This window comes from Pantoea sp. S61, assembly GCF_016625145.1.
Taxonomy (GTDB): domain Bacteria; phylum Pseudomonadota; class Gammaproteobacteria; order Enterobacterales; family Enterobacteriaceae; genus Pantoea; species Pantoea rwandensis_B.
Map to the genome: position 1 here is coordinate 1 of NZ_JACVUO010000008.1, position 57671 is coordinate 57671.

The 57671-nt window shown below is 53.2% G+C and carries 54 protein-coding genes, 2 tRNA genes, 1 other RNA gene and 1 other annotated feature (1 of these 58 running past the window's edge); of the genes, 22 read left to right on the plus strand and 35 right to left on the minus strand.

Annotation, left to right across the window (positions count from 1 at the left end; genetic code table 11):
- Positions 1-54 precede the first annotated feature (54 nt).
- The 4 genes from IAE30_RS15865 to IAE30_RS15880 all read left to right on the plus strand — a co-directional run bounded on the left by IAE30_RS15865 (position 55) and on the right by IAE30_RS15880 (position 2519).
- Positions 55-131 (plus strand) — tRNA-Val (locus IAE30_RS15865).
- A gap of 12 nt (positions 132-143) precedes the next feature.
- Positions 144-220: transfer RNA gene (locus IAE30_RS15870), tRNA-Val, on the plus strand.
- A gap of 344 nt (positions 221-564) precedes the next feature.
- Positions 565-1977: a pyruvate kinase PykF gene (gene pykF / locus IAE30_RS15875; protein ID WP_038647298.1), complete on the plus strand. Its 1413-nt coding sequence runs from the start codon at positions 565-567 to the stop codon at positions 1975-1977.
- A 305-nt stretch (positions 1978-2282) separates the two neighbouring features.
- A complete protein-coding gene (locus IAE30_RS15880; RefSeq protein WP_007374746.1) occupies positions 2283-2519 on the plus strand; it encodes a major outer membrane lipoprotein in 237 nt (78 codons plus the stop codon).
- 65 nt (positions 2520-2584) lie between these two features.
- On the opposite strand, the gene IAE30_RS15885 is transcribed toward IAE30_RS15880, so the two are convergent.
- From IAE30_RS15885 to sufA, 7 genes are all read right to left on the minus strand, one after another.
- The gene (locus IAE30_RS15885) at positions 2585-3622 is read right to left on the minus strand and encodes a L,D-transpeptidase family protein (RefSeq protein ID WP_038647302.1); all 1038 of its coding nucleotides are present in this window, start codon (positions 3620-3622) and stop codon (positions 2585-2587) included.
- 61 nt (positions 3623-3683) lie between these two features.
- Positions 3684-4100, minus strand: coding sequence for a cysteine desulfuration protein SufE (sufE, locus tag IAE30_RS15890; RefSeq protein ID WP_038647304.1), 417 nt, complete (start codon positions 4098-4100; stop codon positions 3684-3686).
- Between the two features lie 20 nt (positions 4101-4120).
- On the minus strand, positions 4121-5344 hold the full coding sequence (sufS, locus tag IAE30_RS15895) for a cysteine desulfurase SufS (protein ID WP_038647306.1): 1224 nt from the start codon (positions 5342-5344) through the stop codon (positions 4121-4123).
- Positions 5341-6618, minus strand: coding sequence for a Fe-S cluster assembly protein SufD (gene sufD / locus IAE30_RS15900; protein ID WP_200680365.1), 1278 nt, complete (start codon positions 6616-6618; stop codon positions 5341-5343). Before sufD ends, sufS begins: the two co-directional genes overlap by 4 nt.
- On the minus strand, positions 6593-7339 hold the full coding sequence (gene sufC / locus IAE30_RS15905; RefSeq protein ID WP_034821684.1) for a Fe-S cluster assembly ATPase SufC: 747 nt from the start codon (positions 7337-7339) through the stop codon (positions 6593-6595). The genes sufD and sufC overlap by 26 nt, the downstream gene beginning before the upstream one ends.
- Before the next feature lie 39 nt (positions 7340-7378).
- A complete protein-coding gene (sufB, locus tag IAE30_RS15910; protein WP_038647310.1) occupies positions 7379-8872 on the minus strand; it encodes a Fe-S cluster assembly protein SufB in 1494 nt (497 codons plus the stop codon).
- A gap of 5 nt (positions 8873-8877) precedes the next feature.
- The gene (gene sufA / locus IAE30_RS15915) at positions 8878-9252 is read right to left on the minus strand and encodes a Fe-S cluster assembly scaffold SufA (protein ID WP_038647312.1); all 375 of its coding nucleotides are present in this window, start codon (positions 9250-9252) and stop codon (positions 8878-8880) included.
- 390 nt (positions 9253-9642) lie between these two features.
- On the opposite strand from sufA, the gene IAE30_RS15920 reads away from it, so the two are divergent.
- A complete protein-coding gene (locus IAE30_RS15920) occupies positions 9643-10047 on the plus strand; it encodes a hypothetical protein (RefSeq protein ID WP_045813973.1) in 405 nt (134 codons plus the stop codon).
- Between the two features lie 30 nt (positions 10048-10077).
- Here the strand turns inward: IAE30_RS15920 and IAE30_RS15925 are convergent, their stop codons facing one another.
- On the minus strand, positions 10078-13131 hold the full coding sequence (locus IAE30_RS15925; RefSeq protein ID WP_200537316.1) for an FAD-binding and (Fe-S)-binding domain-containing protein: 3054 nt from the start codon (positions 13129-13131) through the stop codon (positions 10078-10080).
- Between the two features lie 206 nt (positions 13132-13337).
- On the opposite strand from IAE30_RS15925, the gene ydiK reads away from it, so the two are divergent.
- Both ydiK and rprA read left to right on the plus strand, forming a co-directional pair.
- Entirely contained in the window at positions 13338-14450 is a 1113-nt protein-coding gene (ydiK, locus tag IAE30_RS15930; protein WP_034821692.1) for an AI-2E family transporter YdiK, read from the plus strand.
- Positions 14451-14766: 316 nt separating this feature from the next.
- An RNA gene (gene rprA / locus IAE30_RS15935) (antisense sRNA RprA) lies at positions 14767-14874 on the plus strand.
- 99 nt (positions 14875-14973) lie between these two features.
- Here rprA and ppsA read toward each other — a convergent pair.
- Positions 14974-17361 (minus strand): phosphoenolpyruvate synthase, encoded by a 2388-nt coding sequence (ppsA, locus tag IAE30_RS15940; protein WP_200680367.1) that lies wholly within the window; start codon positions 17359-17361, stop codon positions 14974-14976.
- A gap of 450 nt (positions 17362-17811) precedes the next feature.
- Here ppsA and IAE30_RS15945 point away from each other — a divergent pair, with 450 nt between their 5' ends.
- Positions 17812-18639, plus strand: a complete 828-nt coding sequence (locus IAE30_RS15945; RefSeq protein WP_034821695.1) for a pyruvate, water dikinase regulatory protein — start codon at positions 17812-17814, stop codon at positions 18637-18639.
- A gap of 148 nt (positions 18640-18787) precedes the next feature.
- Positions 18788-19834, plus strand: coding sequence for a 3-deoxy-7-phosphoheptulonate synthase (locus tag IAE30_RS15950; RefSeq protein ID WP_200680369.1), 1047 nt, complete (start codon positions 18788-18790; stop codon positions 19832-19834).
- A gap of 5 nt (positions 19835-19839) precedes the next feature.
- Here the strand turns inward: IAE30_RS15950 and IAE30_RS15955 are convergent, their stop codons facing one another.
- The 16 genes from IAE30_RS15955 to IAE30_RS16030 form a co-directional block, all read right to left on the minus strand.
- Positions 19840-21279 carry a YdiU family protein gene (locus tag IAE30_RS15955; RefSeq protein WP_200680371.1) on the minus strand — a complete coding sequence of 480 codons (1440 nt, stop codon included), beginning with the start codon at positions 21277-21279 and terminating at the stop codon, positions 19840-19842.
- 97 nt (positions 21280-21376) lie between these two features.
- The gene (locus IAE30_RS15960; protein ID WP_038650155.1) at positions 21377-22120 is read right to left on the minus strand and encodes an EAL domain-containing protein; all 744 of its coding nucleotides are present in this window, start codon (positions 22118-22120) and stop codon (positions 21377-21379) included.
- 311 nt (positions 22121-22431) lie between these two features.
- The gene (locus IAE30_RS15965; RefSeq protein ID WP_038647325.1) at positions 22432-22893 is read right to left on the minus strand and encodes an NlpC/P60 family protein; all 462 of its coding nucleotides are present in this window, start codon (positions 22891-22893) and stop codon (positions 22432-22434) included.
- A 68-nt stretch (positions 22894-22961) separates the two neighbouring features.
- Positions 22962-23708: a vitamin B12 ABC transporter ATP-binding protein BtuD gene (gene btuD / locus IAE30_RS15970; protein WP_038647327.1), complete on the minus strand. Its 747-nt coding sequence runs from the start codon at positions 23706-23708 to the stop codon at positions 22962-22964.
- Positions 23709-24254 carry a glutathione peroxidase gene (locus IAE30_RS15975; RefSeq protein WP_038647329.1) on the minus strand — a complete coding sequence of 182 codons (546 nt, stop codon included), beginning with the start codon at positions 24252-24254 and terminating at the stop codon, positions 23709-23711.
- A 39-nt stretch (positions 24255-24293) separates the two neighbouring features.
- Positions 24294-25277, minus strand: a complete 984-nt coding sequence (gene btuC / locus IAE30_RS15980; protein ID WP_038647331.1) for a vitamin B12 ABC transporter permease BtuC — start codon at positions 25275-25277, stop codon at positions 24294-24296.
- Positions 25278-25367: 90 nt separating this feature from the next.
- Positions 25368-25739: a DUF2502 domain-containing protein gene (locus IAE30_RS15985; protein WP_038647333.1), complete on the minus strand. Its 372-nt coding sequence runs from the start codon at positions 25737-25739 to the stop codon at positions 25368-25370.
- A gap of 191 nt (positions 25740-25930) precedes the next feature.
- A complete protein-coding gene (gene ihfA, locus IAE30_RS15990; protein ID WP_007892687.1) occupies positions 25931-26233 on the minus strand; it encodes an integration host factor subunit alpha in 303 nt (100 codons plus the stop codon).
- 4 nt (positions 26234-26237) lie between these two features.
- Positions 26238-28625, minus strand: a complete 2388-nt coding sequence (pheT, locus tag IAE30_RS15995; RefSeq protein WP_200680373.1) for a phenylalanine--tRNA ligase subunit beta — start codon at positions 28623-28625, stop codon at positions 26238-26240.
- 14 nt (positions 28626-28639) lie between these two features.
- Positions 28640-29623 carry a phenylalanine--tRNA ligase subunit alpha gene (gene pheS / locus IAE30_RS16000; RefSeq protein ID WP_038647337.1) on the minus strand — a complete coding sequence of 328 codons (984 nt, stop codon included), beginning with the start codon at positions 29621-29623 and terminating at the stop codon, positions 28640-28642.
- Between the two features lie 71 nt (positions 29624-29694).
- Positions 29695-29820: a sequence feature (Phe leader region), on the minus strand.
- The gene (gene pheM, locus IAE30_RS16005) at positions 29771-29815 is read right to left on the minus strand and encodes a pheST operon leader peptide PheM (RefSeq protein ID WP_121626058.1); all 45 of its coding nucleotides are present in this window, start codon (positions 29813-29815) and stop codon (positions 29771-29773) included. It overlaps the preceding feature by 45 nt.
- A 115-nt stretch (positions 29821-29935) precedes the next feature.
- Positions 29936-30292 (minus strand): 50S ribosomal protein L20, encoded by a 357-nt coding sequence (rplT, locus tag IAE30_RS16010; protein ID WP_007892678.1) that lies wholly within the window; start codon positions 30290-30292, stop codon positions 29936-29938.
- An 82-nt stretch (positions 30293-30374) separates the two neighbouring features.
- Positions 30375-30572, minus strand: coding sequence for a 50S ribosomal protein L35 (gene rpmI / locus IAE30_RS16015; RefSeq protein WP_006118955.1), 198 nt, complete (start codon positions 30570-30572; stop codon positions 30375-30377).
- Positions 30573-30671: 99 nt separating this feature from the next.
- The gene (gene infC / locus IAE30_RS16020) at positions 30672-31223 is read right to left on the minus strand and encodes a translation initiation factor IF-3 (RefSeq protein ID WP_034821726.1); all 552 of its coding nucleotides are present in this window, start codon (positions 31221-31223) and stop codon (positions 30672-30674) included.
- Between the two features lie 4 nt (positions 31224-31227).
- Positions 31228-33156 (minus strand): threonine--tRNA ligase, encoded by a 1929-nt coding sequence (gene thrS, locus IAE30_RS16025; protein WP_038647340.1) that lies wholly within the window; start codon positions 33154-33156, stop codon positions 31228-31230.
- Positions 33157-33400: 244 nt separating this feature from the next.
- Positions 33401-34162: a YdiY family protein gene (locus tag IAE30_RS16030; RefSeq protein ID WP_200680375.1), complete on the minus strand. Its 762-nt coding sequence runs from the start codon at positions 34160-34162 to the stop codon at positions 33401-33403.
- A gap of 328 nt (positions 34163-34490) precedes the next feature.
- Here IAE30_RS16030 and ghoS point away from each other — a divergent pair, with 328 nt between their 5' ends.
- Both ghoS and IAE30_RS16040 read left to right on the plus strand, forming a co-directional pair.
- Positions 34491-34784, plus strand: a complete 294-nt coding sequence (gene ghoS, locus IAE30_RS16035) for a type V toxin-antitoxin system endoribonuclease antitoxin GhoS (RefSeq protein WP_231647374.1) — start codon at positions 34491-34493, stop codon at positions 34782-34784.
- Between the two features lie 89 nt (positions 34785-34873).
- A complete protein-coding gene (locus IAE30_RS16040) occupies positions 34874-35767 on the plus strand; it encodes a fructosamine kinase family protein (protein WP_038647344.1) in 894 nt (297 codons plus the stop codon).
- A 4-nt stretch (positions 35768-35771) separates the two neighbouring features.
- Here IAE30_RS16040 and IAE30_RS16045 read toward each other — a convergent pair whose 3' ends face one another.
- Positions 35772-36308 (minus strand): YniB family protein, encoded by a 537-nt coding sequence (locus IAE30_RS16045; RefSeq protein ID WP_045813963.1) that lies wholly within the window; start codon positions 36306-36308, stop codon positions 35772-35774.
- 143 nt (positions 36309-36451) lie between these two features.
- On the opposite strand from IAE30_RS16045, the gene hxpB reads away from it, so the two are divergent.
- The 6 genes from hxpB to IAE30_RS16075 all read left to right on the plus strand — a co-directional run bounded on the left by hxpB (position 36452) and on the right by IAE30_RS16075 (position 41832).
- Positions 36452-37120 (plus strand): hexitol phosphatase HxpB, encoded by a 669-nt coding sequence (gene hxpB, locus IAE30_RS16050; RefSeq protein WP_045813962.1) that lies wholly within the window; start codon positions 36452-36454, stop codon positions 37118-37120.
- Positions 37121-37354: 234 nt separating this feature from the next.
- The gene (gene kduI / locus IAE30_RS16055; protein WP_045834223.1) at positions 37355-38191 is read left to right on the plus strand and encodes a 5-dehydro-4-deoxy-D-glucuronate isomerase; all 837 of its coding nucleotides are present in this window, start codon (positions 37355-37357) and stop codon (positions 38189-38191) included.
- A 12-nt stretch (positions 38192-38203) separates the two neighbouring features.
- Positions 38204-38965: a 2-dehydro-3-deoxy-D-gluconate 5-dehydrogenase KduD gene (gene kduD, locus IAE30_RS16060; RefSeq protein WP_038647352.1), complete on the plus strand. Its 762-nt coding sequence runs from the start codon at positions 38204-38206 to the stop codon at positions 38963-38965.
- A gap of 134 nt (positions 38966-39099) precedes the next feature.
- Positions 39100-39690 (plus strand): metal-dependent hydrolase, encoded by a 591-nt coding sequence (locus IAE30_RS16065; protein ID WP_038650160.1) that lies wholly within the window; start codon positions 39100-39102, stop codon positions 39688-39690.
- 153 nt (positions 39691-39843) lie between these two features.
- Positions 39844-41232, plus strand: coding sequence for an L-cystine transporter (locus tag IAE30_RS16070; RefSeq protein WP_200680377.1), 1389 nt, complete (start codon positions 39844-39846; stop codon positions 41230-41232).
- A 198-nt stretch (positions 41233-41430) separates the two neighbouring features.
- Positions 41431-41832 (plus strand): DUF6515 family protein, encoded by a 402-nt coding sequence (locus IAE30_RS16075; protein ID WP_038647356.1) that lies wholly within the window; start codon positions 41431-41433, stop codon positions 41830-41832.
- 54 nt (positions 41833-41886) lie between these two features.
- Here IAE30_RS16075 and osmE read toward each other — a convergent pair whose 3' ends face one another.
- Complete coding sequence (osmE, locus tag IAE30_RS16080; RefSeq protein WP_038647358.1) at positions 41887-42222, minus strand: osmotically-inducible lipoprotein OsmE; 336 nt, start codon at positions 42220-42222, stop codon at positions 41887-41889.
- Between the two features lie 191 nt (positions 42223-42413).
- Between osmE and IAE30_RS16085 the strand changes: the two genes are divergently transcribed.
- The 3 genes from IAE30_RS16085 to cho all read left to right on the plus strand — a co-directional run bounded on the left by IAE30_RS16085 (position 42414) and on the right by cho (position 45522).
- A complete protein-coding gene (locus IAE30_RS16085) occupies positions 42414-43604 on the plus strand; it encodes a multidrug effflux MFS transporter (RefSeq protein WP_038647360.1) in 1191 nt (396 codons plus the stop codon).
- Between the two features lie 117 nt (positions 43605-43721).
- Complete coding sequence (nadE, locus tag IAE30_RS16090; RefSeq protein WP_038647362.1) at positions 43722-44549, plus strand: ammonia-dependent NAD(+) synthetase; 828 nt, start codon at positions 43722-43724, stop codon at positions 44547-44549.
- A gap of 112 nt (positions 44550-44661) precedes the next feature.
- Positions 44662-45522 (plus strand): excinuclease Cho, encoded by an 861-nt coding sequence (gene cho, locus IAE30_RS16095; RefSeq protein WP_200537305.1) that lies wholly within the window; start codon positions 44662-44664, stop codon positions 45520-45522.
- 78 nt (positions 45523-45600) lie between these two features.
- On the opposite strand, the gene spy is transcribed toward cho, so the two are convergent.
- The 6 genes from spy to IAE30_RS16125 all read right to left on the minus strand — a co-directional run bounded on the left by spy (position 45601) and on the right by IAE30_RS16125 (position 52457).
- Positions 45601-46098 carry an ATP-independent periplasmic protein-refolding chaperone Spy gene (spy, locus tag IAE30_RS16100; RefSeq protein WP_038647366.1) on the minus strand — a complete coding sequence of 166 codons (498 nt, stop codon included), beginning with the start codon at positions 46096-46098 and terminating at the stop codon, positions 45601-45603.
- Positions 46099-46378: 280 nt separating this feature from the next.
- Positions 46379-47374 carry a succinylglutamate desuccinylase gene (gene astE / locus IAE30_RS16105; RefSeq protein WP_038647368.1) on the minus strand — a complete coding sequence of 332 codons (996 nt, stop codon included), beginning with the start codon at positions 47372-47374 and terminating at the stop codon, positions 46379-46381.
- A 43-nt stretch (positions 47375-47417) separates the two neighbouring features.
- Positions 47418-48746: an N-succinylarginine dihydrolase gene (astB, locus tag IAE30_RS16110; protein WP_200680379.1), complete on the minus strand. Its 1329-nt coding sequence runs from the start codon at positions 48744-48746 to the stop codon at positions 47418-47420.
- A complete protein-coding gene (astD, locus tag IAE30_RS16115; RefSeq protein WP_200680381.1) occupies positions 48746-50212 on the minus strand; it encodes a succinylglutamate-semialdehyde dehydrogenase in 1467 nt (488 codons plus the stop codon). Before astD ends, astB begins: the two co-directional genes overlap by 1 nt.
- A complete protein-coding gene (astA, locus tag IAE30_RS16120; RefSeq protein WP_045834231.1) occupies positions 50209-51240 on the minus strand; it encodes an arginine N-succinyltransferase in 1032 nt (343 codons plus the stop codon). The genes astD and astA overlap by 4 nt, the downstream gene beginning before the upstream one ends.
- Positions 51237-52457, minus strand: coding sequence for an aspartate aminotransferase family protein (locus IAE30_RS16125; RefSeq protein ID WP_200680383.1), 1221 nt, complete (start codon positions 52455-52457; stop codon positions 51237-51239). Before IAE30_RS16125 ends, astA begins: the two co-directional genes overlap by 4 nt.
- Positions 52458-53345: 888 nt before the next feature.
- Here IAE30_RS16125 and IAE30_RS16130 point away from each other — a divergent pair.
- Both IAE30_RS16130 and IAE30_RS16135 read left to right on the plus strand, forming a co-directional pair.
- Positions 53346-54437 carry a porin gene (locus IAE30_RS16130; RefSeq protein WP_038647379.1) on the plus strand — a complete coding sequence of 364 codons (1092 nt, stop codon included), beginning with the start codon at positions 53346-53348 and terminating at the stop codon, positions 54435-54437.
- 157 nt (positions 54438-54594) lie between these two features.
- Positions 54595-55668 carry an alpha/beta fold hydrolase gene (locus IAE30_RS16135; protein ID WP_234472778.1) on the plus strand — a complete coding sequence of 358 codons (1074 nt, stop codon included), beginning with the start codon at positions 54595-54597 and terminating at the stop codon, positions 55666-55668.
- Here IAE30_RS16135 and IAE30_RS16140 read toward each other — a convergent pair.
- Both IAE30_RS16140 and IAE30_RS16145 read right to left on the minus strand, forming a co-directional pair.
- On the minus strand, positions 55601-56620 hold the full coding sequence (locus tag IAE30_RS16140) for an AraC family transcriptional regulator (RefSeq protein WP_038647389.1): 1020 nt from the start codon (positions 56618-56620) through the stop codon (positions 55601-55603). The genes IAE30_RS16135 and IAE30_RS16140 overlap by 68 nt on opposite strands.
- An 84-nt stretch (positions 56621-56704) precedes the next feature.
- Positions 56705-57671: the 3' portion of a YchO/YchP family invasin gene (locus IAE30_RS16145; RefSeq protein ID WP_200680384.1), read on the minus strand. It continues 470 nt past the right edge of the window; the window shows 967 of its 1437 coding nt (coding positions 471-1437); its start codon lies off the right edge, out of view; it ends in the stop codon at positions 56705-56707.

The window sequence follows — 57671 nt, forward strand, 5'->3', positions numbered from 1 at the left end:
ACCACCTTGACATGGTGGGGGTCGATGGTTCGAGTCCATTAGAGCGCACCAAGTGCGTCCGTAGCTCAGTTGGTTAGAGCACCACCTTGACATGGTGGGGGTCGGTGGTTCGAGTCCACTCGGACGCACCAAATTTCTAAAATGCGCTCTTAGCTCAGTTGGTTAGAGCACCACCTTGACATGGTGGGGGTCGATGGTTCGAGTCCATTAGAGCGCACCACTCTTTGTTTTCTCTCTCTTTGCGCAACACCCCTTTCCTTGATCTGTATCGTTTTCTCTCTCAGCTTTTATATTGGTTTTCGCATACTTAGCGTCTATACTATGCCGCGTTGTCCACCTGAAAGGTTTCAGCGCTAACGTGCCTATGCAAACAACTCAAATGATTTGCGCAACACTGCTCTGCCAGTTCCCTCGCGTACTGCGCAACTTCTCTGCACGCTTAGCCTCTGTCACCTATTCTTACTCCTGTACGATCCAAACCAACACCATACACATTTTCACTTCGCTGCCTTGCGCTGCGAATCCCGACCTCTATCATCCATCACAACTTACAGAAAACCTGACATGAAAAAGACCAAGATTGTTTGTACTATCGGTCCGAAAACCGAATCTGAAGAGATGCTGACTCAACTGCTGGAAGCGGGCATGAACGTCATGCGCCTGAACTTCTCTCACGGGGATTATGCCGAACATGGTCAGCGCATCACTAACATGCGTGCCGTCATGGAAAAAACCGGTCGTCAGGCCGCGATTCTGCTGGACACCAAAGGTCCTGAAATTCGTACCATGAAGCTGGAAGGCGGCAACGATGTTGCATTGAAAGCCGGCCAGACTTTCACTTTCACCACCGATCAGTCAGTGATTGGTAACAGCGAACGTGTTGCTGTGACCTATGCAGGCTTCACCGAAGACCTGAAAATCGGCAACACCGTGTTGGTCGATGATGGCCTGATTGGTATGCAGGTGACTGAAGTGACAGAAAACACTGTCGTCTGTCATGTGCTGAACAACGGTGACCTCGGTGAAAACAAAGGCGTTAACCTGCCAGGTGTTTCTATCCAGCTGCCAGCATTGGCTGAAAAAGACAAACGTGACCTGATCTTCGGCTGCGAGCAAGGCGTTGACTTCGTGGCGGCTTCCTTTATCCGCAAACGTTCGGATGTCCTGGAAATTCGCGAGCACCTGAAAGCCCACGGCGGCGAGCATATCCAGATCATCTCTAAAATCGAAAACCAGGAAGGCCTGAACAACTTCGACGAGATTCTGGAAGCCTCTGACGGCATCATGGTTGCACGTGGTGACCTGGGTGTTGAGATCCCGGTTGAAGAAGTGATCTTCGCCCAGAAGATGATGATCAAGAAATGTAATAAAGCACGCAAAGTGGTCATCACCGCGACGCAGATGCTGGATTCTATGATCAAGAACCCACGCCCTACCCGCGCGGAAGCAGGCGACGTGGCGAACGCCATCCTTGATGGTACTGATGCGGTAATGCTGTCGGGTGAAAGTGCTAAGGGTCGTTACCCGCTGGAATCCGTGACTATCATGGCGACCATCTGTGAGCGTACCGACCGCGTAATGAAATCACGCATCGGTGAGCTGCAGGATTCACGCAAAATGCGCATCACTGAAGCGGTTTGTCGCGGTGCAGTGGAAACAGCAGAAAAGCTGGAAGCCCCTGTTATTGTGGTGGCGACCGAAGGCGGTAAGTCTGCCAAAGCGATTCGTAAATACTTCCCGGATGCCACCATTCTGGCGCTGACCACCAATGCGACCACCGCACGTCAGCTGATTCTGAGCAAAGGCGTGGAGACGCGTCTGGTGACTGAAATTGCCTCAACGGATGATTTCTACCGTATTGGCAAGGAAATGGCGCTGGAAAGTGGCTATGCACAGAAAGGCGACGTTGTGGTGATGGTATCAGGTGCGCTGGTTCCAAGTGGCACGACCAACACCGCTTCAGTCCACGTACTCTGATTTTTGCCTGAAGTTTTATTTAAAAGCGCCTTTTAGGGGCGCTTTTTTTATTCTTGCGCTAATACAAAATCCAGATTTTTCCAATCGATAATAACTATTCAATATCCCGCACAATTAAGGTTAGTCCGATTAAATCTCTCTGTTTTAGCTAAATATTTTCATCATCTTCTGCGAAACGCTGCTTCTTTGAGCGAACGATCAAATTTAAGCATGTTCTCATCAAAAATTTATTCTCAACTCAAAAAGCTTTGTGTAATACTTGTAACGCTACATGGAGATTAACTCAATTCTAGAGGGTATTAATAATGAATCGTACTAAACTGGTACTGGGCGCGGTAATTCTGGGTTCAACTCTGCTGGCTGGTTGCTCAAGCAACGCTAAAATCGACCAGCTGTCTTCAGACGTTCAGACTCTGAACGCTAAAGTTGACCAACTGAGCAACGACGTGAACGCAATCCGTTCTGACGTTCAGGCTGCTAAAGATGACGCAGCTCGCGCTAACCAGCGTCTGGACAACCAGGCTCACTCTTACCGTAAGTAAGAGTTCTGGTTTGAAAAATGGTGCCCATGTGGCACCATTTTTTTTGTCCTGATTTTGGTTCTGAATCAGGGTTTCGCGCCGCTCTCACCCATCGCCTGACTGATGGTCGCTTGTCCTGCCCCAGCGCCACTCTGCTGCGTTTGCAGTACATCCGGTAACGCCGTGTCCTGCGTAACGGGTTCGCCGCTGCTCACCAGTACGGGCATCCCTGAACGACGCGCCATCGCCTCTTTGATCAGTGCCGTGTCACTCTTCTGGCTATTGATAAACGCCTTAGATTTTGCGGTCAACGCAATCGGCATCGTTTGCGGATCGTCCTTCTCATTGCGCGACAACGGCTGATGCACCTCTACGTAACGCTTGCCATCCGGTTCCACCGCATACTTGATCGGCTCGTTAACGATCTGCACCCTCGTTCCCTTCGGCACGCTGTTGAACAGCGCTTCGATATCATCCGGACGCAAACGAATACAGCCCGAGCTCACGCGCATCCCAATACCGAAATCGGCGTTGGTGCCGTGGATCAAGTACTGGCCGGTCCCGCGCGCCAGACGCATCGCAAACAGACCCATCGGGTTGTCTGGCCCGGCCGGAACGACACCCGGTAAGGTGATGCCCTCTTTCGCGTAGCGTTTGCGGATATTGACGGTAGGCGTCCAGGTGGGATTGGGGATTTTCTGGCTGATGCTGGTGACCATGCTGGGTGTCGCAGCGCCCAACTGGCCGATTCCGATCGGATACACCACCACGCGATTCTCCCCTTTCGGATAGTAGTAGAGACGCAGCTCCGCAAGGTTGATGACGATGCCTTCACGAGGAGCATCAGGCAGCAGCATTTGTAATGGAACCGTCAGTTGCGTCCCCGCTTTGGGCAGCCAGGGATCGACACCAGGATTGGCCTCCAGCATGCCGAGCATGCCAATCTTATAATGCGCTGCGATGCTCTCTAAGGGCCGTTTGTCGTCAGGGACAGTGGTCAGGGTATTCTCGCCAATTAAACGGCTGTTATCGGCTGGCAGGGGATATTCCGTTGCAAATGCAGGTGCAGAAAGTCCGAAGCAGGACAACAGCAATGCACCGGCTAAACGTAACGCTGGTTTCATGCAATTTTCTCTTTGTCGGATGGAACAGACCCCGGTCATGCCGGGGTCTGGAGAGTGTAACTTAGCTGAGGCTTTGAGCGTTATGACGGATCGCGCGAATCATCGCTTCCAATCCTTGAGAACGTGTAGGAGTGAGGTGTTGAGTCAACTCTAATTCTGCGAACCAATGACCGACATCCAGCGCGAGAATCTCCTGCGCTTGCAAGCCCTGATAGAGGCTAAATACCACCGCAATCAAGCCCTTAACGATGGCGGCATCACTGTCCCCTTCAAAGGCGATGGTGCCATCAGCTTGTGGGGTCATGCGGATCCACACCTGGCTCTGGCAACCGGAAATCACATACTCTGGCTGCTGTAAGCTTTCAGAGGATTCTGGTAATTTCGCACCGAGTTCAATGATGTAGAGATACTTCTCTTCCCAATTAGCGCAACGGTTAAAGTTGCGCACCAGCTTCTCTTTCTCTGGCAAATTCGCCATGGATAACTCCTGAAATCTGCTCAACCGCCCAGCAGACGATGAATACGCGTCAAACCTGCTGCCAGGCGATCGGCTTCTTCTTCACTGTTATACAGTGCAAACGAGGCACGACACATCGCGGGCACCGCATAATGGCGCATCAGTGGCATAGCACAATGATGGCCGGTGCGGATCGCAATGCCGTATTGATCGAGGAAACTCCCGACGTCGAATGCATGATGCTTACCAAGGTTGAATGCCACCACGCCACTGCGCTGTGCAGGACCGTAAATGATCAGGTCTGGCACCGACGCAAGCTTATCTAATGCATAACGCATCAGTGACGTCTCACGTTCGTTGATGACATCCAATCCCAGCTCACTGATCCAGTTCAGCGCCGCGCCTAAGCCGATAATGCCACCGGTATTCGGTGTGCCGGCTTCAAAACGCCATGGCGTGCTGTTCCAGGTGGTGCCAGTTGGCAGCATCACCTGATCGATCATTGAACCGCCGCCTTCCCAAGGTGGCATGATCTCCTGCAGTGCTTTACGCGCGTACAGTACGCCGATGCCGGTCGGCCCATAAATTTTATGGCCCGAGAAGACGTAGAAATCGCAATCGATATCCTGCACATCCACCTTGTGATGCATCACCGCCTGAGCACCGTCTACCAGCGTGATCACGCCAGCGGCTTTCGCCTGTGCGACGATGGCTTTTACCGGGTTTACGGTACCGAGCACGTTGGAAACATGCGTCACCGCCAGCAGGCGTGTGCGGCTGTCGATCAACCCACTCAGTTGCTCAAGGGCTAATTCACCTTGCTCGTTAAGCGGCAGAACGCGAATCTCTGCACCGGTACGCTGCGCCACCATCTGCCACGGCACGATATTAGCGTGGTGCTCCATCTCCGTGATGATGATGTTATCGCCCGATTGCAGCTGACTGCCGCCCCAACTGTTGGCCACCAGATTGATGCCTTCAGTGGTGCCTTTAACGAAGATAATCTCTTCTGGCGATGCCGCATTGAGAAAACGCGAGGCTTGCGTACGCACGTTTTCCATATCGGTGGTGGCTTGCGCACTGAGCGAGTGGATGCCACGGTGCACGGCGGCATAGCCGTGCTGGTAAAAATAACTTTCCGCATTGATAACCGCGAGCGGGCGCTGAGCGCTGGCCGCGCTATCAAGGTAGGCCAGCGGATGTCCGTTGACCTCACGTTTCAGAATCGGAAATTCCGCTCTGATTCGTTCGAGATCGAAAGTCATAACTCAACTCCAGGGAAACGCGCACTAATGCGTTCCAGCACCAGTTGGCGCAGCGGTTCTTCTTCCAGCAGTTCGGTCAATTCAGCTGCGAACGCATGGATAATCATCTGCTGTGCGGCATCTTCAGGGATACCACGCGAGCGCAAATAGAACATCTGTTCATCGTCGATACGGCCAATTGTCGCGCCATGGCTGCACTTCACATCATCCGCATAGATTTCCAGCTGCGGCTTGGTATCCACTTCCGCCAGGCGACCGAGCAACAGGTTGTTGTTGGTCATCTGTCCGTCAGTTTTCAGTGCATGCTTCGCCACTTTTATGTGACCGTTGAAAATCGAACGGCCCTTATCGCGCGAGATGGTTTTGTGCAGCTGACGACTCAGGCAGTAGCCTTTGTTGTGTTCCAGATAGCTGCGGGTATCCGCCACTTCTGCGTTGATCGGCAGCACCAGACTGTTAAGTGACAGCTGGGTGTTTTCACCGTTGAGCTGCACGCTGGTGTTGTGACGAGACAAGCCGGCACCCAGCAGGAAGCTGGTGCTGCTGACCTGCGCATCACGACCAATCACGATGTCATTGTGTGCAAAGTGATAGCTACTGCTCTCTTCAAACGCCAGCTTGATGTGTTTCAGTTGGGCATTGTCGGCGACAGCAAAGGTAAAGCGAGCACCAGTAAAGTGTGCCGCACCGTTCAGCGTCACGTAATGCTCAATCACTTCAGCTTCGGCGCTCTGCTCCAGCTCAAGATGATGGCGGTGATGAACGGTGTTCAACGCATCGACTTTGCCGCTGGTGATGTGCAGTAAATACAGCGGACGTGCCGCCGACTTGCCGCGCGCCAGACGAATGGAAGTCACTTCTTCCGCCAGGCTTTCTGTCAGATGCAGGAACACTTCTGGCTGCACCGCAGCAGGCAACGGGCGGCGTTCAGCCGCACGGCTGGGCTGCACGTCAAACAGATCGGTGTCGCGCGCACTCAGCTCAGGCTGGAAGCGGCCATCAACAAACACCAGACGCACCGCATCCACCGGCAGCGCTAATTCAGCAACCTGTTCCGCCGTAACGGTCTGCGCTTCTGGCAGCACGAACTGGTTGGCGAACAGGCCATCCAGCGCGGTGTATTTCCAGTTTTCATGCTTACGGGTCGGCAAGCCGACACGCATTAATTGCTGCCAGTGCTGCTGAGCCTGCAGAGAACGCACCTCACCGCGCGATTCAAACAGGTGATGCCACTGTTGCAGGGCGTTATCACTCTTCGTCGGTAAGCCAGCCATAGCCTTGCTCCTCCAGCTGTTTAACCAGCGAGAAATCGCCAGACTTAACGATTTTGCCCTGATACAGCACGTGCACGTGATCTGGCTTGATGTAATCCAGGATGCGCTGGTAGTGGGTCACGATAATGAATGAACGCTTGCCGTCACGCAGGCTGTTAACGCCTTCAGCGACGATTTTCAGCGCATCGATATCCAGACCGGAGTCGGTTTCATCAAGGATGCACAGTTCTGGCTCAAGAGCGGCCATCTGCAGAATGTCGTTACGCTTCTTCTCACCACCGGAGAAGCCAACGTTTACTGAACGGGTCAGCAGATCTTCAGGCATCTTCAGCAGTTTAATTTTGTCTTCGATGAAGTCCTGGAAATCAAAACGATCCAGCTCTTCCTGCTCACGGTATTTGCGCACCGCATTCACAGAAGTCTGCAGGAAGAATTGGTTGCTGACGCCCGGAATCTCGACCGGGTACTGAAACGCCATGAAGATGCCTTCGCCCGCGCGCTCTTCTGGCTCGAGTTCCAGCAGATCTTTGCCATGGAAGCTGACCGAACCACCGGTCACTTCGTAATCTTCACGACCTGCCAGCGTTGCAGACAGGGTACTTTTACCCGAGCCGTTAGGGCCCATGATGGCGTGGACTTCGCCCGGCTTCACTTCAAGGTTCAGACCGCGCAAAATCTCTTTGTCTTCAACGCTAACCTGTAAATCTTTAATGCTTAACATACTCTTTCCTTCACATTGCTTCCGGCAACGCGTGTGGCATCAGCCCACACTGTGCTCAAGGCTGATAGCCAACAGTTTTTGCGCTTCCACGGCGAATTCCAGTGGCAGCTCGGAGAAAACATCTTTGCAGAAGCCGTTGACGATCATTGAGATCGCATCTTCTTCGCTAATGCCGCGCTGCAGACAATAGAACATCTGGTCTTCGCCAATACGCGAGGTGGTGGCTTCATGTTCCAGCTGTGCTGTGTTGTTTCGCGTTTCCACATAAGGGAAGGTGTGCGCACCGCACTCGGCACCAATCAGCATCGAGTCACACTGGGTGAAGTTACGCGCGTTGGTCGCGGTTGGCATGATTTTTACCAGACCACGATAAGTGTTCTCACTCTTACCGGCAGAGATCCCTTTCGAGATGATGGTCGACTTGGTGTTTTTACCAATGTGGATCATCTTGGTACCGGTATCCGCCTGCTGACGGCCGCTGGTCAGTGCGACAGAGTAGAATTCACCCACAGAGTAATCACCACGCAGGATACAGCTTGGGTATTTCCAGGTGATGGCTGACCCCGTCTCTGACTGTGTCCAGGACATCTTGCTGTGGTCGCCTTCACACAGCGCACGCTTGGTCACGAAGTTGAGGATACCGCCCTCGCCTTCACCGCCCGGGAACCAGTTCTGTACGGTGGAATATTTCACTTCGGCGTTTTTGTGGATGATCACTTCAACCACTGCGGCGTGCAGCTGGTAGGTGTCACGCACAGGCGCGGAGCAGCCTTCGATGTAGCTGACATAGCTGTCTTCATCGGCGATCAGAATGGTACGTTCGAACTGACCCGTTTTCGCCGCGTTGATACGGAAATAAGTCGACAGCTCCATCGGGCAACGCACGCCTTTGGGGATGTAAACAAAAGTACCGTCTGAAGCCACAGCAGAGTTCAATGCTGCGAAGAAGTTATCGTTGTGGGGAACCACAGTACCGAGATACTTCTGCACCAGCTCTGGATGATCGTGAATCGCTTCACCGAATGAGCAGAAGATAATGCCTTGCTCAGCCAGTTTGTCACGATAGGTGGTGGATACGGAAACAGAGTCAAAAATCGCATCAACGGCGACTTCACGTCCTTCACGTACCGGAACACCCAACTGATTGAAAGCGTCTTCCACTTCTTTCGTCAGGTAATCGCTTGACGCTACGCTGCCAGAGGTTTGCTTCGCACCCGGTTCAGACGCGCAGCTATCATCGCAATTGCCGCAAGACGGCGCGGAATAGTAGCTGTAGTCCTGATAATCGAGTGAGGCGTAGTTGGCTTTCAACCAATGTGGTTCTTCCATCTCTAACCAGGCACGGAAGGCCTTGAGGCGGAATTCCAGCATCCACTCAGGTTCGTTACGTTTGGCCGAAATGGCACGCACCACATCTTCATTGATGCCGTGTGCCAATTCGTCGGTTTGCAACTGGGTAAAGAAGCCTTCTTTATAATTCAGGCTACCTTCCCACGTTTGTACATCGTCAGATGCTTCGCTGTGTCGTGACATTTTACTTACTCGACGCCAAAACTCTCACCGCACCCGCAGGCGTGCTGAGCTTTAGGGTTGTTGAATTTAAAAATCTGGTTCAGGCCTTCACGGACATAATCCAGTTCGGTACCGTCAACAAACGGCATAGCCTGAAGAGGCACAAATAATTTTGCGCCGAATTGCTCAAACGTCAGGTCGTCATCGGCTGGCTCTTTTGTCAGATCCATAACGTACCCAAAACCGGCACAGCCGGACTGCTTCACACCCAATCTAAGGCCCTTAACTTCAGGATCCGCCTCAACCAGGTTAAGAATCTGTTTCGCTGCCGATTCGGTCAGCGTAAGCCCTTTCCAGACGAAATCGTCGGGTGAAAAGGAAGCTGCATTTACTGATGACATAGTGCTACCTCGTAAGTCTGGGCCTTTTCAGGCTATCCCCCTATGGTAGTGATATCAGATACCACTTCAACCTCTTGTTTTGCAGGGATAATCATCTCGTGCTGTTTTTTACTGTTGCTTAATTAAGCATAGTCTCTTCAATCGAGCTTGTAAGCGGCATTCCCGTGCGCGCCACACCAGCGTAACCCGTTAAAATGACGTAAAATTTAGAAATTCAACTTTACGACATCGTCATGATTGATAGGTTACGCCTTTCTTCAATGTAAAGAGATTGTTATTGCCGATTTTAGTAACAGGCAAAGGAAATCAATAAAATTTCATTGCGGGAATTGCATTCCTGACGCGGTTGAATATGATAATGATTATCATTAACCCATTTAGGGTAGCGACATGACGCTTACCGTCTCAGCCTGGTTACAACACAAAATCGATGAATATAAGTTTTCAGTGCGTGATATCACCGTCGACTTCTACATGGCTCAGGCTAAGCTCAACCGCACCGATTGTACTATTGACCAACTGCGTCGCTTTAACGACACCTGTCTCGACATGGCAGAAATCTGCGAGCTTAACGGCGACGACCAAAGCTATCTGCATGCCATGGGCAAGCTCCATCACCGCTTAGTGCAGGAGATGGGCAATGCCGATCGCGACCGTTTATTCCGTATTCAGGCCTATCAACTGGCGCGCCTGTCGTTGACACGCTTGTGTCATCAACTGGCGCTCAGCGGCGAGTGGGATAAAGCCACCAGCCTGCAGAGTGATTTTGTCCGTCACGCAGGCTGGATATTCTAATCCAGCTTTGTGACGACTCCTACAATTTGTTTACATCATTTCCAGTAGTGCCTGCAGCGGATGGCGCATGCCGTTGCCCTCGGCGCGTTTAACCTGGCTGCGACAGGAGAAACCTGTCGCCAGACAACGCTGACGTGGCAGTTTCTGTAATTGCGGATGCCACGAGAGTTCGTAGATGCCCAGTGAATTTTCGAGGTTCTTGCTCTCATGTCCGTACGTCCCCGCCATACCGCAACACCCGACGTTGACGTTCTCCAGCTTCGCACCGAAACGCGCAAAGATGTCCTGCCACTGATTCGGCGTGGAGGGCAGCGCAGTGACTTCAGTGCAGTGCGCAAACAGATACCAGGCCTCGCCGCTGGCAGTTTGCACCGCGCGCGCATTCAGGGCCTGCTGCAACCATTCGTGGACCAGCTGCACCTTGAACTCACCGCGCTGCTCACCCAGCACTTCCTGATATTCATCGCGATAACACAGCACCGTTGCGGGATCGACACCAACCATCGGCATCCCCAATTGGGCGACACGATTTAGAAACTCGGCGGTTTTACCGGCAGTGCGCGCAAATCGCTGCAGGAAGCCTTTCACATGCTGCGCTTTACCGTTCGGTGAGAAGGGTAATAACACCGGACGATAGCCCAGCTTTTCAATCAATTTGACAAAATCGGTCACCAGCTGTGCTTCGTAATAGCTGGTGAACGGATCCTGCACCACCAGCACACAGTTTTCACGCTGCGCGATATCCATTGCTTCCAGCTGTTCCAGCGTCAGGCTCATGGCCGGATGCCCACCGAGTTGCTGTTTCAGACTTGGCGATGAAAGCAACGGCAGATCGACCATGCCAATGTGGGTTTTACTGAGATCGCGTACCCACGGTTGCTTAAGGAAGAAGTTGAACACCCTAGGCGCTTTGGCCATCAAAGGCGCATAACTCTCAACGGTGGCCACCAGATGATCGCTCACCGGACGCAAATAGCGCGTGTGATAAAGCTGCAGGAAGCGCGAGCGGAAGCCCGGTACATCAATCTTAATCGGGCACTGCGTCGAACAGGCTTTGCAGGCTAAACAGCCTGACATCGCCTCTTTCACTTCATGAGAAAAGTCATACTCGCCCTGCTTCGCGTGCCAGGAGTTACGCGTGCGTTGGATCAGTGTGCGCAGGCTGGCCCCCTGTTTCGGCAGCGCCTGTTCCAGCTGTGAGGGATCAACGCCCTGCTCTGACAGCAAACGCAACCATTCACGCGTTAGCGTCGCGCGTCCTTTAGGCGAATGGATACGGTTGCGGGTAATCTTCATCGATGGGCACATAGGGCTACGCGCATCAAAGTTGAAGCATAAGCCGTTGCCGTTGCACTCCATGGCGCCGCGCCAGTCAGTTCGCACCGTGACCGGAATCTGACGATCGTAAGTGCCGCGTTTCACCGCATCCACCTGCATCATCGGCTCGTTGCTGCCCAGCGGGGTGCAAATCTTGCCAGGGTTCAGGCGATTATCAGGATCGAAGGCCGCTTTAATCGCGCGCAGTTCGTTGAACAGCGTCTCGCCAAAAAATTCCGGGCTGTACTGCGCGCGGAATCCTTTACCGTGTTCACCCCACAGTAATCCGCCGTAGCGCGCGGTCAGCGCCACCACTTCGTCGGAGATTTGCTTCATCAGCATCTCTTGCTGCGGATCGCACATATCCAGAGCCGGACGCACGTGCAGAACACCGGCGTCCACATGACCAAACATGCCGTAATTCAGGCCATGGCTATCGAGCAAAGCACGGAAATCGACAATGTAATCCGCCAGTTGTTCTGGCGGTACTGCCGTGTCTTCCACAAACGGAATCGGCTTAGCGCGCCCTTTGGCGTTGCCCAGCAAGCCCACCGCTTTTTTGCGCATATTATAGATGCGCTCGATACCGCCTAAATCATTACACAGCTGATAGCCAATCACACCGCCCTGCTGCTGCGCCATCAACTCATCCAGCCGAGCGCACAAGCTGTTGACCTGCTGTTCGATCAATTCGCCGTTGTCACCGGCAAATTCAACAATATTCAGACCGAGCATTTCCTTATCCGGCACATCGGTAATCAGCTCTTTTACCGAGTGCCAGACAATATCCTCTCGTGCCAGATTCAACACTTTAGAGTCCACGGTTTCCACTGACAGCGCTTTGGCTTCCACCATGAAAGGGGCATTCCGCAGCGCAGAGTCAAAGGAGTCGTACTTGATGTTCACCAGACGACGTACTTTAGGAATCGGCGTGATGTCCAGACGCGCTTCCGTAATAAAGGCCAGCGTCCCTTCTGCACCGCATAACAAGCGCGTCAGATCGAAGGTTTGCATGTCATCGCTGAACACATGACGCAAGTCATAACCGGTCAGGAAGCGGTTAAGCTTAGGGAATTTATCCAGAATCAGGTCACGCTGATCACGACAGCGGTTTAACACCTGTTGATAGATGCGCCCTTCGGCTGTCGGTGTTGTTGCTAATTGCTCAGCCAGTTCGGTGGGCATCGCGCGGGTATCCAGGATATCGCCGCCGAGCAGAACCGCCCGCAAACCCTCCACGTGATCCGAGGTTTTACCATACACCAGCGAACCCTGTCCGGATGCATCGGTATTGATCATGCCACCTAAGGTAGCGCGATTACTGGTGGAGAGCTCCGGCGAAAAGAAGAATCCATAAGGCTTCAGCCAGGCATTGAGCTGATCTTTCACCACGCCCGCTTCCACACGCACCCAGCCCTGTTCAGGATTGATTTCAAGGATGCGATTCATGTAGCGCGACATGTCGACCACAATGCCCTGATTGAGTGACTGACCGTTGGTACCCGTTCCGCCGCCGCGTGGGGTAAACACCAGGCTGTTAAACCGCGTTTCACCCGCCAGACGCGCAATTAACGCCACGTCCGCCGTCGAACGCGGAAACAGCGCGGCATCGGGTAACAGCTGATAAATGCTGTTATCGGTAGAAAGCGAGAGACGATCGGCATAACTGGTGGCGGTATCGCCGGTGAAGCCTTGTTCTTTTAATGACTGCAGGAATGTCAGCACCAGTTGAACGAGGCCTGGCGCCTGGGAAATCTGTGGGATCATTATTGCGTGACCGAGATGTTGTAAACGTTTGCGTGGTTATTTTTTTCAACCATTGGTTTTATCATATTTTTTTATCGCCTGCTGTTTTTTCAGGAAAGACCTTCGCGCGCCCTGCTTTTTTCTGTTTAATTTTCAGGAAATAGCTCATCATTGATCAGGGCCCACGCGGTCCACCACGAAGGATTAATTGAGGTCAAAACGTTGTGATGAAAAGCCTGCAACGCGGTATGGATCTACCGCAACTGCTGTTCTCGTTGATGTTCATTCTCATCATGATCATCGCCTGCCTGTGGGTGGTACAACCCTTTATTCTGGGCTTTGCCTGGGCCAGCATGGTGGTGATTGCGACCTGGCCATTAATGATCCGTTTGCAGCATCTGCTGTGGGGACGACGATCGCTGGCGGTGATCGCCATGACGATTCTATTACTGCTGCTGTTTATTATTCCGATTGCCCTGCTGGTGAGTAGCCTGATCGACAACAGCGCGCCGGTCATCGCCTGGGCAACGCAACGCCATCTGGTTTTCCCAGACTTTGTCTGGCTGCGTGAGATTCCTTATGTCGGCAACAAAACCTACTCCAGCTACCACAAAATGGTCGATGGCGGCGGTACAGCGATTTTAAATCAGTTGCAACCTTACATTGGTCGCACCACAGGCTTCTTTGTGGCACAGGCCGGCCACTTCGGCCGCTTTATGATTCACCTCGCCGTCATGCTGCTATTTAGCGTGTTGCTTTACTGGCGCGGTGAGCAGGTCGGCCACGGCATTCGCCACTTTGCTTATCGCATGGGCGGACGTCGCGGCGATGCGGCGGTGCTGCTGGCCGGGCAAGCGATTCGTGCCGTGGCGCTGGGCGTGGTGGTGACGGCGCTGGTGCAGGGTGTGCTGGGCGGTATTGGCCTGGCAATCTCCGGCATCCCTTACGCCACTCTGCTCACCGTGCTGATGATTCTGACATGCCTGGTGCAGTTGGGGCCGTTAGTGGTGCTGGTACCGGCCATCATCTGGCTCTACTGGAGTGGCGATACCACCTGGGGCACGATATTACTGGTGTGGAGTTGTGTGGTCGGTACGCTCGATAGCGTGTTACGTCCGATGCTGATTCGCATGGGTGCAGATCTGCCGATGATTCTGATCCTTTCCGGTGTTATCGGTGGATTGATCGCCTTCGGCATGATCGGGCTGTTTATTGGTCCTGTGGTATTAGCCGTGTCCTATCGTCTGGTTTCCGTGTGGATGCATGAAGCACCTGCTCCGGATGATGACCCGCAAACGGCCATCGAAGCTCTTGCCGAACACGAGGAAGAGCAACCTTAAAGCAGGCCTTTTCCACGAGCGGTGCAGATAAATGCACCGCCTTCTTCTCCCACTCCTGATTTGCCTTACCTGGCGCGCTGAAAGCAACTTAATCGCTGTCACATAATTGACTGCAACACCCTTTATTTTTCATAAGCGATTTTTAAGAAAAAACGCAGATTTAGGCGCTTTAGGTGGATTTTGCTAACGGAATGATTATTTTTCGAACTGAATCATCAGGCGCAACCGTTAAAAAAGCACAGAAAAGATTATCAGCTTTAAACTAATAAGAGGATTCTTAAAGACGCCAGCAAGCCTGATGAATAACATGAATCCTATGTTTGAGATCAAACCACTGATTTTTAAACAACCTTTTTCCCCTGAGTAAAGTGAAGAATTGCTGTGTGTAGTCTTTGCCCATCCCCTGTGATGGGCTTTTTTTTTGTATTTTTTATGGATAAAGAAAAGGCCAGCAGCGCTGGCCTTAATGATTTCATCAAGGACGCTTCAGATTTACCCCGAACGCGTCCTAATTGATGTCTGATTACTGCTTAGCAGCATCCAATTCCGCCAGATTTAACCAGGTTTGCACCACGGTATCCGGGTTCAATGACAGGCTATCAATCCCCTGCTCCATCAACCATGCTGCGAAGTCTTCATGGTCTGAAGGGCCCTGCCCGCAAATTCCCACGTATTTACCCTGTTTCTTCGCGGCCTGAATTGACATCGACAGCAGCGCCTTCACGGCGTCGTTGCGCTCATCAAACAGCGCCGAGACCACACCAGAATCGCGATCCAGGCCCAGCGCCAGTTGCGTCATATCGTTTGAACCGATAGAGAAGCCATCGAAGTACTGCAGGAACTGCTCAGCCAGTAAGGCGTTTGATGGGATTTCACACATCATGATCACTTTCAAGCCGTTCTCACCGCGCTTCAGACCTTGCTTACCGAGTTCCTCCACCACGGCCGCCGCCTGGTCAACGGTGCGCACAAATGGAATCATAATCTCGACGTTGATCAGACCCATTTCATTACGCACACGTTTCACGGCTTCACACTCCAGCGCGAAACAGTCGCGGAAGCTGTCCGCCACATAGCGCCCCGCGCCACGGAAGCCCAGCATCGGGTTCTCTTCTTCTGGCTCGTAACGCTCGCCACCCACCAGGTTGGCGTATTCGTTCGATTTGAAGTCTGAGAGGCGCACAATGACGCGCTTCGGCGCAAAGGCCGCACCCAGGGTCGCGATCCCTTCGGTCAGACGGGCGATGTAGAACTCAACCGGATCGTCGAAACCTTTCATCATTTGACGAATCTGCTGCTGCAATTCCGGTGTCTGCTGGTCAAATTCCAGCAGGGCTTTCGGATGCACGCCGATCATACGGTTGATGATAAATTCCAGACGTGCCAGACCGACACCCTCGTTCGGCAAACAGGCGAAGTCAAAGGCGCGATCCGGGTTGCCGACGTTCATCATGATTTTCAGTGGCAGGTCAGGCATGGTATCCACTTGCGAACTGGTGACTTCAAAGTCCAGCAGATCCTGATACACATAACCGGTGTCGCCCTCAGCACAGGAAACGGTCACCTTATGCCCATCTTTCAGATGATCGGTGGCATCGCCGCAGCCAACGACAGCAGGAATGCCCAGCTCACGCGCGATGATCGCCGCATGGCATGTACGGCCGCCACGATTGGTGACAATCGCGGAGGCTTTCTTCATGATCGGTTCCCAATCCGGGTCAGTCATGTCCGTGACCAGCACATCACCTTTTTCGATGCGGTGCATTTCGCTGATGTCATGAATCACTTTCACTTCACCCGCGCCAATGCGATGGCCGATGGCACGGCCTTCGACCAGTACCTTGCCTTTCCCTTGCAGGTTATAGCGCTCCATCACCTGACCGTTAGACCGCACAGTTTCCGGACGCGCCTGCACAATGAACAATTTGCCGGTGTGACCATCTTTGGCCCACTCGATATCCATGGGGCGTTTGTAGTGCTGCTCAATCAACACCGCCTGACGCGCCAGATCCTGCACTTCTTCATCGGTCAGACTAAAGCGGTCTCGCTGCTCCTGTTCGACATCTTCAATGCGCACCTGCTCACCGTGTTCCTGAGAATCGGCATAGACCATGCGAATCTTTTTGGAGCCCATGGTGCGGCGAACGATGGCCGGGCGATTGGCTGCCAGCGTCGGTTTATGCACATAGAACTCATCCGGGTTGACCGCCCCCTGCACCACCATTTCTCCGAGGCCAAACGCCGAGGTGATGAAGACCACCTGGTCGAAACCGGATTCAGTATCAATAGTGAACATCACGCCGGAAGAGGCAAGATCGGATCGCACCATGCGCTGAATACCGGCTGACAGGGCAACGCCACGATGGTCGTAACCTTGATGCACACGATAGGAGATCGCACGATCGTTAAATAAGGAAGCGTACACGTGCTTCACGGCCACCAGCACCGCATCGAAGCCCTGCACGTTAAGGAACGTCTCCTGTTGCCCCGCAAACGAGGCATCGGGCATGTCCTCCGCGGTGGCGGATGATCGCACCGCAAAGGAAGCGTCGGCATCATCAGAGGAGAGTTGCTCATAGGCAGTACGAATCGCCTCTTCCAGCTCAGGCAGGAATGGCGTGTCCACAACCCATTGACGAATTTGTTTACCGGCCTTAGCCAGCTCTTCAACATCATCAATATCCGTTTTGTCCAGCAAATCATAAATGCGCTGGTTCAGTCCGCTTTGATCGAGAAACAGATTAAAGGCGTAAGATGTCGTGGCATAGCCGTTAGGCACGGAGACGCCCAGTGACGACAAGTTAGTAATCATTTCTCCCAGGGAAGCATTCTTGCCCCCCACCCGATCAACATCATGCATGCCAAGCTGGTTGTACCAGAGCACTAGCGACTGTTGGTCTTGATTGGACATTGAGATTATCCTTCATTTAAATGATTGGAGCACATGGAACAATTTGCTATTCGCCAAAACAGCCTGGCACAATCAATTAATAAAGACTAAGTGTTGAATCGTTAAAGCAGAAAAAGAAACGCAAAATCGGACTAGTACCTGTTAGTGCTAGCGTTGCGCAACGGGCTTATTTAATGCTGAAACATGGTCGCAACGATATTTTTCCCCTTTTCAGAGGGTTAGCCATTGCTTTTTGTTGCGCAACAGATTCAGACTTTATTTTTACCTTGTGATAAAAATTGCGGGGAAATAGCCGTTTTCAAAACAGCATTTCATCTAATATTGTTCATCACACAAATCAAATTCCAGCAGAAAGCGCTAACGATATGGATATTTCATTTTATTTTTAATTAAAATGAAATATCAGCAGTGACATTGTTACGCAAAAGTAAATGAGAGGGGATTTCGCCTATGAGCACTGAGCGCAGTGTGTTCTACATTTCAGACGGTACCGCCATTACCGCGGAGGTATTGGGGCATGCCGTTCTGTCGCAATTCCCTGTGAACATCAATAGCGTAACCCTGCCCTTTGTTGAGAATGTTCAGCGAGCTCAGGCGGTTAAGGCGCAGATTAACGCGCTGTATCAGCAAAGCGGCGTACGTCCGATTGTGTTCTTTTCCATCGTCACCCCGGATGTGCGCGAAATCATTCTGGAAAGCGAAGGCTTTTGTCAGGACATCGTGCAGGCATTAGTGGGCCCGTTGCAAAGTGAACTGGGCGTTGCTTCAATGCCAGTGGCGCACCGAACCCATGGTCTGACGGCGAGCAATCTCGGCAAATATGATGCGCGTATTGCCGCAATTGATTACACCCTGGCGCACGATGATGGTATTTCACTGCGTGGTCTGGAGGATGCGCAGGTCATTTTGCTCGGCGTCTCTCGCTGTGGCAAAACACCCACCAGCCTCTATCTGGCCATGCAGTTTGGTGTACGTGCGGCAAACTATCCCTTTATCGCCGATGACATGGATAACCTGAAATTGCCGCCGGCGTTACGCGCCCATCAACATAAGCTGTTTGGATTAACTATCGATCCTGAACGTCTGGCGGCGATTCGGCAAGAGCGTGCAGAGAATACCCGTTATGCCTCAATGCGCCAGTGCCGGCTCGAAGTGGGAGAAGTGGAAGCGCTCTTCCGCACGCATCAGATTCGTTACCTTAACAGTACCAACTATTCGGTCGAGGAGATTGCCACCAAAATCCTCGACATTATGGGTTTGCGCCGCAGCATGTATTAATCTGTACGCCAGGCCGTAAAGCCTGGCTTCCGTCTTGTTTCGCTCACCTTTCTTTTTAGCGGGTTGAATTCGCGGCCTATTGGTTTATTGTGACCACCATCACTTCCCGGTATTTCACCGTTGCGAAGAACAGATTTTGAGAATCCCAATGAACAAGACTGATGAACTGCGTACTGCGCGCATCGGCAGCCTGCTAACGCCCGCTGCGCTTGCGCAAGAACACCCCATTTCACCGGAGGTGGCGGCCACCGTCACCGCTGCGCGCCAGCGTATTGCACGCATTTTAGCCGGCGAAGATCCACGCCTGTTGGTGATTATCGGCCCGTGCTCGCTACACGACCCTAAAGCCGCGCTGGAATATGCCGAACGCCTCAACGTGTTACGCGAACGTTATCAGGACCGTCTGGAAATCGTGATGCGCGCTTACTTCGAAAAACCGCGCACGGTGGTCGGCTGGAAAGGATTGATCTCAGATCCGGATCTGGATGGCAGTTTCGACGTTAATCGCGGCATCGCCATTGCCCGTAAACTGTTGCTGGATATCAACGCCACCGGTATGCCGACCGCCACCGAGTTCCTCGATATGGTGATCGGCCAGTTTATTGCTGACCTGATCAGCTGGGGCGCCATTGGTGCACGCACCACAGAGAGTCAGATACACCGAGAAATGGCTTCGGCGCTGTCGTGCCCCGTTGGTTTTAAAAACGGTACGGACGGCAATGTGCAAATCGCGGTGGATGCCATTCGCGCCTCACGCGTCAGCCATATGTTCCTTTCGCCGGATAAGCACGGTCAGATGACGATTTATCAGACCAGCGGCAATCCGCATGGTCATGTCATTCTGCGCGGTGGTCGTCAACCTAACTACCACGCCGAAGATGTTGCGGCCGCGGCCGCAAATCTGCGTGACTTTAATTTGCCGGAACAGCTGATCATCGACTTCAGCCATGGTAACTGCCTGAAACAGCATCGTCGCCAGCGCGATGTTGCGGATGATGTGGCAGCACAGATTCGTGCGGGATCACGTGCGGTCGCAGGCGTGATGATTGAAAGCTTCCTGCAGGAAGGCAATCAGAAAGTGGTGAGCGGTGAACCGTTAAACTACGGTCAGTCCATTACCGATCCCTGCCTGAGCTGGGAAGAAAGCGCCGAAGTGCTGGAGAAACTGGCTGCCGCGGTCGACAGCCGTTTTTAATCACCTTAGCTGGAGCAACTCACCTCCAGCGTTTTGCCCCACTCTGGCGGCCGTTGGCGTAACTCTGCGCTGACGGCCGCATCATCAAATGGCTGCTGTAAGGCCAGATGGAGCCGCTCCAGCGCCGCCTTCTCACCCTGCTCAACTTCTTCAATCACCTGCTGTGCCAGATAATTGCGCAACACCAGCGCCGGGTTGGCCGCTTTCATGACCTGCTGGCGTTGTTCGTCTGATGCCTCATCCTGCAGCAGGCGTTGACGATAGCCGTCGTACCAGTGGTCAAACGCCTCGCGGTCGATAAATTCATCACGCAGCGGCGAACGCTGTTGATGCTGCTGCGTCTCACTCAGTAAGCGGAAGGTCAGCGTGTAATCGCTTCGCTCTTGTGTCATCAGCGACAGCAGTTGCGTCAGAATCGCGTTGTCATTGGCATCGGCAGTCAGAAGACCCAGTTTAGCGCGCATCTTCTCACCCCAGACCCGCATTAGTTCCGTTTCATACTGGCTGAGCGCCTGTTTTAACTGATCCGTGCTCATCAACCCTGACAATGCATGCGCCAGACGGTTGAGGTTCCACAAACCAATCATCGGCTGATTCTCAAAGGAATAACGCCCCTGATAATCGCTGTGATTGCAGATGAATCCGGGCTGGTAATCATCAAGGAAGCCATACGGACCATAATCCAGCGTCAGTCCGAGGATCGACATGTTGTCGGTGTTCATCACGCCATGCGCAAAGCCTACGCTCTGCCATTGGGCGATCAGGCTGGCAGTGCGTTTCACGATATCGGTAAACCACAGCACATAGCGGTCAGCGTCATCGCTTAGCTGCGGCCAGTGATGATGAATGGCGTAATCCGCCAGTTGCCGGACCTTATCCTGCTCGCCGCCATAGTAAAAATGTTCAAAGTGACCAAAACGCAGATGACTCTCAGCGATGCGCATCAGCATTGCCCCGCGCTCCTGCGTTTCACGCAGCACCGGCTCATCGCCAATCGCCAGCGCCAGCGCGCGAGTGGTGGGAATCCCCAAATGATGCAGCGCTTCCGAAGCCAGGAACTCACGCACACTGGAACGAATCACCGCCCGGCCATCCCCCATACGCGAATAGGGCGTTAATCCCGCCCCTTTCAAATGCCAGTCGAGTCTACGTCCGTTCGTCAGTTGCTGTTCGCCCAGCAGGATGCCACGCCCATCGCCCAGTTGGCCGGCCCACACGCCAAATTGATGTCCGCTGTAAACCTGTGCCAGCGGTGCCATACCTGGCAGTAGCTCACGACCACTCCAGACGCCGTGCCCCTGCCCAATGAAGAGCCCGGCATCCAGTTCCATTTCTGCCGCCAGCGGCGCGTTATGATAGAACAGACGCCCGCCTTCCAACGGCGTTGGCATCAGCGCCGTATAGCATCCCGACAGCTCTTGCTGCCAGCTGTTAATAAATTGCATCACCACTCCAGAAGGTGCACACGAAAAGCACCGACAGTGAGTTTAAAGAATAGGGTTCAGTGTAACGCTGGGCGTCAGCGGATGACAGTTGAAAGGACTACTGCTGTGAAGGGGTATGCGAAGTCACATCAGGATAAATAAGATCACCTAACCGTTCCGCTTTGACAACCGGGAACAAATTGCCTTGCAGTTGAGCTCCGCTCAGCGTGCTGACTTTCTCCAGCATGGCGTTATCGTCAACACCACATATTATGAGCTGATCGGCATAATCTGAGAAATTATCGATGACCGTTTGGATAAAGGGTGTAAAAGATGCACGTTTAGCCAGGCCTTGTATAAAGGTTTTATCCAGCTTCAGTACACTAAAGAGATTATCGTAGACTGCGGTCGCAGGTGCTTTACCCGCACCAAATTGGGAAAGCGATAAACGGAATTCCTGCTGTAATGTGGCCAGAAGTGGCTGCGCTTTTCCGCGCGCTAATTGCGGAAACGTTTCGCTAATATCGAGAATAATAAAAGGAAGTTGTTTAAATTTCCTTAACAGAAATTCACTTCCAAGCAGCGTTAACGCCATCGAATCATCAATACGAACCAGAGCGGTAATTTGATGTAGCTCAAAAAAGTCACGGTACTTTTCCAGTAAAGAAAGCTGGCTCTGCATTAACCGTAATTGCTGCGCATCGTCTAATTGCGGCAACAGCAAATCCTGCGGCAGCGTAATTGGTGCGCTGTCGTGGACGAATTGCGTCACCAGCTCGACCGCAGTCAGCTGGCCCGCCAGTGTATAAACTGGATAGAACCAGGTTTCCGACTGATAGTCGGCAGATAAATGGACTTTCATTTTAGCAGCCAGAAGCAGTGGCAATTGGCGCATCGTATATCAATGAAAACGGTCAGGCAATAGGACCAAACGTTAGAAGAGACGCAATTTTGTGCCTGATTAAACCGTTTTAAGCCATAAATAAAACTTAAGCCAAATAACCGGGGTGGTTGTCCATACTCATTAAATAAATTCAGTCTTATTTTTAGTATTAATGCGGTCGCAGGTAAAGTGCCATTTTAAATGAGAGTTAAATTCGAGGGGAATTCAATAATATATCGGCTGAAAAACCATAAAGAGAATAGGTCATTCAGCACTGGTATGGTAATCACTCAGATACGACGTGCCTGCCAAAATACCTTGCGCCAATAGACGTTATCCAGTGAAGAGCGAATCACGCCCTGGCTGGTAGAAGCGTGGATAAAGGTGTTATCGGTATCGTAAATACCCACATGCAGGCCATTCTCTCCACTGCCCGTTTTAAAGAAGACCAGATCACCGGGCAGCAAATCGCGTTTATCAATGCGTGTGCCAATATCCGTCTGGTCGACGGTAGAACGCGGCAGTTGCATATCGAATTTATCGCGGAAGGTCAGATAAACAAAACCAGAGCAGTCTACACCGCCTCGACTTAATCCGCCGTAGCGATAAGGCGTGCCACGCCAGCGACCTAACTGATCGTTGAGTTGGGCAATCACGGTGATGGAATCAGAAAGACGGCCATTCGGCGGCGGCGCGTGATGGCTACTACACCCAGCCAGCAGCAGCATCAGAAGAAATACCGTTATTCGCATCAGAATGTCCCTAAATCCGTCGCCCGGATGACACTTTAGCGGCAAATCTGCTTAACAGGCAATGTTATTCAGGGAATAAACAGCAGAGGGCCTTGCGGCGTATCCAATTGTTCAAACTCGGTTTGGTACAAAGGGGAGAGATTGGCGGCGGTGAGGACTTCCCGCGCACGTCCCTGCATGACCACTTCCCCCTGATGCATCAACCCTACGCGGTCAGCATGGCGCAGACTGTGGTTAAGATCGTGGCCGCTGGCAATCACCGCGATACCGGCGCGGCACAGCTGGAGCAGCAATTTGTCCACGGCTCGCTGCTGTGCGACATCCAGCGCCGTCAGTGGCTCATCCAGAATTAAAAGCTTGCCGTGAGGATTGATCGCTGGATGGATTTGCATCACCACCGCCGCCAGCCGCACGCGCTGCCATTCGCCTCCGGAGAGCTGCGTCAGCTTACGGGTTAATTTGTCCTGTACGCTGAGTTGCGTCAGCACATCATTGAGTGTGACATCTGCCTGCGGCGACGCCGAAGAGAAATGCAATCGTAGATAGTGCCAGACGGGCATGGTCCCTAACGCGGCCTGTTGTTGCGGTAACCAGGCACGCCACTGAGCCAGCGCGGACCCGCTTAAGCGGCTCAACGACATTCCTGCAAGCTGAATCACGCCTTGAGCCGGTAATAATCCCGACAGCGCACTGAGCAAAGTACTTTTTCCCGCGCCATTCGGGCCCACCAGATGTATCCATTCACCCGCATTGACGCTGAGATCAACCGGAGCCAGACGTCCCGCGACGCTGACTCCCTGACACTGCAACAGCATTTACTCTGCCAGCGCCTGCTCAACGCGTTTCAGGATGATCGGATCATCAGGCGTCATATCCGGAGAAAAACGCGCAATCACCTTGCCCTGTTTGTTGATGAGGAATTTTTCGAAGTTCCACAAAATGTCGCCCTCAGCTTTAGGTGCACGACCTTTACTCACCATACGCTCGAGGAAACCGCTGCCTTCAGGACGTTCGGCTTCCGGCTGCGCTGCCGTTAACTGCGCATACAGCGGATGACGATCTGCACCGTTCACATCGGTTTTATCGAACATCGGGAAAGTCACACCATAAGTGGTGCTACAGAAGGTTTTGATCTCTTCGTTGCTGCCCGGCTCCTGCTCCAGAAACTGGTTGCACGGGAAACCCAGCACGCTAAAGTTTTTGTCCTGCCAGGCTTTCTGCAGTGATTCAAGTTGCTCATACTGCGCCGTCAGCCCACATTTTGACGCCACGTTGACCACCAGCAGTACGTTGTCCTGATACTGTGCCAGTGTCGTTTTTTCGCCGTCCAGGGTAACCAGTTCTGTCTGATAAATGCTCATTGTCGATTCCTGTTGTTGAGACCAAGATGCCAGCCATTGCTAGCGCGAAGATTTCACTAATAGCACGATAAACAGCGGTGCGCCGAGGGTGGCGGTGACCACGCCAATCGGCAGCTCTGCCGACGTCAGCACCAGTCGGGCGATAATATCTGCCCCGAGGAGCACCGCAGCCCCTGCCAGCGCCGAGGCGGGCAGCAGGTAACGATGATCGCTAAAACCGCTTAAGCGTAACAGATGAGGGATGACCAATCCGACAAACCCGATGGCACCGGCCATCGCCACGCTGGTGCCAACCAGCCAGCCCATCGCCAGCACTAACAGGTTGCGCCATAACAACAACGGCAGGCCTAGCTGACGCGCTGAGGTTTCCCCCAGTGAGAGTAAATTCAGCGTCCGCGCGGTGGCGGTAAGCAGCAGAGTAACCGGCAACAGCGCCAGCATCATCCAGCCATAGCGCCAGTCAATACCGCCAAAGCCGCCCATCATCCAGTACATTAACTGCCGCAGATCGAGGCTGGTGCTAAAGTACACGGCCCATGTCATCACTGCGCTACAGATAATGCCGAGCGCGACCCCCGTGAGCAATAAGCGGCTGGCTGAAAGCTGACGATGGGCAAAGTGCAGCAGGATCAGCGTGATCAATAATGCGCCCGCCATCGCCGCCAGCGCCAGGCTCCATAACGAGCCATTGCCCAGCATGACACCCAACACTAACCCAATGCCCGCGCCATTTGATACGCCAAGCAGGCCGGGTTCTGCCAACGGATTGTTGAACAGCGCCTGCATCACCACACCACACACCGCCAGTGCTGCGCCCACCAGTAGCACGGCCAGCGTCCGCGGTAAGCGTAACTGCCAGACGAAGAGATCACCCTTCGATGAAAACCATTGGGTTGGGGAAATCCAGCTGTCTCCGGCACACAGACTGAGTACAAACAGCAGTAGCAGAGTGGCACTCAGCAGCATTAGCCAGCGCTGGCTGCGACGATCGGCCTGATAAGCAAGCTGGTCCAACAGAGTCATAGATGAGATTGGCTGAGAAAACAGAGATTTGATTGTAGTGAGATTGTGGCAAAAAGAAAGCGGCACCGAGTGGGTGCCGCTGAGCAATGCTTACTGATGAGGCGGGATCGGTTGACCGTGATTATCACGCTTATCGTGGTTATCGTGGTTATCACGCGGGTCATGATGCTGGTCGCGCGGCTGCGGTTTGTTATCGTGGCGCGGCGCATTGCCCGGGTGCTGTGACTGCCAGCCGTTACCGTTCCAGTAACCGTGTGGGCCTTTCATGCCAACACGCTGATTGTGGTGCTGTTTCCACCAGGTTGGCGCTCGCCAGTCGTAGCCATCCCAATAGTAGCCACGTTTATCCTGATCACCGATATGAATAGAGACACCCGGTGTGTTGATGTTAACGGAAACATTGGCGCTAGCCAGCAGCGGCATGCCTAACAGGATGCCCAGTAAAAGTGCTGTCTTTTTCATCAGCAATACCCCTTGTTATGTGATGGCGCTGTTATAACAAATGGATTGCGACAGTCACTATCAGCCAGTGCCGATTTTCATCCTATTTTCCGCATACTTACGAAATCCTGACATTATGGAAAAATTGCGCAGAATGGCTATCTTGCAGCCAATAAAAAAGGCCGCTAAGCGGCCTTTTTGTCATACTGAAATTAGTCAGCGTCCTTCGGTGTCGCGTTCTCAACGCGACTTTTCAACTTCTGTCCCGGACGGAAGGTCACCACTCGGCGGGCAGTGATAGGAATATCTTCCCCCGTCTTCGGGTTACGGCCCGGACGTTGGTTTTTGTCACGCAGATCAAAATTACCAAATCCGGACAGTTTAACCTGTTCTCCGTTCTCCAACGCGCGGCGAACTTCTTCAAAGAAGAGCTCAACCAACTCTTTAGCATCGCGTTTGCTCAACCCGAGTTTTTCAAACAGGTACTCTGACATTTCAGCTTTTGTAAGCGCCATAGGTTCAATCCCTCAAGGTTGCCTGGAATCGCTCTTTTAATGCCGCAACGCATTTGGCAACGGTCGCGGCAATCTCCTCTTCTTCGAGTGTCCGGCTGGTATCCTGCAAAATCAGGCTAATCGCGAGGCTCTTTTCGCCCTCGTTCACGCCCTTACCACGGTACACGTCAAACAAGTTTACGCCAACTACCTGATTTACGCCAACTTTCTTACACTCCGCGATGATATCTGCTGCGGGCACGTTTTCAGCCACTACCACAGCGATATCACGACGGTTCGCCGGGAAGCGTGAAATCTCGCGCGCGTCAGGCAGGACGCGGTCTGCGACCTTATTCCAAAGCAGTTCAAACACTAAGGTGCGGCCGTTGAGATCCAGCTTACGTTCCAACTCCGGATGAACCACTCCGATAAATCCGATTCGTTCGCCGCATAAATAAATTGCCGCGCTCTGTCCTGGATGCAGTGCCGGATTAGCTTCTGCACGGAAAGAAATCTCATCAAGTTTACCGGTCAAATCCAGTAGCGACTCTAAATCGCCTTTTAAATCATAGAAGTCAACTGTCTGGCGCGCCAGATCCCAATGCTCTTCGTAACGATTACCGCTCAGAACCCCCGCCAGCATAAGATCCTGGCGAATACCGAGATCGGCTTGCGTATCAGGAACAAAGCGCAAACCGCTCTCAAACAGGCGTACGCGGCCTTGCTGACGGTTCTGGTTATACACCACTGCACCAAGCAAGCCGGTCCACAGCGACAGGCGCATCGCCGACATATCGCTGGAAATTGGGCTAGGCAGAATCAGCGCTTCTTCGCCTGGATGCAGCAACTGCTGCACTTTGGGATCAACGAAGCTATAAGTAATGGCTTCCTGATAACCTTTATCGACGAGCAGGTTACGCGCCCGCTTCAGCGACAAATCCGCTTCGCGATGCTGAGTCATGATCAGGTTGGCTTTCACTGGCACGTCTGGGATGTTGTTGTAGCCGTACACGCGGGCCACTTCTTCAACCAGATCTTCCTCAATCGCCATATCGAAACGCCAGCCTGGCGCAACGGCTGTCCACTCGCCATTGCCCACGCTCACTTCGCAACCCAGACGCGTCAGGATATCGGTGACCTGCTCATCGGCGATCACGTGACCAATCAGACGGTCCAGCTTTTCGCGACGCAGCGTGATAGTGGCGCGCTCAGGCAATTTACTGGCGTCGGTTTGATCGATAACCGGACCTGCTTCACCACCGCAGATGTCGAGCAGCAGCTGGGTAGCACGCTCAATGGCTTTGAATTGCAGCGCCGGATCAACACCACGCTCGTAACGATGCGACGCATCGGTATGCAGGCCCTGACGACGTGCACGGCCGGTGATCGCCAGCGGTTCAAAGAAGGCACACTCGAACAGCACATTTTTGGTTTCTTCGTTCACACCAGAGTGTTCACCACCAAAAATGCCGCCCATCGCCAGCGCTTTTTGATGGTCAGCAATCACCAGCGTATCGCTGCTGAGTTTGGCTTCGGTGCCATCCAACAGCGTCAACACTTCGCCCTCTTCCGCCATGCGCACCACAATGCCGCCGTCAATGCGGTCGAGGTCAAAGGCGTGCATTGGCTGACCCAGTTCCAGCAGAACGTAGTTGGTGATATCTACCACCGGGTCGATAGAACGGATTCCACAGCGACGCAGTTTTTCACGCATCCACAGTGGCGTTGCCGCTTTTACGTTAATTCCTTTCAGCACGCGGCCCAGATAACGTGGGCAAGCCTCTGTGGCGTCCACGCGAATCGGGAAGGTATCGGTGATTGTTGCCTTAACGGGCTCAATCGTTGGCTCAGTGAGCGGCAAACCGTTGACCACCGCCACATCGCGCGCGATGCCGATAATACCGAGGCAATCAGCACGGTTAGGCGTCACACTGATTTCAATGGTGTTGTCATCCAGTTGCAGATAGCTGCGGATATCCGTGCCAATCGGTGCATCAGCGGGCAGTTCAATAATGCCGCTGTGATCGTCGGAAATACCCAGCTCAGAGAACGAGCACAGCATGCCTTCTGAAGGCTCACCGCGCAGTTTCGCGGCTTTGATTTTGAAATCGCCTGGCAGCACAGCGCCGACGGTCGCCACGGCGACTTTCAGGCCCTGGCGGCAGTTTGGCGCGCCACAAACGATATCCAGCAGGCGCTCGCAGCCCACGTTGATTTTGGTCACACGCAGTTTGTCGGCGTTCGGGTGCTGGCCGCACTCCACCACTTCACCCACGACCACGCCATGGAACGCACCGGCGACAGGATCCACGCCGTCCACTTCCAGGCCGGCCATGGTGATTTGCTCAGACAGCGCAGCGCTGTCCAGGGCTGGATTTACCCATTCGCGTAACCAGAGTTCACTGAATTTCATTGGATAACCTGCCCTTATTTAAATTGTTTGAGGAAACGTAAATCATTTTCGAAGAAGGCGCGCAGATCGTTCACGCCATAACGCAGCATGGTGAGACGCTCCATCCCCATGCCGAAAGCGAAGCCCGAGTAAACTTCCGGATCGATGCCGACATTGCGCAGAACATTTGGATGCACCATGCCGCAGCCCAGCACTTCCAGCCACTTGCCGTTTTTACCCATCACATCCACTTCTGCGGAGGGTTCAGTGAACGGGAAGTAAGAAGGACGGAAGCGAATCTGCAGGTCTTCTTCAAAGAAGTTGTTCAGGAAATCGTGCAGCGTGCCTTTCAGATTGGTGAAGCTGATGTCTTTATCAACAATCAGGCCTTCCATCTGATGGAACATTGGGGTGTGCGTTTGATCGTAGTCGTTACGATACACGCGACCTGGCGCGATGATGCGGATCGGTGGCTGCTGGTTTTTCATGGTGCGGATCTGCACGCCAGACGTCTGGGTGCGCAGCAGACGGGTGGCATCGAACCAGAAGGTATCGTGATCAGCACGCGCCGGATGGTGGCCGGGAATGTTGAGTGCGTCGAAGTTATGATAGTCATCTTCGATTTCCGGACCCGTGACCACCGCAAAGCCCAACTCGCCGAAGAAGTTTTCGATACGGTCGATGGTGCGGGTCACCGGGTGCAATCCACCGTTCTCAACGCGACGACCAGGCAGCGAGACATCGATGGTCTCTGCGGCGAGGCGCGCATTCAGTTCAGCGCTTTCCAGGGTGTTTTTACGCTCGGTAAGGCGGTCTTGTACCTGCTGCTTCGCTTCGTTAATCACCGCGCCTGCTGCCGGACGGTCTTCCGCTGGCAGTTCACGCAGGGTGGTCATTTGCAGCGTCAGGTGCCCTTTCTTACCCAGGAATTCGACGCGCACGGCGTCCAGGGCGGCGATATCCGACGCCTCGTCGATAGCGGCCGTGGCACGGGCCACCAGGTCTGCGAGTTGGGACATGATTTCCTCTTCTTCCAGCCGGGCTGGTCAGTTCTTGTAAGGACCGTGAGATCCGATTAAGTGTCGCCAGAAACAAAAAAGCCTCCACGAGGGAGGCTTTCAGCGCGATTTTTCGTTTCTTTTCTTATGCGCAAAAGCCCCCGATTGTCAGGCGCTAAAGTAAAAAAAGAAACGGAAAATAGCAGCGTGCATGCTTGCGTTACCTTGTCTTGATAGAAACCGCACTATTGAAAAGCCCAGCGGTTAAAATGTCAATCTTTTGCGTGAGTTGCAGGCAATAAAAAAGGGAGCAAGCTCCCTTTTTCATCTGACTTACGCCAGAGCTGATTTTGCTTTTTCGACCAGTGCCGTGAAGGTCACTTTGTCGAATACAGCGATGTCAGCCAGAATCTTACGGTCGATTTCAATAGAGGCTTTTTTCAGGCCATTGATGAAACGGCTGTAAGAGATACCGTTCTGACGGGCCGCAGCGTTGATACGCGCGATCCACAGCTGACGGAACTGACGCTTACGTTGACGACGGTCACGGTAAGCATACTGACCAGCTTTGATAACAGCCTGGAAAGCAACGCGGTAAACACGTGAACGTGCACCGTAGTAGCCTTTAGCTTGTTTTAAGATTTTCTTGTGACGTGCGCGAGCAATTACACCACGTTTTACGCGAGCCATGTGAGCTCTCCTATATCATATTCTGTGATGCCCTATTCCCTGCAGTACGCAAAGTGTTCAGGCAGATTTATAAAAAGTTTACTTATGCGTACGGCAGGCAGGCAACAACCAGACCCAGATCGCCTTTAGACACCATGCCTTTCGGACGCAGGTGACGTTTACGCTTGGTAGACTTCTTAGTCAGAATATGACGCAGGTTCGCGTGCTTACGCTTGAAGCCGCCAGAAGCGGTCTTCTTGAAGCGCTTAGCCGCGCCACGGACAGTTTTAATCTTTGGCATTTTTACAAATATCCACTTCGCATTGTTAATAAAATGAATCAGACAGGCGAATAAAATTCCGCACAGCGCGAACGCTGCGCGGCATTATTACTTGAAGGCCTACTGTTTCTTCTTCGGTGCGAGCACCATGATCATCTGGCGGCCTTCGATCTTAGTCGGGAAGGACTCGACAATGGCCAGATCCAGATCTTCACACAGGTCTTTACGGACGCGGTTAAGCACTTCCATACCGATCTGCTGGTGCGCCATTTCACGACCACGGAAACGCAGCGTGATTTTGGCTTTATCGCCCTCTTCCAGAAAGCGAATCAGGTTGCGTAGTTTGACCTGATAGTCGCCATCATCGGTACCAGGACGGAATTTGATTTCCTTAACCTGGATAACTTTCTGCTTCTTCTTCTGTTCCTTAGAAGACTTACTCTTTTCATAAAGGAACTTGCCGTAATCCATAATACGGCAAACCGGCGGTTCGGCGTTCGGGCTGATTTCAACTAAATCTACGCCAGCTTCTTCGGCTTTCTCAATTGCTTCGCGCAATGTCACAATGCCAAGTTGCTCGCCGTCTACGCCAGTTAAGCGCACTTCGGTAGCACGGATTTCGCCGTTGATACGGTTCGGACGCGTCGGTTGTACTCGTTTTCCGCCTTTAATAACCTTATTCCTCTAATTGGTGAAGATGTCGGCTGCGAATCTCTTGTTGCAGCTTCTCAACAAACACATCTACGTCCATGCTCCCGAGGTCTTTACCACGGCGGGTGCGCACGGCAACTTTGCCTGCTTCCACCTCTTTCTCACCGCAAACCAGCATATAAGGGACGCGACGTAATGTGTGCTCGCGGATTTTAAAGCCTATCTTCTCGTTTCTCAAGTCTGCTTTGACACGAATGCCAGCTTTCTGCAATTTCTTTGTCAATTCACTGACATATTCTGCCTGACTGTCGGTAATATTCATCACCACAGCCTGCACCGGGGCCAGCCAGCTCGGGAAGAAGCCCGCGAACTCTTCGGTCAGGATGCCGATAAAGCGCTCCATTGAACCGAGAATCGCACGGTGAATCATGACCGGCGTCTGACGATCGTTGTTTTCGCCCACATAAGTGGCGTCCAAACGTTTTGGCAGGGAGAAGTCTAGCTGAACGGTGCCGCACTGCCATGCGCGGTCGAGGCAATCGTACAGGGTAAACTCAATTTTCGGGCCGTAGAAGGCACCCTCTCCTGGCTGATATTCGAACGGAATTTCGTTCTCCTTCAGCGCTTCTGCTAAATCCACTTCCGCACGGTCCCACATTTCATCGGTACCGATACGTTTCTCCGGACGGGTCGACAGTTTCACCACGATTTTTTCAAAACCGAAGGTGCTGTACATGTCGTAAACCATGCGGATACAGCTGTTCACTTCATCACGAACCTGATCTTCAGTACAGAAGACGTGCGCATCATCCTGGGTAAAACCACGAACGCGCATCAGGCCGTGCAATGCGCCTGAAGGCTCATTACGGTGGCAGCTACCAAATTCCGCCATACGCAGCGGCAGGTCACGGTAGGATTTCAGACCCTGATTAAAGATCTGAACGTGGCCAGGGCAGTTCATTGGCTTGATGCAATATTCACGGTTCTCTGAAGAGGTGGTGAACATCGCTTCTTTGTAGTTTTCCCAGTGGCCGGTTTTTTCCCACAGCACACGGTCCATCATGAACGGACCTTTCACTTCCTGGTAATCGTACTCTTTCAGCTTGGTACGGACGAACACTTCCAGTTCACGGAAGATGGTCCAACCGTCGTTGTGCCAGAACACCATACCTGGCGCTTCTTCCTGCATATGGTACAGGTCGAGCTGCTTACCGATTTTACGGTGATCGCGCTTCGCCGCTTCTTCCAGACGCTGCAAATAGGCAGCCAGCTGCTTCTTGTCGCCCCACGCTGTACCGTAAATACGCTGCAGCATTTTGTTGTCGCTGTTGCCGCGCCAGTAAGCACCGGAGATTTTCTGCAGTTTGAAGTGATGGCAGAAACGCATGTTCGGCACGTGCGGACCGCGGCACATGTCGATATATTCTTCATGATGATACAAACCAGGTTGATCATCGTGGCTGATGTTTTCGTCAAGAATGGTGGTTTTGTAGCTTTCGCCACGCTCAGCAAACACGTCACGCGCTTCCTGCCAGCTCACCTTCTTCTTCACAACATCGTAATTAGTCTCAGCCAGCTGGTGCATACGCTTTTCCAGCAGCTCAAGATCTTCCTGCGTCAGGGTGTGATCCAAATCGACGTCATAATAGAAGCCGTTATCGATCACCGGACCAATCGCCATTTTGGTATTCGGCCACAGCTGTTTAATTGCATGCCCTAACAGGTGAGCACAAGAGTGACGAATAATTTCCAGACCGGCTTCATCTTTGGCGGTGATAATGGCCACCTGAGCATCTTCGGTGATCGGATCAACCGCGTCCACCAGCTCGCCATTAACACGACCGGCAATGCAGGCTTTCGCCAGACCCGGTCCAATATCCAGAGCGATATCCATCACGCTGACCGGACGGTCAAATACGCGCTGGCTGCCATCAGGAAGAGTAATTACTGGCATTTCATATCCTTAATTGCAGTGGTAAGCCACACGAAAGCCTACATGCAACATTGAGTTCTGTTTGAGTAACCCGGCGTAATGTCAGACCCACGTTGTCGGAATGACGCCAGGAATGTAAAGCGCCGGAGATAATAGCAGCTTTCTGCCGCGATCTAAACCCGCGAAAAATGCGCTAAGCCATCGACAGATAAAAAAAAACCGCTGCGCGGCGCAGGCCGGCAACGGTTTCTTCATCACGGCTCGCTTACATCGCGTAAGAAAGCTGGATGGTGGTTTTGGTGTCGGTACGATCCGGCGCAGACTCTGGCGGATTGTTATTCCAGGTCACGTTGTAAGCCAGCTTCAGCGCAAAGTGCGAGTTAATCGCTACCTGCAAGCCGGTTTCGGAGTTCACCGTCGTGTCATCACCGAAGCTGCTCAACACTGACACACCCTGAATGAACTTGGTGGTATCCGTCAGCTGCCATTGATAGCTCACCGCACCATAGCCCAGGGCTTTGGTTTCGTGGCCACCCGCGTGGAAGTCATCATAACGAACACCTGGACCGAATTCAGCACGCAGTGAATGCACCGGGCCGTTAAGGATCTGGCGACCGTAACCTGCGGTCAACACATCGCGTGAGTCATAACCGTTGAAACGGTCGCTCAGCCAGCTTGCCTGGCCGAACAGGTAGTCAGCACTGTTCATGTTGTAACGAGTACGACCACCCAGGCTGTAGGTCTCTGACGAACGCTCATCGTTTGAGGAGTTGTTCGCGGCATTACCCCAGAGACTGTAAGCGGTGTTGGTCTGATACCAGGTCATGTTGGTCGCAGCACTCAGCGCTGAACTGGTGGTGTTACCGGTTTGAGCCAGATATCCCGCTGACGCGCTGCCTTCAAACGGTTTTTTTGCCGTTGAAGGGTCATCCATGGAGGTAAAAACGGTGTTATCAGCTAATGCCTGGTGACAAAATGCTCCAGCAGAGAGCAATACAACAGCGGACAGCTTATTAAAGGCTTTCATTAAATGTGACCCGTACGGCAGTTTAAAAAAGAGTGAGTCTGAAGAGTTTTCCCGGCCAATCAATGCAATTTACGGTAAGTTTTGTAAAAAAGTATGAAGGTGCCAGAAATACCAGGTTCCGCGCTGGAACCGCATGGTTAATAGGAGCTTTCCCATTTCCGCTGCGCATTATAAGAGGCAATTAACCAAATAGCAGCCCAATTGATACAAGAATTTTCTGAAGCCTGTTGACGCAGATTTACGCCTCCTTTCCCCTCCCAGTTGCGCAGAATTCGCTCTATTCGCAGCGCTGGTCTACGCTGGAATTTGTTCCATAACAACGAGGTGAATGATGAGTGACCACGACCTGAAACGTTACATTGTCACGCTAAGCTATTCGGATGAGAGCTTAGGCGATCTGCAATCTCTGAACAGTGTGATGGTCAATGGCGGTTACACCACGACCCTGCATGACGACGAGGGCCGTTCACATGAATTGGGGACCAACAGTTTTGGCATCATCACTGCCCTGGAACAACACGAGATTGCGGAACACGCAGCCGGGCTGGCCGATGTTGCTTTGCACCGCCAGGCAGAGGTGAAAATCAGCACGCTTTCCGAATTTCTAAAGGCAAAACCCTGACGCGCCACAAATAATCGCCCCACCACTGGTTTTGCTGAAGTTTTGAGCGCTACAATCAAACTTACGCAGCGAATAAAGAGGATTACCCAATGTGGTCAGCCATTAGTCGTCTGTTAAGCGAACACGCCGGTGAAGCTGAAATCACTGAACGTTACGAACTCCCTGGCGGCGATGTGCATCCTGCCTGGCGCCTCCGCTACGGCGATCTCGACGTTTTCGTAAAATGTAATACGCGCGATATGCTCACCCTGTTTAGCTGGGAAGCGGATCAGTTGGGGTTGCTGGCGCGGACACAGACGGTCCGGGTGCCAAAAGTGTATGGCGTCGGGAATGACCGCGACAGCAGCTTTTTACTGTTGGAGTATATTCAGCCAGAGGCGCTGAACGAACACAGCGCCTTCCAGCTTGGCCAGCAGTTAGCTCACCTGCATCAATGGAGCGAGCAACCGCAGTTTGGCCTCGATTACGATAACAACATCACCACCTCGCCCCAGCCCAACAGTTGGCTACGCCGCTGGTCGGTGTTCTTTGCTGAACAGCGTATTGGCTGGCAACTACAGCTGGCCGCTGAGAAAGGGGTGCAATACGGCAATACCGAACTGATCGTCGATTGCGTGCAACGCGCGCTGGCCAATCATCATCCTCAGCCTTCTCTATTACACGGCGATTTGTGGCCTGCTAACTGCGCGGATAGCAGCAGTGGGCCATGGCTGTTTGACCCCGCCTGCTATTGGGGCGATCGGGAGTGCGATCTCGCGATGTTGAATTACTACGTCGAATTGCCACGCCAGATTTACGAGGGATATCACTCGGTGTGGCCGCTGGCAGAAGGGTTTTCGCAACGACAGCCTGTGTACCAGCTCTACTATTTGCTCAACCGCGCCAACGTGTTTGCCGGTAACTGGACAAACGCCGCACAATTCGCGATTGACCAGTTGTTAAATGAAGATGCATTGGGACAACGTCAGGCCAGGCCGGCCTGACGCCTTACAGCATGCCCAGTAATTTCAGGACAAAATAACCCGCAATAGCAATCACGATTGGCAGGATATAGAGCGGGAAAACTTGCAGCAAAATAGTATGTCGCGGGACATGGATCTTCTCTTCCAGCTGCGCACGTGTGCGTCCTTCTGCTCCTTTGGCTTGTTCAAGAATCAACTGATCCTCAATACCTTCCTTGATGTGACGCGACTGACGCCACATGCGCGCGCCTGACGCCTGCAGCGCAATGCCGACGAAAATCAGGATGTAGATGATCCAGAAGCCAATATTGGCACCACCATTAAACTCCGGTACCGGTGAATTTTGCCAAAACAGGTTCAAAAACGGCGTGTTGAACTTGATCATGTCGACCATGACATGGACAAAATCGAGCATCACGGCATCAATGCCCGGCTGCTTTTCACTGTGTTTAAACATGAAGCCGAGAATTGAAATAATGGTGGATAGCAGCGCCGGAATAAAAATTACCCAGCCAGCCACTCGCTTAAGGATGGCGATGCGGCCAGCCTGTTGGTAAGTCATGGTGTCTCCCTTCACATACAGTAGTTTTGCCCTAAGTCTACCTGCACTGCGGCTTTTTTTCCTGAAAAATGCGTAACCTGCCGTGAGTCGGATCTACCGGCTGCACATGGTATGGTAGGGCAAATTTCAAACGGAGCTGTTGTATGTCTTATCGTCGCCCGGTGTTGGCCGCTATTTTTGATATGGACGGATTGCTGATCGATTCTGAACCCCTGTGGGATCAGGCGGAACTGGATGTGTTTGCCAGTTTGGGGGTGGATATTACCCGCCGCCATGAACTGCCCGATACGCTGGGTTTGCGCATCGATCAAACCGTCCGTATGTGGTTTGAAGCCCTGCCGTGGAACGGCCCGGATCAGGCGGAAGTCACGCAACGTATCATTGCCCGCGCACTGGCATTGGTTGAGGAGACGCGTCCATTACTGCCCGGCGTTGAACAGGCATTGCAACTTTGCCAGCAGCAGGGATTGAAGATCGCCCTCGCCTCAGCGTCACCGCTGTTTATGCTGGAGCGCGTGCTGGAGATGTTCGACCTGCGCAAATACTTCGACGCCATTGCTTCAGCCGAAGCCCTGCCTTACAGCAAACCTCATCCACAGGTCTATCTGGATGCGGCGGCGAAGTTGGCGGTGGATCCGCTGAACTGTGTGACGCTGGAAGATTCGTTTAATGGCATGATCGCCACCAAAGCCGCGCGCATGCGTTCGATTGTGGTGCCTGCAGCCGAGTACGCGGATGATGCGCGTTGGGCGCTGGCCAATGTGAAGCTGGCGAATTTGACCGAGCTAAAAGCTGAGCATCTGTTCAATTAATTCTGATACGCCTGTGTCGGGCCAGGACGCAGCCCATCCACTCTCGTTGCCCACCTGTGGGCAACGCTTTCCATTGTTCCTCTGAATACTCACTACGGCAATAACCGCGCGTATTTGATCGCCCACACAATTAAATAAAACAACGTTTCATTTTTATTGAATTCATATCCCATCCTGCCTAAGATGCCCAAATACCCACTTCGGGACACTTCCTTTAACTTTGAGAGGTCTGAGATGGACGTTCGTCAAAGCATTCATACTGAGCATGCAAAAAATCTGGACACCGCCGGATTACGTCGCGAATTTTTGATCGAGAAAATTTTTGAAGCCGACAATTACACCCTCACTTACAGCCACATTGATCGCATCATCATTGGGGGTGTAATGCCAATTCAGCAGTCGGTGACGATCGGTGAGGAAGTCGGCAAACAGCTGGGCGTCAGCTATTTTCTCGAACGCCGCGAACTGGGCGTGATCAACATTGGCGGACCGGGCTTGATTGACGTCGATGGCAAAACCTGGGAGGTGGGCCATCAGGAGGCGCTGTATGTGGGCCAGGGTGCCAAAAGCGTGGTTTTCCGCAGCAGCAACGCCAATCTTCCAGCGAAGTTTTACTACAATAGCGCACCCGCACATACCCGTTATCCGGATAAAAAGATTACCCTGCAGGATGCAGTCAAAGCCACGTTAGGCGATGCTGCGACCTCAAACCGTCGCACCATTAATAAATTTATCGTGCCGGATGTGTTACCTACCTGCCAACTCACCATGGGACTCACGCGTCTTGATGACGGCAATCTGTGGAACACCATGCCGTGTCACACTCATGAACGTCGCATGGAAGTGTACTTTTACTTTGATATGGCAGATGACAGCGCCGTTTTCCACATGATGGGTCAGCCGCAGGAAACGCGCCATTTACTGGTGCACAACGAGCAGGCGGTGATTTCACCGAGCTGGTCAATCCATGCCGGTGTGGGGACACAGCGCTATACCTTTATCTGGGGCATGGTGGGCGAAAACCAGGTGTTCGATGACATGGATCACGTCAGCATCAGCGCGCTGCGCTAACAGGAGCGGAAGATGATTCTTAACGCATTTAATCTTGAAGGCAAAATTGCGCTGGTCACCGGCTGCAATACCGGTTTAGGTCAGGGGATGGCCTTAGGGTTAGCGCAAGCCGGCTGTGACATCATCGGCGTTAACCGTGCCGGTCCTGCCGACACACAGGCTAAAGTTGAAGCCCTGGGGCGCCGCTTTTGGTCGATTCAGGCCGATTTGACTCAGCCGAAAGGGGTGCCGCAGATTGTTGAGCAAGCCGTGGCTCAGGCAGGACGTATCGATATTCTGGTGAATAACGCGGGCATCATCCGCCGTGAAGATGCGCTCAACTTCAGCGAGCAGGACTGGGACGATGTGATGAACATCAACAGCAAAAGCCTGTTCTTCCTGTCTCAGCAGGTGGCGCGTCAGTTTATTGCTCAGGGCAACGGCGGGAAAATTATTAATATCGCCTCAATGCTCTCCTTTCAGGGCGGCATCCGCGTGCCCTCTTACACGGCGTCGAAAAGCGCGGTGATGGGTTTAACGCGGCTGATGGCCAATGAGTGGGCGAAACACGGCATTAACGTGAATGCCATCGCTCCTGGCTACATGGCGACCAATAACACCGAACAACTGCGCAATGATGAGTCGCGCAATGAAGAGATCCTTGGGCGCATCCCTGCCGGACGCTGGGGTGTTCCGGATGACATGATGGGTCCGATCGTGTTTCTGGCTTCTGACGCTGCAGATTATGTGCACGGCTACACGCTGGCCGTCGATGGTGGATGGTTAGCACGCTAACCTGTTCTTTTCCCGCGTCATTATGACGCGGGAAAGCGAAAAATATTAACGCTTCGTTACAGCGTCACCGTTCTATTTCACTGGATAAATCCCTATACTGGATGCATCGACAGTTTTTGCAGCCAGGTTTCATCATGACGGCCGAAGGCCATATCATTTTTGCCATTGCCAGCGCGATTTTTGCTAAGCGTGCGGAGCTGACGCCAGTCATGGCCAGCGCCGACTGGTGGCATCTCGTGCCTGCTGCACTACTGACCTGTCTGCTGCCTGATATTGACCATCCTAAATCTGTGTTAGGCCAGCGCCTGAAATGGATCTCGCAACCTATCGCTCGCGCCTTTGGCCATCGTGGATTTACTCACAGTTTGCTGGCGGTGGCGGTCAGCCTGTGGCTATTCCAGATTAACGTCCCGGCGGACTGGTTCCTGCCTGCCGATGTCTTACAGGGGATGACGCTGGGCTATCTCAGTCACATCGTCGCCGACATGTTGACCCCCGCAGGCGTCCCCTTGCTGTGGCCGTGCCGCTGGCGTTTCCGTTTGCCGCTGCTCAACAGCCAAAAAGGTAATCAGCTGGAGCGCGCACTTTGCCTCGCATTGGTCGGATATGCACTGTGGTTTCCCGCTGGCATGCCCTCTTTTGGTGCCAACGGTTGGCCCGAGCAACTGTTTAATACGCTGCAAAATGGTGTCGGTCGGCTGGTTAATGGTCAAAACGGTCAATAATCAGGCAAATCAATCAATAAAGTTATAACCCATTCCTTTTGAGTATAAGCCTGCACTTTCCTGAACTGGTAACATTCCTGACATTCCCTGACGGGAACTTACTGTTTTCCGTGCCAGCCAAACGTGCTGCGCGGCACACCTCTGGAGTCGAGTATGGATTTTCCCCTCATTATTAATATCATCGCCTTTGTTGCGTTGCTGATTCTGTTGAATCGCATTGGCAACCAAAGCTGGAGCCTGTCGAAACGCGTGCTGACTGGCTTAGTGATTGGCGTGCTGTTCGGTCTGGCGCTGCAAACCATTTATGGCGAAAACAGCCCGGTGGTTAAGGATTCAATCAGCTGGTTCAACATTGTCGGCAACGGTTATGTCCAGTTGCTGCAGATGATTGTAATGCCGCTGGTGTTTGCGTCGATCCTGAGCGCTGTCGCGCGCCTGCATAATGCCTCTTCACTCGGCAAGATCAGCGTGCTGACCATTGGCGTATTGCTGTTCACCACCGCGATCTCCGCGCTGGTGGGTGTGATGGTCACCGGGCTGTTTGGCCTGAGCGCAGAAGGCCTGGTGCAGGGTGCGCAGGAAACCGCACGTCTGAGCGCGATCCAGAGCAACTATGTAGGCAAGGTTGCAGATCTCAGTACGCCGCAGCTGCTGCTCTCCTTTATCCCGAAAAATCCGTTTGCCGATATGGCGGGCGCTAACCCAACCTCGATCATCAGCGTGGTGATCTTCGCTGCCTTCCTCGGCGTGGCGGCATTGCAGCTGCTGAAGGATGACAAAGTCAAAGGCGAGCGAGTACTGGTGGCAATTGATACGCTGCAGTCCTGGGTGATGAAACTGGTGCGTTTGATCATGAAGCTGACGCCGTACGGTGTGCTGGCGCTGATGACCAAAGTGGTGGCGGGCTCTAACCTGCAGGACATCATCAAGCTGGGCGGTTTTGTGGTGGCCTCTTATCTCGGTCTGGCGATCATGTTTGGCGTGCACGCCCTGCTGCTGTCCGTGAACGGCATCAACCCGATGCGCTTCTTCCGCAAAGTATGGCCGGTGATCACCTTCGCTTTCACCAGCCGTTCCAGTGCGGCCAGCATTCCGCTGAACGTGGAAACGCAGACGCGCCGTCTTGGTGTGCCGGAATCGATTGCCAGCTTCTCGGCTTCCTTTGGTGCCACCATTGGTCAGAACGGTTGCGCCGGTTTGTACCCGACCATGCTGGCGGTGATGGTTGCACCAACGGTCGGCATCAACCCGTTTGATCCGATGTGGATTGCGACACTGGTCGGTATCGTTACGCTGAGCTCGGCCGGTGTTGCCGGTGTTGGCGGCGGTGCCACTTTCGCTGCGCTGATTGTGCTGCCAGCGATGGGCTTGCCAGTCACACTGGTTGCCCTGCTGATTTCCATCGAGCCGCTGATCGATATGGGCCGTACCGCATTGAACGTCAATGGTTCGATGACAGCAGGTTCACTCACCAGTCGCTGGCTCGGTTTGACCGATAAAGTGCTGGAAAGCGACGAGCACGCTGAACTGGCGCATCGCTAATTCCGACGCAACAGAACAACGGCAGGCCTCATCGCCTGCCGTTTTTTTATGGCTGTAACTCCGCAATTCCCCCCGATCGTGGCGCTAGCGTCAGGAAAGCGTTAAGCATGGTAAACAGACGAAAAATCAGCCACTTTTCACTTGAGTTTTGTCATTAAAAGGCGAATTCTGCTATCAGTCATAGCAGGAGAATCACCGATGAAAAACGTTATCGCCTCGGTGCTGGCGTTAACCTTATTAACGCCAGCCATCAGTTTTGCCCACCCTTACGGCTGGAGCCCCGGCCCAGGTCCACATTGGGGTGGAGGTCCACATTGGGGAGGTGGCCCACGTTGGGGCGGCCCGGGTCCGTTGCGCTTCTTACCTGAAGCGGCTACTGCGGTACTGATTGGCGGTCTCACCTATTACATGCTGAATGGCAACTACTACCAGCGTCAGGGCGATACCTATGTCGTCGTTCAGGCGCCTGAAGCACCGCCAGAGGGCGGAATGCGCGTGCTGGATTTCAACGGAAAACGCTATTACGTGCAGGAAGGTCATTACTATCAGCGTGAGATGGGCGGCAATTATGTTGAAGTGCCCCGCCCGTACGGACTGTAAGTGTAAAACGAAAAAAGGCCCGTCATCGACGGGCCTTTTTGTATTCGGCAAGAATTACTGTGCAGCTTGCGGATCGGTATCGTAGTCTTTACAGCTCTGGAAGCCGTAGTTCATCACGCGGCCCACATCGTTGTAACTGACAAAGTAGGTCTGTGCTTTACCATCACGCTCGCCGAGCACGTAGGTCTGGCAAGTACCACGGGCATGTACCATGGTAATTTCAGTTGATGGCGCACCCGCAATCTGGCGTACCTGATCGCGCGTCATTCCTTTTTTCACATCTTTAACTACCGGCTTAGTCACATAGCTTTCGGCTTTGTCATAAGTCGTACAACCCGATAAGGCTACCAGCGTCATAGCGGCAGCGATACATCCCAGCACTTTATTCATCTTTATATTCCTCATACTTTGTCCATGTCACACTAAGCCTGGAACATAAATCCAGATTTATCAACTTAATGGCTTCGCTTTAAGCCCATTCTGAAGCGTTAGTTTTACGTAAAGTTGCTGTGTTGCCGCTTCACGCTTCGTATAATCTCCCGGCAAAAAAAATCTTAAGACATCAATAAAACAGAGGATCAATGACACCTGCACACTCTAATCGGCTGGTTTACGCCATTACGCTGGGCCTGCTCGCGGCACTTGGACCGCTCTGTATCGACCTGTACTTGCCTGCCTTACCTGAACTGGCGCGCGATCTGCATACCGAAACCGCCACCGCGCAGTTAAGTTTAACCGCAGGATTACTGGGCCTCGGCGCCGGACAATTGCTGTTTGGCCCGATGAGCGACAAGTTTGGCCGTATCCGCCCGTTGTTGCTGTCGCTGGTGCTGTTATTTATCGCGTCGATTGGCTGCGCGCTGGCAAAAGACATTCACTCTCTGTTGGTAGCACGTCTGTTTGAAGGTCTGGCGGGTGCAGGCGGCGCGGTGTTGTCACGCGCTATCGCACGCGATATGTACAGCGGCCATGAACTGACTCGCTTCTTTGCCCTGCTGATGCTGGTGAATGGCCTGGCGCCAATTGGTGCACCGGTGCTCGGCGGTGTGTTAATGACGGTGCTGAACTGGCGCGGCATTTTTGTGGTACTCGGTTGTATCGCTGTACTGCTGATCTTCCTCGCGCGCTGGAAACTGCACGAAACGCTGCCCGCCGAACGTCGCAGCCAGGGCTCAATCTTTTCCGCCTGGGCAGCACTCGGTCAGGTGATCACTCATCGTCCCTTCATGGGCTTCTGCCTGACGCAGGGCTTTATGATGTCCGGCATGTTTGCCTACATCGGCGCTTCCCCATTTGTGTTACAGCAAATCTACGGCCTCTCACCTCAGGCGTTTAGCTTTTGTTTTGCTGCCAATGGCTTCGGCCTGATTATTGCATCTCAAACCAGTGCACGTTTGTGCCCACTGTGGGGAGAATATCGCGTGCTAAAAGGCGGGCTGACGCTGGCATTCGTGGCGTCGAGCTGTCTGTTATTAGCGGGTCTGACCGGGGCACCGCTGCCGGTGATCCTGCTGGCACTGTTCTTCACCATTGCCAGTAACGGTGTCATTGCGACGACGGCTTCGTCTCTGGCGATGCAGAGTCAGGGGCATCGTGCAGGCAGTGCCTCAGCGGTGATTGGTGTCACCATGTTCACGTTAGGTGCCATTAGCGTGCCCGTAACCGGTTTGGGCGGCACCTCAGTATCGAGCATGACGGGCACTATCTTTGGCTGCTTTATGCTGGCAATTTTGATGTTCATACTGTTGGCACAAAAACCGAAAAGCGCCTGAAAAGCCTGCAAATAAGTGCGACAACAAGCCATGCGGCTTGTTGTTTGCCAACGGAGGCGTTAGCTTTAGCAGATGATTCGTATTGTGCCGTCAGGCTACTGACTTGAGGAGAGGTTCATGTCACTGCAGCAGGAAATCATTGAAGCGTTGGGTGTTAAACCCGTTATCGATCCGCAACAGGAAGTCCGCGTCAGCGTCGATTTTCTGAAATCCTACCTGAAAGCCAATCCATTCCTGAAAACGCTGGTGCTCGGCATTAGCGGCGGACAGGACTCCACGCTAACTGGCATCCTGTCTCAAACCGCCATTCGCGAGTTGCGAGAAGAGACCGGCGATAAGGACTACACCTTTATCGCGGTACGTCTGCCGTATGGCGTGCAGGCCGATGAGCAGGATTGTCAGGATGCGCTGGCGTTTATCCAGCCGGATCGCACGTTAGTGGTCAATATCAAAGAAGCGATTCTCGCCAGTGAGCGCGCGTTGAAAGATGCGGGCATCGCAGTCTCCGATTTCGTACGCGGCAACGAAAAAGCCCGCGAGCGTATGAAGGCGCAATACAGCATCGCCGGTATGACCAAAGGCGTGGTGGTAGGCACCGATCATGCAGCCGAGGCCGTGACCGGCTTCTTTACCAAATACGGTGACGGTGGCAGCGATATCAACCCGATTTTCCGCCTGCACAAAGGCCAGGGTAAACAGCTGTTAAAAACGCTGGGCTGCCCGGAACACTTGTATCTGAAACACCCGACGGCCGATCTGGAAGACGATCGTCCTGGCTTGCAGGATGAAGTGGCGCTTGGCGTGACCTATCAGCAGATTGACGCTTATCTGGAAGGCAAAACCATTGATGCCGCCGCTGCCAAGACCATTGAAGGCTGGTATCTGAAAACCGAACACAAACGTCGTCCGCCGATCACCGTGTTCGACGACTTCTGGAAAAAGTAACCGCTCTGCGTTTCCCGCCGCTGTTGCGGGAAACGCCCTCCTTCTGCCGCGGACTGGCGAGAAAAGCATCACGCTGATATACTGGACAGACAACCAGTAATCGGAGTGTGTTTTGGTCAGACGTGTAGCCAGCCACCGCCTCGAATTTGATGCGGCCGCGATTTATCAATATCCCGAACATTTACGACAATGGCTGGAAGGATTACCGAATCAGCCAGGCGTGTATACCTTTCACGGTGAGAGCGACAGCCTGCCACTGTATATCGGCAAAAGCGTCAACCTGCGCAGCCGGGTGATGTCGCATTTTCGCACGCCGGATGAAGCCAACATGTTGCGTCAGGCGCGGCGTGTGACCTGGATCCCTACCGCGGGCGATCTTGGCGCGCAACTGCTGGAAGCGCAGATGATTAAAACGCAGCAGCCGCTGTTTAATAAGCGCCTGCGCAAAAATCGTCAGCTCTGTTCGTTGCAGCTTGGCGATGGCGCTCCGCAGGTGGTTTACGCCAAAGATCTCGACTTCTCCTGCTCCCCCAACCTCTACGGTTTGTTTCGCAGTCGTTTTGCGGCCATGGAAAAACTCAAGGCGATTGCCGATGAACAACGCCTGTGCCATGGATTACTGGGATTAGAGCGCTTATCACCGGGACGCGGCTGTTTTCGCGCCGCGCTAAAACGCTGCGCCGGGGCGTGCTGCGGTACCGAATCCGTTGAAGCCCATCAGCAACGTTTGCATCAGGCACTGGAACAGATGCGTGTGGTGTGCTGGCCGTGGCAAGGTCCGGTTGGCATGGTAGAAGTGGGAGCAGAGATGACACAGATTCACGTCATCGATCACTGGTTCTGGCTCGGTTCGGTCACCACCGAAGCGGAAGCCCGCCAGCTACAGCGCGCACGTCAGGGCTTTGATCATGACGGCTATAAAATTTTGTGTCGCCCGCTGTTGTCCGGGGTTTTCCCGCTGATCGAACTCTAAAACAAAACCGCCGACGCTGCCCAAAACATCAGATGCAGTGGACAACGTCGGCGGTCTCAAACCGATGAGCTAAACGGCTTATTCACCATCAGCCGGCGGTGGCGGCATTTTACCGTCATGCGGGCCTTTCTCTGTCAGACGTTTCTCAAAGTTGGCGTTGTACTGTTTTTTCTGTTCAGGTGTCAGCACGTTGTAAATCTTGTTCTGCGTTTCCATCATGCTCACCGCACGATCTTTCGCGTTGGCGGTCATTTTCTCAGCCTGCGCTTCGGCTTTCGCTTTATCGAAAGTATCTGAAGCGATGATGCTGTGGTTAGCACGACGCTCTTCCAGAGATGGACGTTTCATCTCTTTATGGCTGTCACGCATGATGGTTTTGATCTGCGCTTTCTGCGCATCCGTCAGATTCAGGCCTTTGAACATCATCTCCATACCGTGATGACGCATTGGCGGCTTGTGCATCGGTTTTTCGCTACCTGCTGGCGGTGGTGTCAGATTGTCCGCTGCAGCGTGGACGATGTTGGCAGCACCAAGAGCCATTGCAGTAGCCAGGAACAGGGAAGTGAGTTTACGCATAATATTTGTCCTTACTATTCAGTTTCATGACGACAAGGTGTGTCGCGTCTTCGGAAACAAGCATACGACGCCAAACGTCAACTACTCAGAGTCTGAGTAAAGCCCTGAAAGCATAAAAGACAGTAATCAGGCAATCATGGAGAGAAAGAGAAGAAATGCGTGAGGAATTGCAAAAGAGTATGACAATCAAAGGGAAATGCGCAGGAATTAAGGAGGAGTGTAACGGTATTGTCGGATTTGCGGAAGGGAAAAATGGGTGAATTTTCTTCACCCACCTTATTTATAACGTCAGTGCCTGCGTCTGCTCGTTCTCTTCCACCAGCATCAGGCCAGCACGTAGTCCCGCAGCAACATTTGGATTGGGAAACAGCACATATTCACGCGCCTGTTGTACGTAGTAGCGCGTCTCCCCCTCTTCTGCCAGCAACGTGCCCTGCGGGAATGCCGTAAAGTTCAGCGTTTCTGGCCCCATGTGCAACACAAACGCGTCACCGTGACGGGTAATCTGCTGCGCCACACGATAATGCCGCGGCTGTTCCCGCACTTCTGGCAGTGGCTCGCCATACAACAATGCCGCCAGCGCCTGCTGCACCGCCGAGAACTGGCTGAGATCATTTTCTCCAAACGGCAGGGCTTTACCCAGCTCCAGCGTACAGCTGGCCGCATCATGATGTTCACAGCTGTAGTGGGTAAAGGTGCCGCCAGGGGAACGATGAAACACCAGCGCTTCCAGCTCTGCCGCCGCCAGCCAGTGCAGAAAGTCGTGCGGCCACGGTTGAGGATTCAAGGGCATCACACCAAAGCGCGCATGGTACGAGCCACGAATCGCGGTATGCAGATCGAGATGCCAGCGCACTTCATGATCGCGACATTCGCGCCAGAACTGTTCAAGCGCCTGTTCCAGTCGCAACGTGCGCTGAGCTTCAGGCAAATCGGACACCTTCTGCCAGCGCCCCCCGAACAAGCGGTTAATATCATATTGCTGATAGCGCTTGCCGCTGCGTAGCGCATCGGGATTGCCCAATATCACCAGCAACCGCACCGCTAACGGCTGATCTCCGCGCAGCAGTGGCGTCAACAACATGTTAAGAATCTCAACCGGGGCCGTTTCGTTGCCGTGCACGCCCGCTGACAGCACCAGCGCCTGATGCGTCGGTGCATGGGGTGTCAGGGATAGAATGCCCTCATCGTGCCACTGCCACTGTAAATGGGCATTGCTGCCCTGCCGCTGCTGGGGCGGCTTACCTGACAGGGTTTGTTGTAGAAAATCCTGCATGTACACTCCTTTTCAACTCAGAAGCTTCACTTACCCTCTGAGGTTAACGCTGAAATGCGTAGACACTGCCTAAGTCTAGCAGCTGCGTCAGCTCATCCAGCGCGGTGCGTCCTTCACGCAGTAACTGTGGATCGGCCAAATCGGCTTGGGTCAGGCGATCACGGTAGTGGCGATCGACCCAACTGTTCAGGGTGGTGAATAGGCGATCGTTCATTAGTACCGCTGGATTGAGGGCCTGACGCTCTGCTTCATTGAGCACCACCCGCAAACGCAGACAGGCTGGCCCACCGCCATTGCACATACTCTCACGCAGATCGAACACCGTGAGCTCACGAATCGGTCCGCCGCTCTCCACCAGCTCACTCAAATAGCGCCACACGCCCGCATGCTGGCGTGACTCTTCGGGCAGTACCAGTCGCATCCCACCTTCAGGATGCTGCAACAGCTGGCTGTTAAACAGATAGGTATTCACCGCGTCGGCCACTGACACTTTATCGCGCGGCACCACAATCGGCTGGAAGCCGGGCACGCGCGCAGCCAGCTGTTGTAGTAACGCCGGCTGATCGACAAACGCCTCTTCATGGCAGAACAGCACCTGTTGGTTGCTGACGGCGATGACATCGTTGTGGAACACGCCCTGATCGATCACCAGCGGGTTTTGCTGAGCAAATAGCGTGCGGTCGTCGTCGAGCTGATGCAGGCGCGCCACCGCGGCACTGGCTTCCCGCGTCTGACGTGCCGGATAACGTGCCGGTGCAGCGCCCTGCTGTTGTCCATCACGACCATAAACAAACAGCTGAACACCCGCATCGCCATACTCCGCACCAAAGCGGTTATGGTTGGCGGCACCTTCATCGCCAAACAGCGCCACCTGCGGCAAAGCATCATGCACGCTGAAATGTTGCGGATCGCGGAAAATGGCGCGCAGCAAGTCGGCCGTTTCCGGCGCTTCGATGGCGCGGTGGAATTTATTGTTAAGGTTAGCCACGGTAAAGTGCACGCGACCATCGGCACTGTCGGCTGAAGGCGAAACGGTGGCAGCATTCGCCACCCACATTGCCGAGGCAGAACTGGCCGCAGACAACAATTGCGGTGCCTGCCGGGCGGCTTTCTCCAGCACCTGTTCGTCAGTGCCAGCAAAACCCAACTGGCGCAGCAGCGGGATATTCGGCCGCTCATGCGGCGGAATCACCCCTTGCACATAGCCCATGTCCGCCAGCGCTTTCATTTTCAACAGGCCCTGTTTCGCCGCCAGACGTGGATTAGAAGGCTGCAGCTGATTACGCGTTGAGGCTTCATTACCAAATGAGAGCCCGGCGTAATGATGCGTCAGGCCGACCAGACCGTCAAAATTGGCTTCAAACGCTTTCATTATTCAGCTCCTTCCGCGGAGAAATCCAGTCCCGGCGATAAGCTGCCCGGTAAGGCCAGGCTCGGGCTCTCCAAAGAAGCCATCGGCCACGCGCAGTAATCTGCGGCATACCATGCACTGGCGCGATGATTACCGGACGCACCTACACCGCCAAACGGCGCTGAGCTGGCGGCACCGGTTAACGGTTTGTTCCAGTTAACAATCCCGGCACGCGCTTCCAGTAGCAGTTGGTCAAACTGCGCACGCTGCGGAGAAATCAAACCGCAGGAGAGGCCATAGCGCGTCTGGTTGGCGAGGCGAATCGCCTGATCGTACTCATCGTAGCGGATGACCTGCAGCAGCGGACCAAACACCTCTTCGTCGGGCAGTTTCGCCACGTCCGTCATCTCAATGATACCGGGAGTGATAATGGCGCTGTCGCGATCCGGCCAGTGCATCGCCAGCAACACCTTGCCGCCCAGATCGATACGCTGCTGCCAGGCGGCGTAAATATGTCCAGCGGCGGCAGGTGAAATCACGCTGCCCATAAAGGGCTGCGGTTCAGCATTCCAGGCGGCAGGCTGCAGACGAGCGGTCACTTCCACCAAACGCTGCAGGAAGGCATCGCCTGCTGCTCCGCGTTTCACCAGCAGACGACGCGCACAGGTGCAGCGCTGCCCGGCTGTAATAAAGGCAGACTGAATCGCGATGTGCACTGCGCCATCAAGGTCTGAGGGGTCCTCGACGATCAGCGCATTGTTACCGCCCATCTCCAGCGCCAGCATTTTCTCAGGCTGACCGGCAAACTGGCGATGCAGGTGATAGCCTGTTGCGGCACTGCCGGTAAACAGCAAGCCATCGATTTGTGGCTCATGCGCCAGTGCCTGGCCGGTTTCGCGCGCGCCCTGCAATAGCGCGATCACACCCGCTGGCAGCCCAGCTTGCTCCCACAGCTCAACGGTTTTTTCCGCCGTCATCGGCGTAAGCTCACTCGGTTTGAACACGACACAGTTGCCCGCCAGCAGCGCGGGAACGATATGTCCGTTCGGCAGATGGCCAGGAAAATTGTAGGGACCAAACACTGCGAGTACGCCGTGCGGGCGATGGCGCAACGAACTTTCACCCTCGGCCTGTTCTCCGGTACGCGTGTGGTAGGCTTTTACCGAGATGGCGATTTTATTGATCATCGCCTGCACTTCGGTCAGAGTTTCCCAACGGGGTTTACCGGTTTCTTTGGCGATACTTTCTGCCAGTGCAGTTTTGTGGCTCTCGAGTAATTTGGCGAAGGCTTCCACTATCGCCTGACGTTCCGCGAAAGGCTTGCGTGCCCAGGCGGGAAAGGACGCACGCGCCGCTTCGCAAGCCGCCACCACCTGTGCACCGGTCGCTGCCCGTCCCTGCCATAACGTTTCACCGTTCACCGGGTTTTGTTTGGTTAACGCTTCAGCGCCGCCCGTCAGCCATTGACCATTAATGAAGTGCGTCATGCTTTTTTCTCCTCGCGGCACAGCGTGACCACACGCAATGCATCGCCATAATCGCAGCGCAACGCCGTGCGCTGATGTTCATTGATGCGGACTTTTCCGCTCGCCATATCCACGGGCAGCAGCGCCACGCGGAAATGCTGGTAATCACCGTTGGCGACCAGACACAGCGGCCAGCTGTCATCGGCTTCCCCGGCTTCGGCCTGAAGCAGGTGACTTTTACGGATGGCGCGAATGCGATCAATTTCGCACTCCAGCGTTGGGCCGCCGTCAAAGATGTCGACGTAATTGAGATAACGGAACCCTTCCGCTTCCAGCACGGCGCGCGCGGGTGCCGTTTTCGGATGCACTTCGCCAATCACTTTCTGCGCCGCTTCACTGAGATAATGGATATACAGCGGATGTTTTGGCATCAGCTCGGCAATAAAGGCTTTCTGCCCGGTGCCGCTGAGGAAATCGGCTTCACGAAACTCCATGGAGAAGAAACGGCTGCCGACGCTGTCCCAGAACGGGGAATGCCCGGCGTCATCACTGACACCGCGCATCTCAGCCACCACGTGCTTCATAAAGCGATCGCGGAAATTAGCCATAAACAGGAAGCGGGATTTCGACAGCAGATGGCCATTTTTTCCATCGCGATAATCGGGATCGAGGAACAGCGTGCACAGCTCGCTGCTGCCGGTATGATCGTTACTTAACGACAGCGTTGGCAAGCTGGCGTAGACGTTTAACTCTTTCGAGGCGTGTACCTGCGTGCCCACCCGGAAGTTGTACCACGGGTCTTGCAGGCCCACGGCCACTTCAATGGCACAGATCCCAACAGCACGATTGTCTGCGCTATCGGCCAGTACAAACACATAGCCTTGTTCAGCACGCGAGAGCGCGCCCTGCCAGGTGAGCAGAGAACGCTCAATACGCGCTTTCAGTGTATCGCTATCGGCGGGCAGCGAGGTTAAGCCGCCCCCGGTTTTGCCCGCCAGCGACAGCAACTGCGCAAGGTCGTCACGTTCGACGGGGCGAATCACCATCATGATGCAGCTCCTTTGAGCACGCGAGCACAGGCACGTTCAAAGCGCGCCAGCCCCTCTTTCACTTCCGCTTCACTGATATTGAGCGCGGGCGCGAAACGCACCACGTTAGCACCGGCAATCAGCACCATGACGCCCTCTTCCGCCGCCGCCAGGTTGAACTGCTTCGCTTTCCCGGCAAAATCTTCATTCAGTACGGCTCCAATCAACAGCCCAAGACCGCGAACTTCTTTAAAGATCGGCAGGCGCTGGTTCATCTCTTGTAATGCCGCGACAAACCACTGATGGCGCTCTGTGACACCCGCCATAAAGTCGGGTTGGTTAATCAACTCCATCACTTTACCGGCGACGGCACCTGCCAGCGGGTTACCGCCGTAGGTGGTGCCATGGGTGCCCACGCCCATCACCAGCGCCAGATCTTCACGTGTCAGCATCGCGCCGATCGGGAAGCCACCACCCAGCGCTTTGGCGGTGGTCAGCACGTCAGGCGTCACGCCATAGTGCATGTAGGCATACAGCGAACCGGTACGCCCCACGCCGCTCTGCACTTCATCGAATATCAACGTCGCCTGATGTTTGTCGCACAGTTCACGCAGGCCGCGCAGGAAAGCCGGATCGGCCGGTACAACACCGCCCTCACCCTGAATCGGTTCAACAATAACGGCACAGGTTTGGTCATTGATCAGTGCTGCGGCAGAGGCCAAATCGTTGAAGCTGGCATGTTCAATCGCCGGGGGTAACGGCGCAAAATCACGTGAATAAGCCGGTTGACCACCCGCTGAAACAGTAAATAGCGTGCGTCCGTGGAAAGCATTATTGAAGGCCACGATGCCATTTTTCTCGGCGCCAAAACGATCGTGCGCGACTTTACGCGCCAGTTTCAGTGCTGCCTCATTAGCCTCTGCCCCGGAGTTACAGAAGAACACGCGATCGGCAAAGGTGGCGTCAATGAGCTGTTTAGCCAGGCGTAAAATAGGTTCGTTGGTATAGCCATTGCCGGTGTGCCATAGCTTACCGGCCTGCTCTGTCAGAGCCTGTTGCAAAGCGGGATGCGCATGTCCCAATGCATTAACCGCGATGCCACCTGCAAAGTCGATGTAATCCTTACCTTGCTGATCCCAGAGCGTTGAGCCTTCAGCACGCACCGGTACAAAAGCTGCGGGGGCATATACCGGCATCATCCATTGATCAAAATCGTGACGTGAAACCTGCAGTGACATAGCCATTTCTCCTGCTCCAGCTAAGTGAAGCTATTGTTTCAAAATTGTAAAAATCCGTTGTGTCGCAGCACTACTGTAGAGTGCAGTAAGCGTGCCAGCTAGCGGAAAAAATGCATAAATGGGTTTGAGCAACGCAATATCAATGAGTTAGATTAGGTCACCATTCACATTAACTGCATAAAAAGTGAATATCAGTCTGATGGAGAGAGGAGAGCAGCTATTTATTTAGCAGATTTATGCATTCACAAAATGAAATAGCGCTTTTGTGATCGCACAGCAAATATTTCGCCAAAAAGTCGCGGCGTCCGCCCTGTTTTAGGGCAACTTGTGCATTTATGGTGCGCGGATGTGCAGGAAATGTGCATCCAAATCGGCAAGTAGAGGTGGCACTCACTCGCTCCTGTTTAACAATCTCTTTGCATATTTGGCTGCATTTTGAACAACGCCTTAATTAAACGTAAGTTAAACGACGTTTAGTGACTAAGGTTATTATCATTGCAGAAATAAAAAGACACAAAGAGATTAACCAGATAATTACCATGCTAATGATTAGGTGGTTTTATATATTTGTTATTGAACAATAATGCATAGGCTTGTGCTATTTAACCATCATAGAAACAGGGTGATTTACTTTTCTTTAATTTTATTAATACCAATATAAAACAATGAGTTATCTATTTATATTGATGCGATACATATTGATATTGGGATAAGTTTATCCAATGTAAAATCCCATATAATGGAAGTTAAGATTAAAAATCACACAAAAAGCCAATCGGAAATATTTAGTTACATATATTGCACTGTTGATCTTGAACCTTTTGTGTCATTTTCTTTTCACCCCGATGACGGGGATACAATTAAAAAATATCACAGGGTAAATTATAAATGATGAAGCGCTCCTTACTGGCAGCAGTGATGCCTTTACTGCTGGGACTTTCTTCGGCTCAGGCCGCCGAAATCTATAACAAAGATGGCAACAAACTGGACCTGACCGGCAAAATCAACGTTTCGCATCTGTTCTCTGATAACGACAGCGCAAACGGTGAAGTCTCTTCCTATACCCGCCTGGGCTTTAAAGGCGAAACCAAAATTAATGACCAGCTGACCGGCTATGGTCAGTGGCAATACCAGTACAGCCTGAGCAACTCTGAAGGCAGCGATGCTAACTCAGGCAACAAAACCCGTCTGGGCTTTGCGGGTCTGAAAATTGCTCAGTTCGGTTCAATCGACTACGGCCGTAACTACGGTCTGGTGTACGACGTACTGGGCTACACCGATATGCTGCCGTACTTTGGTGGTGATTCAGGTTACACCGATGCGTTCTTGTCAGGCCGTTCTACCGGTGTGCTGACCTGGCGTAACAAAGATTTCTTCGGTCTGGTGAAAGGCTGGAACTTTGCCGCGCAGTATGAAGGCAAAAACGAGCGCTCTGACAGCGCAACTGCCAGCAACCTGGCGGTACGTCGTTCGAATGGTGACGGCTTTGCGTTGTCAACCTCCTATGATTTCGATTTTGGCCTGAGCATTGTTGGTGCTTATGCGAACCTCGATCGTGTCACTGCACAGAACACCGCAACCTACGGCCGTGGCGATAAAGCGCAGAGCTGGGCAGCCGGTCTGAAATACGATGCCAACCAGATTTACCTGGCGACCATCTATGGCGAAACGCAGAACGCGACGCCGATCGGTAATAACGGTTTCGCTAACAAAGCGGTTAACTTTGAAGCCGTTGCACAGTATCAGTTCCTGAATGGCCTGCGTCCTTCACTGGGCTATGTGTCTTCTCGCGCGAAAGATGTCGAGAACAATGTGGGTGATACTGACCTGTTCAAATACGTAGCCGTTGGCGTGACTTACTACTTCAACAAGAACATGTCTGCTTATGCAGAGTATAAAATCAACCTGTTGAAAGATAATAACGCGTTGAACATCAACACTGACGACGTAACTGCTGTTGGTCTGGTGTATCAGTTCTAAGTGAGTATCCCTCATTGCATACCGGCTAGTGTCGGCTGGGTATGAGCAAAGGGCAGCGCAAGCTGCCCTTTTTTATTGTCGTTATACAGGTACTCAATCGTGATTGAGGACGCGATAACTGACTGTTTCCGTTATTACTCTTCATGATTTTACACTCATGGAGAACACGCTAATGATTCGATTTTGTATTTGTGCACTTATGCTGATGATGTGTGCATCGCTTGCACAGGCAGCTACGGGCTTTCGTCAGATAACACTTGATAGCCAGGGCAATCGTCCGCTCAATGTTGCTTTTTGGTATCCCACTGCAGCCACGGGCGTCTTAGAAGATGTGGGTGAGAACCCAGCGTTCTATGGTGAGTCGGTTTTACGCAATGCAACGCCTCGTCCCGGACAGCATCCTTTAGTCCTTCTGTCTCACGGCTATGGCGGTAGCTGGCGTAACCTCAACTGGTTGGCGCATGCACTCACTGTGCAGGGATATATCGTCGCTGCCCCCAATCATCCCGGTACAACAACTGAGAATCGCGATCCTGCTACTGCCCGGAAACTTTGGCTGCGTCCAGATGATATCAGCCGGGTACTGGACCGATTATTGGCAGACGAACACCTGGCAGGAAAAGTTGATCCATTGCGCATCGCCGCCATAGGCCACTCACTTGGAGGGTGGACAGTAATGGAGTTAATCGGTGCCCGGTTTTCGTCAAACAGATTTGTTCAGGATTGCCAGAACCACGCGCCGCTATCAGACTGTCAATTGATTGAGACTTTGGGTATCAGCAACACGAATACCGCTTCTTTATTAAATGCTCAATTAGGTAGCCCCCACATCAAAGCGGCTATATCGCTCGATCTGGGTCTGGCGCGCGGATTCACGCCAGATAGTTTGGCAAGGATTTCTGTGCCAGTGCTGGTATTATCCGCAGAACAAGACAGTGTTGAACTTCCCGCCTCACTGGAATCCGGCTATCTGGCGCAGTATCTTCCGCCGCAACAGACACCGTTTTCACGTATCAGCGGCGCAACCCACTTTAGTTTTATGCAGCGCTGTAAACCCCATGCTGCTGAGTTGATTGAACAGTTTTCCCCTGGCGATGGCATCATTTGCCAGGATCAAGGCAGCCGGAGCCGTGCCGATATTCATCAGGAGTTAATCGCCCGTATCACGCATTTTCTGAGCGCGGCATTGAACCGGCCTGCTGACGAAATGCACTCGGCGTCTGCCCGCTGATGCGGAGAAACTCGCGATTGAAATTTGATTTGGTGGTGAATCCTGAAGCCAGCATCACCTCCGTAACCGGCAGTGAACTGCTTCGGAGCAACTGCTGCGCATGAGCGATGCGAAAACCATTTATCCATTGAGAAACATTACAGTGGTAAGTCGCATTGATCGCACGCGAGATGTGACGCGAGGGAATACCGGCTTTGCGCGCCAATAGATTCAACGTGAGTTGTGTATTAAGGAACAGGTCATCCTGCCGCAGTCGATTTTCCAGTTGCAGGCACAAAGCTGCCTGCTCAGGCGTCTGCAACGGAGAAGAATCGGGCAGTACTGTCTCAATACTCACTTCCCGGGGGCGAGTACGTGCTGCAAATACAATCGCCAGGCTAAGTAAAGGCAGCATTAAACTTTGCATTATCGCGATGATTTGCGGCACAAGCTTGCCCTGATGCAAAGTGAATTCGAGCGCCACCAGCAAATCTGTCATACCAGAGAAGCAAAGAAATACACCGGCGGTAAGAGCCATTTTTGCCGCCAGCCCGACTTCGCTGATGCGCGCATCGCTTAATCGATCCCCACCGCCTAAGCCCAGAAAAATCAACGCTGCCCCGTATCCGATGTAGAGCACAAATAGCACGCTATCAATGGTTGGTGGCCAGCACTGCATAATGATGATGGCCAGCGCGGGCGGGACGATTTTCCAGCGTGAATAGTTCTGAGTCGTATGCGGGCTGAAACAGTACCAGGCCAGCGCTGGAAGCAGCGTTGCCAATAACACGCGCAAAGCCATGAGTGGCGTTGACGGCAAGATCCAACGTAATGCTCCCACCGCCAGTAACAGTGAGCAGACGACCAGAAATAACAGCGTGGTTTGGTGGCGTTGCTTATCGTTCGCCGCTAAGGTCACGATTAAAATCAGCAGCACCAGTAGCGTAACCAGCGGAACCGGAATTGAAGGCATGCAATAAGAACCCATTCCTGACAATAAGCCGCTATGTTACCGGGTTCATGCAGTGAAGTGGCATGAATTTCGTCGATGACCGTTTTAAGGCGCCAGCAAATCGAAACGATTATCCTCTCCGGAATTGATGCTAAACGGTTCCTGTAATTGCAGCGTAATCCAGTTGGAGGTCACCCGGCTGCCCTTGCTGTCTTCCAGCGTCACAGACAGGCGATAACTGTTGGTGGCGTCAGATGCGCTGTTCCACGTGGGCATAATAATGCTCCATCCTTGCGGATCGTTAGGATTCGCACCCGGCGTTAAGCTCAGTGCCTGAGTGTCGCCCTGCCAGACCACTTTAGTGATCGGATTGGCATTACGGATTTGCAATTTCAGCGGCAGACTTTCACCGCCGTTTAATTGCCATGGCGGCGTAGCGAGGAACACGGATAAAGTTTTGCGCTGACGATATTCCACCACCGGCGTAGTGTTGCGGGTGACCATGTCATAACGACTGCCACGCAGCGAACGCGCTTCTGCCACGTTATCGGCACTCAACTGCTGGCTCAGCGGCACGCCGAAACGGTAGTTTAGATGCAAACCCAGCTGATCCTGACTTTCACCTTCATTACTGGTTTTGTGGCTGGCAGAGAGTGTGACCAACGGCACAGGCGTGTAGGAGACACCAAAGGTCAGCGCCGAGGGATTGTGATAGGTATTGCCGCTGCTAAACAGATCCACATCATTGCCCAGATACTGCTCCCAACTCACTGACATCCAAAGCTGGCGATAGAAAGGCAGATAGCCCTGGGTGGTGAAATCGTAGCCGCGTGCTAAACGCTGCTGCTGGAAAGGATCGCGATTTTGCCAACCCGACAGTGGCGTGTAGTAGTTAGCCGAGAAGCGCAGGTAATCGCCCCACGCTTCGGTGCCCACTGAAGCGCGCTGCAATCCGCTATTAAACATGCGGTCGACAAAACCGTTGTAACCCAGCAGCCATTTACCCGCCGTCCAGCGTTGTCCCAAGCCGATATTGCCCACCAGCCCATCATCCGTTTGATGAAAGCCCACT

What these genes read in the sequence shown, in the direction of transcription:
- pykF (WP_038647298.1), top strand. Translation starts at nt 565, where the DNA reads ATGAAAAAGACCAAGATTGTTTGTACTATCGGTCCGAAAACCGAATCT.
- IAE30_RS15880 (WP_007374746.1), top strand. Translation starts at nt 2,283, where the DNA reads ATGAATCGTACTAAACTGGTACTGGGCGCGGTAATTCTGGGTTCAACT.
- IAE30_RS15885 (WP_038647302.1), bottom strand. Translation starts at nt 3,622, where the DNA reads ATGAAACCAGCGTTACGTTTAGCCGGTGCATTGCTGTTGTCCTGCTTC.
- sufE (WP_038647304.1), bottom strand. Translation starts at nt 4,100, where the DNA reads ATGGCGAATTTGCCAGAGAAAGAGAAGCTGGTGCGCAACTTTAACCGT.
- sufS (WP_038647306.1), bottom strand. Translation starts at nt 5,344, where the DNA reads ATGACTTTCGATCTCGAACGAATCAGAGCGGAATTTCCGATTCTGAAA.
- sufD (WP_200680365.1), bottom strand. Translation starts at nt 6,618, where the DNA reads ATGGCTGGCTTACCGACGAAGAGTGATAACGCCCTGCAACAGTGGCAT.
- sufC (WP_034821684.1), bottom strand. Translation starts at nt 7,339, where the DNA reads ATGTTAAGCATTAAAGATTTACAGGTTAGCGTTGAAGACAAAGAGATT.
- sufB (WP_038647310.1), bottom strand. Translation starts at nt 8,872, where the DNA reads ATGTCACGACACAGCGAAGCATCTGACGATGTACAAACGTGGGAAGGT.
- sufA (WP_038647312.1), bottom strand. Translation starts at nt 9,252, where the DNA reads ATGTCATCAGTAAATGCAGCTTCCTTTTCACCCGACGATTTCGTCTGG.
- IAE30_RS15920 (WP_045813973.1), top strand. Translation starts at nt 9,643, where the DNA reads ATGACGCTTACCGTCTCAGCCTGGTTACAACACAAAATCGATGAATAT.
- IAE30_RS15925 (WP_200537316.1), bottom strand. Translation starts at nt 13,131, where the DNA reads ATGATCCCACAGATTTCCCAGGCGCCAGGCCTCGTTCAACTGGTGCTG.
- ydiK (WP_034821692.1), top strand. Translation starts at nt 13,338, where the DNA reads ATGAAAAGCCTGCAACGCGGTATGGATCTACCGCAACTGCTGTTCTCG.
- ppsA (WP_200680367.1), bottom strand. Translation starts at nt 17,361, where the DNA reads ATGTCCAATCAAGACCAACAGTCGCTAGTGCTCTGGTACAACCAGCTT.
- IAE30_RS15945 (WP_034821695.1), top strand. Translation starts at nt 17,812, where the DNA reads ATGAGCACTGAGCGCAGTGTGTTCTACATTTCAGACGGTACCGCCATT.
- IAE30_RS15950 (WP_200680369.1), top strand. Translation starts at nt 18,788, where the DNA reads ATGAACAAGACTGATGAACTGCGTACTGCGCGCATCGGCAGCCTGCTA.
- IAE30_RS15955 (WP_200680371.1), bottom strand. Translation starts at nt 21,279, where the DNA reads ATGCAATTTATTAACAGCTGGCAGCAAGAGCTGTCGGGATGCTATACG.
- IAE30_RS15960 (WP_038650155.1), bottom strand. Translation starts at nt 22,120, where the DNA reads ATGAAAGTCCATTTATCTGCCGACTATCAGTCGGAAACCTGGTTCTAT.
- IAE30_RS15965 (WP_038647325.1), bottom strand. Translation starts at nt 22,893, where the DNA reads ATGCGAATAACGGTATTTCTTCTGATGCTGCTGCTGGCTGGGTGTAGT.
- btuD (WP_038647327.1), bottom strand. Translation starts at nt 23,708, where the DNA reads ATGCTGTTGCAGTGTCAGGGAGTCAGCGTCGCGGGACGTCTGGCTCCG.
- IAE30_RS15975 (WP_038647329.1), bottom strand. Translation starts at nt 24,254, where the DNA reads ATGAGCATTTATCAGACAGAACTGGTTACCCTGGACGGCGAAAAAACG.
- btuC (WP_038647331.1), bottom strand. Translation starts at nt 25,277, where the DNA reads ATGACTCTGTTGGACCAGCTTGCTTATCAGGCCGATCGTCGCAGCCAG.
- IAE30_RS15985 (WP_038647333.1), bottom strand. Translation starts at nt 25,739, where the DNA reads ATGAAAAAGACAGCACTTTTACTGGGCATCCTGTTAGGCATGCCGCTG.
- ihfA (WP_007892687.1), bottom strand. Translation starts at nt 26,233, where the DNA reads ATGGCGCTTACAAAAGCTGAAATGTCAGAGTACCTGTTTGAAAAACTC.
- pheT (WP_200680373.1), bottom strand. Translation starts at nt 28,625, where the DNA reads ATGAAATTCAGTGAACTCTGGTTACGCGAATGGGTAAATCCAGCCCTG.
- pheS (WP_038647337.1), bottom strand. Translation starts at nt 29,623, where the DNA reads ATGTCCCAACTCGCAGACCTGGTGGCCCGTGCCACGGCCGCTATCGAC.
- rplT (WP_007892678.1), bottom strand. Translation starts at nt 30,292, where the DNA reads ATGGCTCGCGTAAAACGTGGTGTAATTGCTCGCGCACGTCACAAGAAA.
- rpmI (WP_006118955.1), bottom strand. Translation starts at nt 30,572, where the DNA reads ATGCCAAAGATTAAAACTGTCCGTGGCGCGGCTAAGCGCTTCAAGAAG.
- thrS (WP_038647340.1), bottom strand. Translation starts at nt 33,156, where the DNA reads ATGCCAGTAATTACTCTTCCTGATGGCAGCCAGCGCGTATTTGACCGT.
- IAE30_RS16030 (WP_200680375.1), bottom strand. Translation starts at nt 34,162, where the DNA reads ATGAAAGCCTTTAATAAGCTGTCCGCTGTTGTATTGCTCTCTGCTGGA.
- ghoS (WP_231647374.1), top strand. Translation starts at nt 34,491, where the DNA reads ATGATGAGTGACCACGACCTGAAACGTTACATTGTCACGCTAAGCTAT.
- IAE30_RS16040 (WP_038647344.1), top strand. Translation starts at nt 34,874, where the DNA reads ATGTGGTCAGCCATTAGTCGTCTGTTAAGCGAACACGCCGGTGAAGCT.
- IAE30_RS16045 (WP_045813963.1), bottom strand. Translation starts at nt 36,308, where the DNA reads ATGACTTACCAACAGGCTGGCCGCATCGCCATCCTTAAGCGAGTGGCT.
- hxpB (WP_045813962.1), top strand. Translation starts at nt 36,452, where the DNA reads ATGTCTTATCGTCGCCCGGTGTTGGCCGCTATTTTTGATATGGACGGA.
- kduI (WP_045834223.1), top strand. Translation starts at nt 37,355, where the DNA reads ATGGACGTTCGTCAAAGCATTCATACTGAGCATGCAAAAAATCTGGAC.
- kduD (WP_038647352.1), top strand. Translation starts at nt 38,204, where the DNA reads ATGATTCTTAACGCATTTAATCTTGAAGGCAAAATTGCGCTGGTCACC.
- IAE30_RS16065 (WP_038650160.1), top strand. Translation starts at nt 39,100, where the DNA reads ATGACGGCCGAAGGCCATATCATTTTTGCCATTGCCAGCGCGATTTTT.
- IAE30_RS16070 (WP_200680377.1), top strand. Translation starts at nt 39,844, where the DNA reads ATGGATTTTCCCCTCATTATTAATATCATCGCCTTTGTTGCGTTGCTG.
- IAE30_RS16075 (WP_038647356.1), top strand. Translation starts at nt 41,431, where the DNA reads ATGAAAAACGTTATCGCCTCGGTGCTGGCGTTAACCTTATTAACGCCA.
- osmE (WP_038647358.1), bottom strand. Translation starts at nt 42,222, where the DNA reads ATGAATAAAGTGCTGGGATGTATCGCTGCCGCTATGACGCTGGTAGCC.
- IAE30_RS16085 (WP_038647360.1), top strand. Translation starts at nt 42,414, where the DNA reads ATGACACCTGCACACTCTAATCGGCTGGTTTACGCCATTACGCTGGGC.
- nadE (WP_038647362.1), top strand. Translation starts at nt 43,722, where the DNA reads ATGTCACTGCAGCAGGAAATCATTGAAGCGTTGGGTGTTAAACCCGTT.
- spy (WP_038647366.1), bottom strand. Translation starts at nt 46,098, where the DNA reads ATGCGTAAACTCACTTCCCTGTTCCTGGCTACTGCAATGGCTCTTGGT.
- astE (WP_038647368.1), bottom strand. Translation starts at nt 47,374, where the DNA reads ATGCAGGATTTTCTACAACAAACCCTGTCAGGTAAGCCGCCCCAGCAG.
- astB (WP_200680379.1), bottom strand. Translation starts at nt 48,746, where the DNA reads ATGAAAGCGTTTGAAGCCAATTTTGACGGTCTGGTCGGCCTGACGCAT.
- astD (WP_200680381.1), bottom strand. Translation starts at nt 50,212, where the DNA reads ATGACGCACTTCATTAATGGTCAATGGCTGACGGGCGGCGCTGAAGCG.
- astA (WP_045834231.1), bottom strand. Translation starts at nt 51,240, where the DNA reads ATGATGGTGATTCGCCCCGTCGAACGTGACGACCTTGCGCAGTTGCTG.
- IAE30_RS16125 (WP_200680383.1), bottom strand. Translation starts at nt 52,457, where the DNA reads ATGTCACTGCAGGTTTCACGTCACGATTTTGATCAATGGATGATGCCG.
- IAE30_RS16130 (WP_038647379.1), top strand. Translation starts at nt 53,346, where the DNA reads ATGATGAAGCGCTCCTTACTGGCAGCAGTGATGCCTTTACTGCTGGGA.
- IAE30_RS16135 (WP_234472778.1), top strand. Translation starts at nt 54,595, where the DNA reads ATGGAGAACACGCTAATGATTCGATTTTGTATTTGTGCACTTATGCTG.
- IAE30_RS16140 (WP_038647389.1), bottom strand. Translation starts at nt 56,620, where the DNA reads ATGCCTTCAATTCCGGTTCCGCTGGTTACGCTACTGGTGCTGCTGATT.